Here is a 56,376-nt window from a genome sequence, read left to right as displayed (position 1 = left end):
AGCGGTTATCAATCCTGGTTTGGGATGCCGGTGAAAAGTTCTGCAGCCTATGATGATGCTGGCGCACCCTACGGATACATTACGGCCAGTTCTGCAGATATGGTTCAATTTGTAAAATTATTGAGCGGGAAAGGGCCGGATCATTTTATCAGTGATAAAACTTTGGATTTATTTATGACACCGCAGGTTCAAACAGGAGAAGACCGATATTATGGTTTAGGAATCCGCATATCCAACCCGGATACTCCCAAAGAAATGATCTGGCACTCTGGTTCTACCCCTGATTCGCATGCAGAAGTCTTTTATATTCCGGAAACCGGCTGGGGCGGCGTGATTCTGACAAATAAGAATCATATTTTAGAGGAAGAAGGGCTTTATTATTTGAAGGATCATATTATTAGTCTATTAAAAGGCGATGAGCCTGAAGGAGTTCCTAATCATAGTGTGACCATACAATACATTATGTTGGGATTTGTCCTGCTGCTGGTTATACTTTCAATTTTTCTCGGGAAAAGATTCAGAACCCGAAAATATTTAAAAAAGGGGACAGGACTTTTCTTAGGTTTTCTTTTTACTGGCCTGTCAGCAGCGTTAGTCCCTCTTTTCACATTTAGCACATCTTCGCCTTGGCATTCCATCTCTGTCTTTGCGCCTGACATTGCTCTTTTAACGATTTTGGCAATAATTATGCTGGCCATAAATGGGCTGCTGCTGATTAGAATAATTCTTAAAAAAACAAGGTAATGAAAATGCCTGTCTAAACCAGTTAGACAGGCATTTATTATACGTTCACTGCATTTTTCCCTGCTTTCCGGGCTGTCGTCACTTTCCATAAACCAAACCCTATTAACGCTCCGATAATATTTAGAATGAAGTCATCAATATCCAAACTGCCCCTTCTTGTGACCAGCTGAATAATTTCCACACTAAGAATCATGACAATCATGGTAACTGTAAATGACTTAAGTCTGTTTAGCTTTTTAATAAAATAGGGCAGAAAAATTCCCATTGGCAAAAATGCAGCCACATTGCCGGCAAGGTTTTTTATAGGAATGATTAAATTCATACTTTCATTGGTCATAGCCAATATATACCCATTAATGGTTTTAAAGGGCACCAGGTTTGAGGATTGCTTCATATAGTCGATTAACGGCATGTCTGACCAGAATCCTCTCGATATAAAGAACAGTAATACGGTTAAGGCACATAAGTAAGAAAGAAAGCTAATTCCCATGATCAACCTTATTATCTTTTTCATTATTATCCCCGCTAAAAAATTGTCTTTGATAATAATAACATAATTTTTCCATATTCCACTCAAAAAACTAACTGCCAGTAGGAGAAAATGATACTGTGGGTTATGACGCAAGATAAGAGAAGTTTAGTCAATGTGAAAGAGGTAACCGTTAAAGGAAAAACTGTGGAAGGTATAATCAGCAGGAATTTCTTTGTATATTGGAGCAGGGTCCTGGGTGAATATGACTCTCATGAATGAGTGTTGGAAGTGGTTAAACAGATTCATAGAAAATCAGAGGATGAAGAAAATGGATCAACGGCCTTTTCTATGCCTGATAAGTAGAATTCAATAATATTTTGCCGTGTCTATTAGAAGCTGGGAGCGGCATTTTTTTTGATGAAAGTGGATGGTTAATTTTATATCAAATTGGATGGTTATCTATTGGCTGGTTTACGGTATTATTTAGTTATAGAAGTTTATTAAAATGTAAAAGAAGAGGTGCGCAGCATGGGAATAATGCTTGGGCTGGTTCTAATTATCTTAATTTTTGCTGTGGTTTCGACTTTGCTGCTGACAGGCAAGGCTGATGAGAACTATGGAAGTTCAACAAAACGGAACACAACCAATTTAACCTTAATATATGTGGTTATTATTTTTATCGGATTAGCTTCTCTCGGAGTTTATATTTGGCGGATTTAAATACAGATGGAGATGAAGAAAGATGACATGGCCAGTATTGGTACCTATTATTCTCGTTAGTCTGCTGAAAATCGTGCTGACCTGTATGCCGACCGGCACGGTTAATTGGCTGATCCGGAAATTTGAAACTCATTCCAGGCTTGATGAGAAAGAGGTTACAGTCACAATTGGTGATCATAGGCTGGAAGATAAGGAGAAACTTCGGTTTATCAATCAGTTCAATGAAGGAATATTTATTAAGAAACATTATATCCACCCTGGGAACGAACAGCTTTTTTTACAGCCGGAGAAGTGTGGAACCCCGATAGTTATCGAGTTTCTGGACAGAGATGACAAGCTGTTCATATTTAGTTATAAGGACCGTATTGATGTGGTCAAACAGCGCAGGAAAAAGGTCATCGCATATAGCCTGATTTCTGATAGCCTTCAAAACAGTTCGCTGGCAATCAATGCCAGTTAGACTAAGAATATTTAATGTTAGCCTAGATCCTTGGATCTAGGTTTTTCTTGTCTGCAGGAGGGGGGTAATTAACTGCAGCTCACCATGCTGATCATGCGTGTTGCTTGAATTCTGGTGACAATTGGAAATTAGCCATCTATACTAAATTTATAAAGTGATGGAAAGGAGGAGCGCCCTTCATGAAAATCGTGCTTGACATCGACCCGCTCAACGAAGAAACCTCGGTGACAATCCATTGCAAAGAAATCACCCCGGCTATCCAGGAGATCCTCGAGTACCTCAAAAGGAATGAAACCGGACTGATTGTCGGAAAGGATGGAGAGAATCAGCACTTAATAAAGCCTGATGAAGTTCAATATTTCCGTTCAGAAGGTGACTCAGTGACAGCTGCTACTTCAGAAGGGATTTTTAAAGTGAAAGAAAAACTATATGAACTTGAACAATCCCTCCCTTCCCACCGTTTTATCAGGATATCCAAGTCAGTCATAGCAAACCTTTACGCCATGAGCCATTTTGAGCCATCCTTTAACGGGACACTCTGTGTTCACTTTAAATCGGGGGAGAAGGAGTATGCTTCACGCCATTATGTCGGACGGATAAAGGAAATTTTAAGAATGAACAGGAGGGAGACGAAGTGAGGGCATTTTTGTACAGAAGCATGATCGGCATATTCTTTGGGGGATTCATTTCTACAGCTGCAGCTATAGCCTTAATTTATTTCGGCGGTCAACCCACGTTAGATGGGCAAAAGTTTATCATAAATGCATTGGGCTTTATTATCAGCGGCTGGCTGTTCACGGTTACTCCGCTTTATTTTGAAATCCGCTCACTTCGCCTGCCCATGCAGACAGCCCTGCATTATCTTACAGTCACGATTGTTTATTTCACATTAGGGCTTTGGATTGGCTGGATTCCGATCGGAGTAAAGAACTTTTTCATCTATCTTGCCATCTCACTATTGGTTTACGCGATTGGCTGGATCGGATTTTATCTATACTTTAAAAATGAATCGAAGAAGCTGAATAAGGATCTGGAGTGCCTCGAATGAGGGGTGTGCAATTACGAATTGTAAGTGCAAAAACGGTCATACAGCGGCTCTGCCATACGAGGAGAATATCATGGGCGTTTCGCAAATAGACATAAGGGAAAACAGTTTTTGAGGTGAGGATTCATGAAGATTAAGGCAATTAGTATTGCCGCTTTCCTGATTATTCTTTCAGCCTGCACCAGTGATCCTGCAATGACGGAAGAAACAGACGAGGGAAAAGTCCAGAGCAGCAATCAGGAAACTGGAAAACACGGAGACTGAAAATCACGAAGCAGCTCACGCCTAAGCTGGAATGAGGGAAGATGGGCATTTACATCACGGGCACAAACAGAAGATCCTGATAATCTCCTGACTGACTCCAAAAAAGTAGTTGAATTCTTAGAAAGCAGTAAGCTGCCGTCTCCTAAGATGTATGGAACCGGCAGATTTGACACAATCAGTGAGCATTCCCGGAATCAAATTCTTGTCTGGCAGGAGGAACGAACCGTCTATAAGATTGAGAAAGCCGAGGGAGCACTAAGGACATTGGAAATTGCAGCTTCTATCAAATAGAAAAACTGCCTGTTCACTTTAACATAAGTGTGCAGGCCTTATTTTTAAAACAGCCTTCACTGACTGATAATGAAATTTGCAAGTCGGAAGCTAATATGTGCATCTTATCATACTCTTCCTGCGTGTCGCCTTGCAATTGGTGTCATTTGGAAATGGCACCCTTATACTGATTATATAAAGATTAAAGGAGGATTCGGATGGAAAGTGTCATTTCTGTAAAAAATTTATCTAAAAATTTTGGTGCCACCCGGGCGATAAAGAATCTTTCTTTTACCGTTTATAAAGGGGAAATCTTCGGAATTATAGGACCGAATGGAGCAGGAAAAACGACAACACTTGAAATACTTGAGGGGATTTCCGTTCCGAGCGGGGGGGAGGTCGAAGTGCTTGGTCTTGTGCCCAGCAAGAAGCTGCGTGAATTAAACAAAAAAACCGGCGTGCAGTTTCAAGCCACTTCCATTCAGAAGAAAATGAAAGTAAAAGAAGCGCTGGATCTCTTTTCTTCCTTTTATGAAGGCCCAACGCAAAAAGATTATTTAATAGACTTGCTTGGTTTGAGAGAAAAAATGAACGTAAAGTTTGATGACCTGTCCGGCGGCTGGAAACAGCGGGTAACGCTCGCCTTAGCCACCCTGCATGAACCAGAGATTCTTTTTCTTGATGAACCGAGCATGGGGCTGGATCCTTCAGCTAGGAGGGAAATGTGGTCATTAATTCGGCTGTTAAGAGAACGGGGCAGCACCATTGTCGTGACCACACACTATATGGAAGAAGCTGAGCAGCTTTGTGATCGGGTGGCAATGATCTACAGCGGCCAATTGAAAGCACTGGATGCACCACGTGAGTTGCTAAATGAAGGGGCTGCTGACTGCCTGGCTTTTACGAGTTCCGGCCTTAGCCGGGAATATTTAAATTCCCTTCCTGGTGTTGAACGAGTGGAGAATAATCTGGACGATTTCAAAGTGTACTGCGATGATCAGCAGACAACAGCTTATCACATTTTCACTCATTGCCAGGAAAAGGGGATACGTCTGACGGGCTTTAAATTTGAGAAGGGCTCACTAGATGATTTATTTGTCCAGTACTTAGAAAAGGAGAAAATCGGATGAATGCCATTGTAAAACTCGCCAGCCTTGAAACGAAAATGTTCTTTAGGGACCGGCTAAGTATGTTCTGGACGTTCCTGTTTCCAGTAGTCATGATTTGGCTGTTCGGTTCCATGTTTGTGGGAGACAACATGAGCCAAAAGGCTTTTGCGGAATACTTTGTTCCTTCATGGATTGGCGTCAATATTGTGACCACTTCCTTTTTTACACTGGGAACTGTCTTAACCAATTACCGGGAAACAGGCGTATTGAGAAGATATCAGTCGACTCCGCTTCAGCCTTGGAAAATCCTCGCCGCCCATACCTTTCAAGGGACTGTCATCTTTGCCATATCCGCACTGCTGCTAATGGTCTTTGGCATGCTTCTCTATGATTTGGCCCTGCCGGCTTTTATCGGAAGTACGCTGCTCTCACTGCTGATCAGCATCCTGGCTTTTTTTCCGTTTGCTTTATTCCTTACATCCTTAGCTAAAAATGCACAGTCTGCAGCAGCCATCAGCTCCTTATTCCTGAATCTGATGCTGTTCCTCTCAGGAGCGACCTTTCCTCTTGAGATGATGCCAACGGTCCTGCAATATGCAGCTAAAATCCTTCCGCTTTATTATGTGATTCAATTGCTGAGGGGAACCTGGACGGAAGCGCCTATTACAGAATATGGGTTTGAAGCTGCTGTTTTAATAGGGATTGGGATTGTGTCTGTTGTACTTGCTGTGCGGTTCTTTCGGTGGAGCGGGAAGTAAGCCCTAAGAGATTGGGGCTTTTTTCATTTTATGATCATATTGAGTTTACAAATATTTGTTAATATTTATATAATTACTTAATTAAAGCTTTAAAGGTGGTTATGAAAATGGAAATCTATCAAGCTTCAATGAAGGATCTAGAAGGAGTTTCCGCTTTATTTAATGTTTATATCGTGTATTTTACAAACAAGCACCCGGTTTGGAAGCAGCAGCCGTTTACAAAAAAGAACGTTTAGAGAAGAAGGATTCTGTCATATATGTGGTGAAGAAGGAAGAAAAGTACCTTGGATTTACTCAGCTTTACCCAACTTTTTCATCTATATCTATGAAAAGAGCCTGGATCTTAAATGACTTGTATGTGGATGCAGAGGCAAGGAAACAGGGAATAGGGGAAAAGCTCATAGACAAAGCGAAAGAGCTCGCTGCTGAAACAGGGGCGGTAAGTATCAGCCTTAGTACGGCTCCTGATAATTTCTCTGCACAAAGAATCTATGAAAAAATCGGGTTTAAGCGGGATGAGCAATTTTATCATTATGAATTAAGCATCTAATGAAAATGAAAAAACGCCTGAAAAAACCAGGCGTTTTTTCATTATTTGAGATTTTTCAGAGCCTCAGCAAACCGCTTAATCCCTTCACGGATATTTTCTTCATTTTCCCTGGCAAACGTAAAACGCACGAATCCTTTCTCAGATCCCATGGTGGTTCCGGGAACATAGATGACACCCCGTTTAATTGATTCCTCAAGCAGCTGATTTTCATTGTGCTCTTTTTTGATCCGGCACCAAAGATGGATTCCGCCTTTCGGAATGCTGAATTCCACTTGGTCTTTCAGGAAATGATCCAGGCTTGAAATAATTGAGTTTCTCCGCTGTTCCAATTGCCTGGCCAGAAATTTTAAATGTGACTCAAAGCCTGCGGACTCAATAAAATCATTCGCAATCCATTGCGAATAGCTCCCATGGCCGAAATCCACCTGCTGCTTGGCATCTGATAATCGCTCAATTACCGATCTGGGGCCAATGATCCAGCCGATTCTAAGCCCGGAAGCGACAATTTTGGTCAAAGAACTAATATATAAAACAATGCCGTGGCGGTCCAGGGATTTGAGTGTATTCATTTTTTCACCGGTAAAGGGTGTTAGGCTGTAAGGATCATCTTCCACCACCGGAATCCCGTATTCAGAGGACAATTCAAGTATTTTTCTGCGCCTGTCTTCAGGAAGCAATGTGCCCGTTGGGTTTTGAAAAATAGGATTTAAAAAGATCATCTTTATTCGATGCTTTTTATATAAGGCTATAATATCATCAGGATTTACTCCATGCTTCCCTGTTTTTAAATAATAGGTTTTGACTCCGGCTGATTTATAGATTGGCAGGCTGTAGTGATAAGATGGATCCTCGATGGCAACAGAGTCCCCGGGTTTTAAAAGGCATTGGACGACAAGGTGCAGGGCCTGCTGGGCACCGGATGTAATAAGTATGGAAGAAGGGCTGGTGTCGATGCCCCGGAACTCTTTTACATGATCAGCCAGTGTACTTCTCAGAATTTCATTTCCCTGCGGGTGATCATACCCCAGTGTCCCGATAAAAGAGCGATTGGAAGTAATCTCTCTTAGCGAAGCCAAAGGAAAGAGGTCTTGAGAGAGTTCCCCGCTGGCCAGGTTGATCAGTTTTGTCTCTGCCAGTTCTTTATGGATCCTTTGTGTGACTGGCAAGTTGGGCAAAAAGGAGCCTGCTTCAATATACCGGTTCCAGCTTGGAATACGTCTTTTTGCCATTCCCCAAATATCCTTGCTTACCATCGTACCGCTTCCCCGATTACGTTCAACAATCCCGTTTGACTCCAATTCATCATATGCAGCAACAACCGTGCTTCTATTGATATCAAACTGTTTTGCTAATCCTCTTTCTGAGGGCAGCGGTTTGTCTGGCGGGAAGGTGCCATCTGCTATTCCGTTTTCTATATAAATCGCCAGCTGTTTATAAATAGGTGTTTTTGATTTTCTGTCAGGTTTCCAATTCAATTGAAACATCCTTTTCGTCAAATTGAACTTTATATTTATTATATCAGCCTTTCTTTAAAATATAGGGTTAAGGGATTTAATAAGAGTATGGGCTGTTCGATAAATAAAGCGCCCGGCTTAAATGCCGGACGCTTTATTCTTACTATTCAAGATTGGCATGCTTGCCATACATCTTTGTTGTATCCAACCTTTAGGTTAGGGAAAGCATCTTTCACTGCTTTTACCGCATGAAGACCTTCATTGGAGTACCTATTTCCACGATATCGATATGACCTCTACTTCCTTTACAAGCTCAATGGCTTCCGGAATGTTGACTAAATCTAAAGCTAATTGTAATTCCATCTATGCTCACTCCTGAATTTTTTTATTTGTTCTGCCGGTTTATACTCGTCCGGATCATTTTTTGAAGTCGCAATTGGGTATTACTATTACTAGCCTGGATCCTAAAGTCAAACTGAACAATTGCTAGTATATTATGTATGTCTAAATTATTAAAGTACGCACTTTTATTTTATATAGTGACTAAAAGTATACTATTGGTTATAATAGGCTTGGAGGTGAATTTGTATGTCACGAATGCAGGATAAAGTGTTTAACTGTGAAAAAGAACTAACGCTCTCCGTTATCGGCGGTAAATGGAAAATGCTGATATTGTGGCATCTGGGCAAAGAAGGAACCAAGAGATTTGGTGAATTAAAGGCTCTAATGCCGGGGATTACTCAGAGAATGCTTGTTAACCAATTAAGAGAATTAGAAGAAGATCTGATTGTAAAGCGCGAAGTCTATCCAGTCGTTCCTCCGAAAGTAGAATATTCTCTAACTGAACAGGGAAGAACGCTGATGCCTATTCTGGATGCCATGTATAAATGGGGGAAGAATTATATGGAAACGGTTGTCGAGGATTCTTCGGCAAGTAAAGAATCAATTAAATAATCTATACGTAACAGTATGCCAGGGAGAGTCTTCTCCCTGGTTTTTTGCATTCAGCAGGAGGTGGATATAATTAGTATACTTTTTTACACTATATTCTTTATATAACATTAATTAAATAAAAAGTGCGTACTTTTATTTATTGTTTGTAGGTTTTATACTAACTTCTGCTGCAGCAAAATAATGTACGTCATTTTGGGCCGATTAACCGGCAGCCCATATAACTTAACTTAACAAAATGGAAAGGGTGAGGAACATGTCAGGTTTACATGCCAGGCATCATAAAGTCTGCACAAAATGCATGTCATTTTCAGCCAATCATGAGGTTTGCCAAAAATGCGGCAATACAAATTTGATGAATCTTAAAATCACTGTACAATCCGGGAAGAACCAGAAAACGGTTAAGACAGGCACTGGCTAGCCGGCCTTGAAAGGAAAAGTTAAAAGGAAGGAAGAGAAACATGGATGCAATGACATTTGTACTGTTTGGGGCAACAGGGGACTTGGCGAAACGAAAAATATTCCCTGCTTTATTTAATTTATTTTTGGATCAAAAATTGCCGGATCCTATTTCGATCATAGGCGCCGGGAGAGGAGATCTTTCAGATGGCGCTTTTCAGGATCATGTTGAAGAAGCCATTAAGACATTTTCAAGAAACTCTATTAAAGATGCAACCAGCCTAAAAAAATTTATTGGATCCTTCCGCTATTGCCGTTTAGATGCAGGAAATGCCGATGAATATAAAGCACTTCTTGCCGTAGTAAAGCAGCGTGAAGGCGAATTGAAAATTCCTGAAAATCGCATGTTTTATCTATCTGTAGCTCCGGGATTATTTGATGTAATTGCTTTAAACATCAAAAACAGCGGTTTAGGCTCAACAAAAGGCTGGAAACGTCTGATTATCGAAAAGCCGTTTGGGCATGACTTAAAATCTGCTCAAAAGTTAAATGAAAATCTAAGCATGTCTTTTGAAGAAGAGGAGATCTTCCGTATAGACCATTACCTGGGGAAGCCGATGGTTCAAAATCTTGAAGCGCTGGGATTCGCAAATCCAGTCCTGCAGGCATTATGGAATAATCAGCATATTGCGAATGTCCAAATAACTGCCAGTGAAACGGTAGGGGTGGAAGATAGAGCTGGATATTATGATCAGGCTGGGGCCCTCCGTGACATGTTTCAGAATCATATGCTGCAATTGTTCATGATGACCGCTATGCAGCTTCCGAAGAAATTTAGTGCAGAAGACATCCGCTATGAAAAAAGAAAGGTTATGGAGTCACTTCGGCCGTTAATGAAGGAAGATGTTAAAAACCATGTGATTCGCGGTCAATATGGTCCAGGGGAAATCCACGGTGAAGCAACTGCCGGATATACAGAGGAACCCGGAGTAGACAAATCATCATCAACAGATACCTTTGCAGCAGCACGGATATGGATAGATGATGACAATTGGGGCGGCGTGCCCTTCTATATCCGTACAGGTAAAAGAATGAGAGAGAAATCTACCCGCATTGTGATTGAATTCAAAAATCCATTAAAGGATAGGTATAGTACGCAAAATTCTAAAACGGCACCCAACCTATTAGTGATCGAAATCAATCCGAATGAAAGTGTTACCTTTCAATTTAATAGTAAAAACCCTTTAAACAATGGAAGGATCGAGCCTGTTCATGCCGATTTTTCAGCTAAACAGGAAAACGTTCCGGAAGCTTATGAGCTTCTGATTTTTGATGCCATTCGCGGGGACTCCACCTTTTTTGCGCATTGGAATGAAGTAGAACTGGCATGGAAATGGGTAGAGCCTATTTTAGAGGCTTTTAAAGACAACTCGGTTCCGCTGCATTATTATCCATCGGGCTCAATGGGCCCTGACACTTCTTGTCAGTTATTAGCGGAAGATGGGTTTAAATGGTGGTAAAAGATTTAGGGGGAGGATATTTAAAATGAAAGTTGGATTAATTGGTTTAGGAAAAATGGGATTAAACCTGGGAAAAAATTTAATGGATCAAAAGTATGAAATTGCAGCCTTTGATGTAAATAAAGAAGCTGTAGAAGAAATGACGAACTACGGAGCCCAAGGGACTGCCAGCTTGAAAGAACTGGCAGAATCTCTTGAGAAACCAAGAGTTCTTTGGATTATGGTTCCTCATGATGTGGTGGATTCAGTCATTGAAGAGATTACACCGTTTTTGGACAGGGGTGATATCTTGATTGAAGCGGGCAATTCTCATTACAAAGAATCGATCCGCAGATACAGCCAGTTGAAGGAGTATGGCATAAGCTTTATGGATGCGGGAACATCCGGCGGCATGGAAGGCGCACGAAATGGGGCGTGCTACATGGTTGGCGGGGATCTTGAAGCCTGGAAGATTGTTGAGCCTTTATTCAAGGATACTGCAGTAGAAAACGGATATCTCTATGCTGGAAAAGCAGGGAGCGGCCATTTCTTGAAAATGGTCCACAATGGAATTGAATATGGAATGATGGCAGCCATCGGAGAAGGCTTTGAAGTGCTGGAGAAAAGTGAGTTCGATTTTGACTATGAAAAAGTAGCGAAAGTATGGAACAACGGATCTGTTATTCGCTCATGGCTCATGGAATTAACAGAACGCGCTTTTTCAAAAGATGCAAATCTGGATGAAATCAAGGGAGTTATGTATTCTTCAGGCGAAGGCAAATGGACCGTTGAAACAGCTTTGGATCTGCAGGCCGCAACACCGGTTATTGCCATGTCCCTGTTGATGCGCTATCGCTCACTAGACAATGATAGTTTTACGGGTAAAGTGGTAGCGGCCCTTCGCAATGAATTTGGCGGGCATGCAGTCGAGAAAAAATAACAATATAAATAAATTTTAATATGAAGGGGTGGAAATCATGAAAGTATTAGATGCAAAGATCATTCATACAAAATATGGCATTGAAACCTATATGGATCTTGTGAAAAATGTGGAGGCAAGAGACATTCATTTTCCATCAGAGCCGGCTCTTTATTACGAAATCACGGTAGGTGTAGAGTACCTTAGATTAAGAAAAGAAAAATATTATGACAGTGAAAAAAATTACTTTAAGATTCGCATGAATCTTAACATGGACTCAATCACTCTTAGCGAAACAAAGACAGAAAGCTTATTTGCCGTTAAGGATAAATGTGAGAGAGAAGCAACAAAAGAACTGGTGGGGGAGTGGCTGATCCAAACAAATGCTTTTAGACAAGCGATTCAGAAATTAATTGATGAAAAGAAAGTGGAAAATGTTCAAACAGAGGAAGACATAAAAAAAGTCTTAGGCACGATTAGGTTTTTGGAGAGAATACTTGAGATAAAACCTGAAGATGTTTTAAGCGCTAAATTTGATAGGAAGCTTGAGGTTTGCTGTTAAATAAAGAGTCCTTGGATTAGAACTTTTAAAAGCAAGACTGACTTCTGTGGCAGTCTTGCTTTAAAATGAACAATAAAAAAATCAAAAGTTAATTGTTGACTTATTCAACTGTAATGGATATCATTACAGTATATCCAGTATTACTTTTTATCCATGTCGATTTGGACTTGTAAATGATAACTTATACTTGAACAGTAACTGTAATGTTTATTATTACATTTTAAACATAAGGAGTGTTTTTAATTGGTGAATTTATTCTTATCATCAAGCTGCGGTTCCTGCCGGAAAGCCCGGGCATGGCTTGAGGAGCATCAAATAGAGTATGTTGAACGGAATATTGTAACAGATCCGCTTACAGTGGATGAAATTAAATCAATTCTTCGTCTTACAGAAAATGGGACAGAGGAGATTATTTCAACTAAATCAAAAACTTACCAGGATCTGAACGTGAATATTGATTCCATGCCGCTGAAAGAGTTATATCAATTAATTATTGATAACCCGCAAATGCTCCGCGGACCGATTATTCTGGATGAAAAAAGACTCCAGGTCGGCTTTAACGAGGATGAAATCCGCAGCTTCCTTCCACGGAAGTTTCGTACGTTTTCATACAATGAACTGCAAAGATTGGCTAACTAGACAGCGCAGTCTGTAAATTCTTGACAAGTCATTCTGTAACACTTAGTCTTACAGTACAGTATCAGAAGTATAGGAGGCCGGCCATGAATAGCGATTTTACTCTTGCCATTCACAGTCTAACTTATCTCGCTCTGCAGCTGGATCGCATGTCAACGAGCGATGCGATTTCTGAAAGTGCAGGTGTCCATCCGGTCCGCATCCGAAAAGTCCTGAGTTTATTAAAAAAACATGGATTTATTAAATCGAAAGAGGGATCGGGCGGCGGATTTATTTTTGCCCGGGATTTAAGTGAAGTGAATCTTTGGGATATTTATAAGATTACATCTGAAGGTGCACTGCAGCCGAAGTGTCCGGATTCAAATGAAGCGTGTGTAGTGGGTGCGAATATGCAAAGAGTTCTGGTCAGCATCTTTTTAGGTGCAGAGGAACATTTGGGTGAATATTTGAAGCACTATACCTTAAAAGATATTGTTGATCTCATCCATAAAGAAAAATAATTGGGAGCTTCCAGGCTTTCCAGCAGCTAAAATGTAATAAAAAATGTTACAGTTTTAAAAAACTCTTCTAAGAAGGTGAATGAAATGATGTCCAACCATAATGCCATTTTAAAAACGGGAGATTGGGTTAAGGGGAAATCCCGTGACGGGGAACTGATCATTGGCTATATCGAGAACCTCGAAGAAGGAATGATTAAGACAAAGGTGATTTCGAGTGATAATAAAACCATTGAAGGCAAAATCATTCCGCTGCAGAGCAAACAGGTTAAGAAAATGCCGGCGGCGAAAGTGGCTAACAAGGAACAGATTCATTTCCTAATTGATCTTGCTCTTTCCACTGGAGATGAAGAATGGTTCTTTGAATTGTCCACAAAGCTGAACTCAATGAGAGAGCTTGTGAAGGATGTTAAATAAATCCGGTGCCTGTGTCAGTCTGCTTATCAGCAGGTGGATGCAGGCACTTTGTTTTATTGTGCAGATTATCCCATAATAATACCATTTTAAGAGGTATTAGGGCTTGGATTTCGAATATATTATTTCAGGGGATATACCACTATTTTTGTAAGATTTAATATCGCGTAATGGCGGATTGGGAGGATAGCCTTTAATAAAAATAGTACGAATAGTTTTGTCCGTCATTATTATTCCTTTAGCACTTTATATGTTAATTACTAATAACTTTGAGTGGATGCCCTTTAATTTGTATTTGTTAAGCTTGTTTATGATGGTGATGGGGACGGATGAGTTTATAAAAGGCAGAAAAAAGTATGGGTATTTAATTGTAGCTGTTTCATTTTTTATGGTTTTTATAGCTTTTTACATTTGGTAAAAAGGTAGCATGTGAGTGATCATGCAATATTCTTTTTAAAGGGATGATTTTATATCAAATACAATATCAGTCAAATGCTGGCAAGAAAAATAATAACTGCATCTATAGCAGGGTCGCTGTTCGCCGTTTTGTTAGGTCTGATTGCAGCGGATCCGTTTGCCGGAGAATTAAATTCAGCTGGCGAGTATTTTCAGGGAGTTATGTTGTCCATTCCCTTCTATCTTCTGTACAGCTTCCCGGTCATTTTGGTTTATGGCACAGTAACTTCTGTCATTAGTGACTGCATAGCCTTATTCATATCGAATCATACAAACAGGAAACTGGAATTTTATATTTCATTACTCCTTCACTTGCTTTTTGGATTAATTCTGCTTGGATTAAGTTTAGCTGCAGCTGTATTATATTTCGTTACGGATATTGTTTTACGCCGTAAACAAATCGGCGGCTGGAGCAATGCTTTGAAATCATTATGTTTGCCGGTTTTCATCTGGATTGTGTTTATGGGCGGCGTGTATCTTATGGATGTTGGTGGAATTTGATGTGTATTGTCCAAGTCAGCCTATGTTTGTCCGAACACAATGGAATTCGATGAAAATTATTACAATACACCATTCCCTCCATTGCCCATAAACTGAAATCGGGGTGATGAATATGTTTAGACTAAACCAAAAAGACATAGAAGCCTATCATCAGAAATATTTCCGCCCTTCCTGCTTGCGAGCGTTAAATCTAAGGTTTAGCACCTGGGATTTCTTTGCTGCCTTCTATGACAAAACTCACGATCAAATCAAGATTCCTCCTCAATTGACCATAACCCCCGAAGACACGGTTCTCAATTACTTCAGTATCTTGCGCGAAGCTGAAAATATGGGCGGCAGAAGCTGCGGCACCATAGGCCAGGCAAAAATTCCATTCCCTATTGCTTATAATTTTTTGTCTCGCGAATATCAGAATAAATTAAGCTATGAAGGGTATGTCCAATCATTTTCTGGGATAGGGCACACAAGCTTAATCAAGCTATGCCGAGTTCCAGATGGAAAGCGTGGAATACGATTTTTTTATGAAATTGAAACGATTGTAGGAGCTAAAGGCAAGAATGCTGAGTACTTTGGATATTCTTACGGATTCATCAGTCTTGTACATGGAGAAGAAGGTTTTCGAATTTCTGAAATAGGTAAGATAGATGAAGATTTCCTGTGCGCACCATACCATGGGTGGGATCAGGATGGGGAAGCTGTTGTAGAGGTGAAATATGGACATTGGTGCAATTTGATACAGCATATTTATCCAACGGTTAGAAATGAATACATTAAAAATATTTATTTTCATGGTAAGGATGGAGCAGATTATTGCTTCATATTTGCTGTTTTAACCAATGGTACCGATATAGAAATTGCCCAATTCCGTAAAAGTGGAAATGACGAGTGGAAGCAGGTTGACAGGAAGCCTGAAGAAGAGTGTGTACGGAATAATGAAACTCACTAAATGCAGGCTGTTAGAAAGTGATAGATGATTTATGCGAATAACTTTTGAAAAAATAAAGTGCAATTAAGAGTTTTATTTATAAAATCTAAATACCCCCACAAAGTGTGGGGGGCAGCGGTCACCAAATATAAGCACCTTCACATGTATTAGCCTTAGGCTCATAATAGCAATGCTGTTTGAATTGTCCTGAGAACGGCTGATCGTACCATGTTGGAGGACAAGCAGCGTACGGATTGAAATACCAGAGAGCAAACTTGGAAGGATGCTGTCTCCAATAATCTAAGGTTTGTTTGGCCAACCTCTTTTCCACACCTCGTGCCCTGTTGTAAAAGACATTTCCTTTTTGTACGGCTTCAAAAGAATAATTCCCTCCCTGCACCTGGAAAATGACTTGCGGGATGGTCCTTAAGCCTTCAAAATCGAGGCAATTAGCTTTTCGGCGGTTGACGATTACATTTCCAACCATCAGCATCCCCAGTTTTCCTTCACCTTCGGCCTCTGCTCTCATCATCCTGGCCATTAAAGCCACATCGCTGTCGGTATATTGTACCCTTGGCACTTTTTATCACCTCTAAAGGAATTGTATTAAGAAATTCTGCAAACATGTTAACTCGAGAAAATATTAATTGGGGGTGCAAACTGCATCGCGTTCAGCACCCCCTTATTAGATATATAAATATTAGAGTTAATGAGCTTGCTAATTTATATGCTATGTCTGTTAGAGAAATGCAGAAAAGTAAACATTGGGTGAAACTTTCACTTTGGGAATTCGTACCACTATTTAAGGGGGAAGGTATCTTGAAAACTAAAGATGATAAAAGAGAAGTAAGCCTGAAAAATTTATTATATGGTATAGGCCTATTTATTTTCGGTGGTATGGCTTTAACAAATGTGACGACACCACTGCCATCAAAGGAAGAAACGAAAGAATTTCTTCTGTTTACTTTTGGAAGTGCATTAATCTATTACTTTTTAGTAAGTATCTACTACATAGGCGGATTTTGGAGAAAGGTTTTTTATACGGTGTTAATTCTGCTATTCTTGTTTAGTATATTTATGGTATTTTATTTGATTACACATTCAATACCGCACTAATAATTAGAAAGGGACAAGGAGACAGGTTCTGTTCCCGAATTTTTAACTGGGACGAGGAACCTGTCCCTCTGTCCCTCCCTCTGTCCCTCTCTTAAACACTGGTGCAGGAATCCCCATTGTTGTTTTTCCAGGCCTGGTTTTAAGTGCCGAAAATAAGAAACAACCCGCAATGACAATGATGCTTCCAATGGCTTGTATCCAGTTCATAACTTCTCCTAAGAAGATAAAAGCCAAGAGGGCTGTGAAAATCGGATTAAAGTTCAGGAACAGCCCGGAAGCGCTTGGTCCCAGCTGGCTGATCCCGATGTTCCAGAGCACCATGCATAGGACTGTTGAAATCAGACCCGTATACAGAATGGATAAAAGAAAGGAAGCACTGACATCTGTAACGGTGAAATCAGCAGTGCCGAATGGCAGTAGAGCAAGAAGGCCAAATATGCCTGAGTACAAGATGGACATCATTGGTGAAACAAAAGACATGGCCCATTTGCTGCAGACCGAATAGATTCCCCACATACCTACAGCTGCCATCATATAGAGATCTCCCACATTAAATTCCATTGAAAATAATAATTCCAAGTTCCCTTTTGAGAGGACAAGCAAAACGCCGAATAATGAAACATACATGGAAAGGAATTGAAGTGAATTCATTTTTTCTTTAAGAAAAAAGAAAGAGAATGCAGCAATCGAAAACATGTTCAATGTTGAAATTAACCCAACATTCGTAGCCGATGTTTTTTCAAGTGCCATGAATTGCAGAGCCTGAAACAAAGCTACGCCTGTGATGCCCATCAGAAATAATGGCAGTAAGGCATTTTTCGGCGGAATTAGCCGTTTCTCTTTATGCCAGACAAGAGGAACGAGGCAGATAATGGCGATGGTCCATCTTAAAATGGTTAAGGTAATAGGAGTTGCGTGGTCCACAAGCGTTTTTCCAACAATAAAATTTCCGCCCCAAAGTAAGCTTGTTAATAAAAGGAGAAGATAATATTTCACGTCATTTAGCCCCTTTTCAGAGCCATTGTGCACAATGACATTGTTTATATGAATAATTTTAACATTTTTTACATTAAACAAAAGATAATTTTGTATAATGATATTAATTCGAAATAATTAAAAGTATATTGGATTATTAGTATAAAAAATTCAGTTTGGGTATGTGAATTGAACAGGATTTTGAATAATTGAAAAGGGTGGATGGACAGTGGAATCGATTGTAAGTAAGGTACTGGATCACCTGGATATAAAAATTTTGGATTTGCTTCAAAAGGATGCGCGGATCAGCAATCTGGAACTGTCGAAAAGAGTGAATCTGTCAGCTCCGGCTGTGCATGCGAGAATTAAGAGGCTAGAAGCGGAAGGGTATATCCAGGAGCATGTCGCTATTCTAAGCCATGAGAAGCTGGGCTTTGATTTATTATGCTTCGTGTTTATGAGCACCAATATGCATCAGGCGGAAAAGCTGGAATCTCTTGAAAAGACGCTGGAATCCATGAAGGAAGTTTTAGAATGTCATTGTTTAACAGGAGAGTATGATTATCTTTTGAAAGTGGCGTGCAAGGATCGCAAGGGGCTGGAGATGTTCATCAGGAAGCTGAATGAAATGGGAATCACGAAAATACAGACCAGCCTGGCGCTGAGGGAGATTAAGGATTCGACGGTGCTGCCGATTCAGGAATAGCATTTTTATGGGGAAATTGATACCTTTTCCAGAAAAAATCGTAGAATCTAGAAACAAAGTTCAGGAGGGATTAGGTTGACGAAAAAGCTCGCGCAGCTCCAAACCCGTCATTATGTGCTTTTTGGCGCAGTAATTGGTTCTATGATCGGATTAGTGGCTTATGTGAAAGATTGGATTTAAACGATGGATGACCAGCCGATTAGCTTTTCTGTATGAGGGTATTCTTGTCTGTGTTTAAAACAAACATAATCAGGAAAAATACCTATAAGTACTTGTGCAGGGGAGGAGACAAAAATGCCATACGATAAACTAAGCGATCTGCCAGACTCTGTTAAAGACAATCTTCCGCATCACGCCCAGGAAATCTTTAAGGAAGCGTTTAATTCTGCAAGTGAAGAGTATGACGAAGAAGAAACGGCCTTTAAGGTGGCCTGGAGTGCAGTGAAGAAGAAATATGAGAAGAATGATGATGATAAATGGGTTGAAAAGGAAGAGTAACTAGTTAAAAGGTGTCCGGTTTGAGGACACCTTTTTTCAATCTTCTTCCGCCTCATTCTCAACATATTTCTTCAAGTTCTGGTATTGATCTTCAAACACAAATTTAACCGTCCAGCCTAAAAGTTTGGTTGTCAGCTTATAAAAGAGGCTGCTCGGAATCAGGCTTGCTTCTACAATCAGACGCGTCCCGTCATGTTCCCTTGATAAGAGATACCTTGAAATGCTTAATCCCTCTTTGGAATGGGAGTGCATAACCACTTTATAGGGAGCCTCATATTCGATCAGCTCGGATTCGATTTTGAGGATTTTTTTATCCAATTTCTGAACGGTAACAAACTTGGTCCCAGGCTGCGGGACTGCTTTGTTTTCCTCATTGTCATAAATGTTTTCGATCAGCATGGTATTCCAGAGCTTTATTTTTTCATCGTCATCCACGTATTTAAAAACCAAATCAATCGGGGCGTGAATGACATCTTCATACCTGTAAACTAGAATTTCTTCCATTTTAAAATCCTCATTTTCTATTTAATCAAAAGCATCTTACTAGTTTTTTCGGCAAAGCTTGCTGGAATTTAATAAAGGTTATTATTTTGTAAATTTTCTGAAACTAAATAAGCCATCATCCGTATAGAGAAATAAGGGGTGATGGACATGTCAGGAATAATTATTATGGGTTTGCTTCTTATTATTGTGATTGGTATTAGCGGATCCAAACCATCAAAACGTACTTATGATAGAGGGAATTCCTCCTCCCATCATTATATAGGAGATTATAGCAGCAGCTCGGATAGCTGTGATAGTTTTAGCGCTGATGGCGGCGGCTGCGGAGGAGGCGGTGACTGAATCCAGGCAATATTATAAAAAATAGAGGTGCTAAATGAAATATTTTTGGAAACTGGCTGCCGGGTTATGGCTGGTTATGGCTTTGGCAGGCTGCATAGCGGAAGAATATGATTTCACTCCGCCAGCTGTAACTCTCTCAAACACCGATAGTGTACAGTCAGCAGAATTAAAGGAAGCAAATGTTGATTGGAGAGGAGAAAATAACAAGCAGATCAAGAAAGAAACAAATGATTGGATATCATTTGCGAAGAAACAGAAAGCACTGACCTATGATGCCGGGAAAAAAATAGATCTGCTGTTTGACAGTGAAGATTTTATGGTGGAAGAATTATCAGTTTCCCTATGGAAAAATGATAAGGAGATTCAATTAGCCCTAAATGACCATCGTTCTTTTTCTCTTCCTGAAGAAAAAGGTGAATATGTAATAGAAGTGAATCTTCGTTCTGATAGAGGAAGTGCACAATATGCAGGGAATGTGGTTATTCAGTAATCAGAGGATCTTCCAAATTTGGATTTAGATTCGCTAATTTTATTTCTGATGGTTCATTTCAAATGGATAAAGGGGTGGAAGAGTTCTGTCTGGATTCGGGCTATAGACAATCACAAAAGATTTGGAAAAAGAAGTTTGGTGAACCGGAATATCTGTTAAAGGATTATTGGGGTAAAGGGCTCATAGCCCATTCATTATGGGATGCATGGCATTAGCTGCAAAGGAGGGAGGGGCAGTTGGCATCCGGGCTAACTCCGTCTCTGATATTCGGGAAATAAAAAAACAAGTCGATCTTCCGGTGATCGGCATCATCAAACAGGTATATAACGGCCATCCAGTCTTTATTACACCAACCTTGAAAGAGATAGATGCTATAGCTGATACGGGTGCTGAAATCATTGCTACAGATGCAACGAACCGGATCCGTCCGGATGGAAAGAGTCTGGAAGTGTTTTATCAGGAAGTAAGATCAAAGTACCCTCATATTCTGCTGATGGCAGATGTCTCTTCAGTGGAAGAAGCCATTTTTGCTGATAAGCTGGGGTTTGATATTGTCGCACCCACAGTATAGGCATTCATATAGTCTCCCCGTTTCTTCTGCGAATGGATTCAAGTTATTTTACCTTTTTGAAGGCTCCTTTTGCCAAATATATGAATAGGTGAAACCAATTTATTTCCAAATCGTACTAATAAATATAGTCATTTTGGGACCCGCGAGGTAAGTTGGAGGCTTGTTAATGAATTTCATTACACGAAAAACAAAATCACTTTGGAAAGATCAAATAGCCGGTCAGAGCTGTGAAATAAAGGATCCTGCAGATTTCTCCTGCATTGATCCATATGTTTCAGGGAAAAAGATTGTTCTGCTGGGAGAGAGCAGCCATGGGATCGGAGATTTTTATAGAACAAAAGTGAATATGATTAAGTATTTACATAAGGTCCATGGATTTAATGCTGTTGTATTGGAGAGCGGCTTGCTTGAAGCGATATTAAGCAGAAGACTTCTGAAAAACCTGCCTGCTAAAGAACAAATTCAGCACAGTCTTCTTGATATTTTTCATAATGAAGAGATGATTCCTTTATTTCAGGAGTCCTGGGCAGATGGCCTTCATATTTCAGGAATGGATATTCAGCCCGCATACCAGGAGGTCTCTCAGCGGATGCTGGAATGGCTTGGACTCCATTCAGATGAAGAACTATATGATTCCATCCATCAGGCAGAAACAGTATTTTTCACCATTGATGAGGAGCTAAGGGGACAAACGAAAATACGTAAGCAGCTCAGAGAACAAATACATATGTGTATGGAACTATATCATACAAGTCTGGAACTTTTTCAGACCAGATTGAAGGAAGCTGATTTGGAAAAAGAAAAGATCTTTTTAATTATTAGGAAAGGACTTGAAAATCGGCTAAAGTGGCTGGAAATCAATACAAAAAGCTGGATTGCATCTGGCATCATGCGGGGAACGAATATGTTCAAGAACCTGCAGTGGTTATTAGAAGAGTATTACAAGGGTGAAAAAGTCATAGTTTGGGCTCATAATTTTCACATCAGGAAAAGCAAAACAGTAACTTCTAAGCTGTTTGGAATTACGAATGTAGGACAGCTGCTATCAAAATGTTATGGCGATCAGGTTTATTCGATAGGTTTTTATGCAGGAGCAGGTGAGTTTGCTTCCCTGCTAAGAGTTCGCTTTTCCATTGATGCCTCCAAAAATAAGCACCTGGAAAGTTTGTTCATGGAGGCTTGCCGGCATGACAGCTTTGTGCCTTTATGTGACAAGGGGCTTCCGGAACGAAACTGGATGAAGCGGAGATGGCAGCTCCTTGAAGCAGGGATGATGGGGCAGCTGCCGATTTCCATTTATCCTCAAAAGCATTATGACGGTATCTTTTTTTGCAGAAAGGTGCAGCCGCCCGTTTATTTAGAATGATGAATGAATGAGAGCAGGCAAGAATATGTGGTCATAGCGACTATAAATCCGACTACTCGGCGATTCTTCCTCGGGACTTTATTTTTATTAATGCAAGGTCCTGCTTCTCCAAAAAATGAGTGCTGGGACATCAATCCGGGATGAATAATGGGCCGCCGGTCAGGCATTCTAATTAAGAATGCTTAGTAAAAGGAGATTGATGATCTATGTACTTTTATAAAGAAGATTTAATCAATATGATTGTACCTGATAAGCCGGATCCGCATGCGGCGAGAGTGCTGCAGGAGGCGTTGGGCGGACAGTTTGGCGAAATGCGGACAATGATGCAGTTCTCATTCCAGAGTGCGAATTTCAGAGGCAAGGCGAAGCAATACCGCGATCTGATAAGAGGCGTATTTTTGGAAGAGCTGAGCCATGTGGAGCTTGTCCAATCCACGATTAATCAGCTTCTGAATGAAGCGGGAGGGGATATGCCCGGCAACCAGGCAGCAGATGGGGCCCCTTTGGATGATGTCATCCAGGGTGGAGCGAATCCGCATCATTTTATTATTGGGGCAAAGGCATCTCTTCCAGTCGATGCTGGCGGAAACCCGTGGAATGGCTCCTGGGTATATGACCATGGCAACCTGGTGGCGAACCTTCTGAATAATGTGGTTCTTGAATCCACTGGAGTTCTTCAAAAATCAAGGATTTACAAAATGAGCAGCAATAAGACGCTGAGGGAAACGATTGCCTTCCTAATAGTGCGGGATAATGCCCATCAAAATGCCTTCGCCAAAGCACTGGAAACGCTGGGTGTTGATTGGGGCAAACTATTCCCGATTCCTAATTATGATTTAAATAAATACCCTGAATGCCGTAAGTACGTTGAAATGGGCTTCCATAAAGCCCAGTTTAATTTCAGGCTTGATGAGACCCGGATTGGTGAGATTTTTCAAGGAACCACTCCTAGCAGAAATGGCGGAGACCTTGCCGTTGTAGAACCGCCAAAAGGCTATCCTGTCCCAGAAATGCCTGACATGCCGAATGAACATGCACCTGGGCTTTTTGATTTGAATAATTAGTTTTTTCGAATGGCGTCCTGAATATAGGAGCCATTTTATTTTATACATTTTTAAGGTTTCCTTTAGCATTTTTGGGGAATCTATACTTATCTAATCAATGAAGAACTTGTTTGTTCCTGAAAGGAGTGTCGTGGATGGAGTCTATTTGGCTCGAGTATGCCTGGGCATTATTGATATTAATTGGACTGGAAGGATTGCTGTCGGCTGACAATGCTCTTGTCTTAGCTGTCATAGCGAAGCATTTACCAGAAGATCAGAAGAAAAGAGCGATAAATTACGGAATCATTATGGCTTTTGTTTTCCGGTTTGGTGCGCTATTTGCCATATCATTTATTGCAAACGTCTGGCAGATCCAGGCGATCGGAGCTGCCTACTTATTGTACCTTGGCTTAAAACATGTGATTAAGGCCAAGTTCGGGAAAGAAAACGAAAATATTCGTGAAGATGTGAAGGAAGAAGCGGCCGGGAAAGGATTTTGGCCTACAGTAGGAAAGATTGCATTAGCTGATCTTGCCTTCGCCATCGATTCGATTCTTGCTGCAGTTGCACTGGCACTTGGTTTGCCGGATTCACCGCTTGACGATTTCGGCGGCATGGATGGCGGCCAGTTTATTGTAGTGGTGCTTGGCGGGATTGCCGGACTGATCCTGATTAAGTTCGCGGCAACCTGGTTTGTAAAGCTGCTTGGCAAAAGGCCCGCATTGGAAACAACGGCTTATGCGATTGTCGCCTGGGTTGGTGTCAAGCTTGCTGTTATCACACTGGCCCATGAGGATATCGGTGTCCTTGATCATCATTTTCCTCATAGTACAGGCTGGACTATCGTCTTCTATGGCGTATTGGTGGCCATTGCACTGCTAGGGTGGTTTGCTCCGGGTAAAAAGCAAACTGAGGGTGAAGCTTTATAAAGAGAAATGCGTTGATCTTAGGATTAACGCATTTTCTTATGGACAGCTTTTGCGGGCTGTCTATTTTTAATTGGGAAAATAAAACTGCTGCAACATTCGATTAAAGTATAAAAAATTACAGGTGATATTAAAAGAGTGCTAGTGATAACGCTTTCATGAACTGGGAATAAAGTTATAATTTTTCCTGTAGACAGGTAATTCTTATCCATTATAAAGGGGGAAAAGAAAGTGGAAAGTCGTTTCTCTTATGCTGTTGATATTTGCATTTATTGCAGCAGGGTGCAGCCAGGGAACCGGCGGCGGAAGCAGTGAAGTAAGTGTCGGGATTGTTTTGCCAACGAAAGATGAGCCTAGGTGGGTTCAGGATGAGCAAAGATTTAAAGATGCGTTAAAAGGAACGGAATACACAACTGAAATTTTATTTAGCCAGGGATCTTCGGCTAAGGAAAAAGAAAATGTAGAGACTTTGCTGAACAAAGGGATCGATGTACTGATCATCTGTCCTCAAGATGGTGATGCAGCTGCAGCGGCGGTTGAAGCCGCAAAGAAGGATGGCGTAAAAGTCATTTCCTATGATCGTTTAATTACAAACACAGATGCAATTGATTATTATGTAACATTTGACAGCCTTGCAGTAGGAGCTGCACAGGCACAATATTTAGTTGACAACGCAAAGGGCAAGGACGTGCCTCTGTACCTGTATGCCGGCGCTGCTTCTGATAATAATGCCTTCTTATTCTTCCAGGGAGCATGGAGCGTGCTTCAGCCTAAAATTTCAGATGGCACATTCAAGATTGCTAACTCAAGCGAAGCCGAAGCTTTGAAAGATACAGCTGATCTGTCCCGTGACCAGCTAAGCAAAATTATTGGTCAGGTAACAACGAACTGGGATCCTAACGAAGCAAAGAACAAAGCGCAAACGCATTTGACAGCAGCCTCTGACGATTTGAAGGGCAATGTGGCTATTCTTGCTCCGAATGACGGAACTGCCCGTTCCATTGCAGATGTATTTGGAACAGACAGCGCAATATCCAGCTATCTTGTGACAGGTCAGGATGCAGAGAAAGCTTCCATTCAATATGTTATTGATGAAAAGCAATCCATGACAGTATTCAAGGATGTTCGTACTCTCGTAAAAGATGCAATGGGCATGGCGATTGATATCCTTGAAGACAAAGACCCTGAGACAACTGGATCATACGATAACGGCAAGATTGAAGTTAAAGCAAAGCAAACAGATGTAATCGTTGTCGACAAAGATAACGTAAAAAATGAACTGATCGATTCTGAATACTATAAAGCAGATGAATTTACAGGGCTTTAATCAATAAAGGACGAGAAGTAGTGATAGATGCGTCTATCACTATTTCTCCTTCTGAATAGCTGTTTGGCTAAGGGGGAGTCATAATGAGCGGAAATATTTTGGAAATGCACGGAATCTCCAAAGAGTTTACAGGTGTTAAAGCGCTCAGCAATGTCAATTTCAAGGTGGAGAAAGGTGAGATACACTGCTTAATCGGTGAAAATGGAGCGGGCAAATCCACTCTGATGAAGGTGCTCAGCGGCGTATATCCTTATGGCACATATGAGGGTGATATTGTATTTGAGGGCAGTGTGCAGCAATTCAACAAAATTAGTGACAGTGTAAAGGCAGGAATCGTCATTATCTACCAGGAGCTTGCCTTGTTTCCTGATCTCACAGTCTATGAAAATATTTTTGCGGGCAATGAAATCAAGCAAGGGGGAATCGTCGATTGGAACCGGACCATTGCTGAAGCTAAAAAAATGCTGGATAAGGTTAAGCTCGATGTGAACCCTGAGATACTCGTTAAAGACCTGAGCGTTGGAAAACAGCAGTTGGTCGAAATAGCCAAAGCTTTAAGCAAGGATGTGAAACTGCTTATCCTGGATGAACCGACTGCAGCATTGAATGAAGATGACAGCGAAAATCTGCTGGATTTGTTAGGTGAGCTGAAAAAGCAGGGAATTACCTGCATTATGATCTCCCATAAGCTGAAGGAAGTCATTTCCATTGCAGATAAGGCTACGGTGCTACGTGATGGCCAAACAATTTGTACCCTGGACGCAGCAAAAGGTGAAATCTCTGAAAATGTCATTATCAAAAACATGGTTGGCAGGGAGATTGAAGATATTTATCCGAAGAGGCCGAACAAGACGTTTGGCGATCCTGTTCTTGAGCTTCGCAGCTGGTCTGCGTATGCTGTGCATTTGGGCAGGCAGGTTGTAAAAGATGTTAATTTTCATGTTAAAAAAGGAGAAATTGTCGGGATTGCTGGCTTGATGGGGTCAGGCAGGACAGAACTTGCCCTGAGTATTTTCGGAAATCCAAAATCTTATAAATTGCAAGGCGAGCTCCTGGTGGATGGCGTTCCAAAGACGCTGAAGCATCCGAGTGACGCCATCAGGTCAGGGATTGCGTATGTGACGGAAGACAGAAAAGGGGACGGCCTGTTTTTAATACAGGACATTAAAAACAACATTTCTGCAGCAAATCTCAAACGGGTTGCAGTAAATGGAGTGATTAACGATAACGAAGAAGTGAAGGAAACAGCGGAATATAAAAAGTCCATGTATATCAAAGCTTCATCACTTGAACAGGTTGTCGGCAACTTAAGCGGAGGAAACCAGCAGAAAGTATCCCTGGGCAAATGGCTATTTGTCGGGCCGAAATTGCTGATTCTGGACGAGCCGACGCGTGGCATTGATGTGGGAGCTAAGTTCGAGATTTATACGATTATGAACCAATTGATTGAGGAAGGCATGAGCATCATTATGATTTCTTCGGAACTGGGTGAAGTTCTTGGGATGAGCGATCGTGTCTATGTCATGGCGGAAGGCCAAATGAAAGGTGAGCTGTCGATTGAAGAAGCCAATCAGGAAAGTATTATGCAGCTTGCTACGCAATAGGAGGTTAATCTAATGGAATTTATTAACGAAGCGAAGACGCTATTTAAAGATAATATCCGTGACTACGGCATGTACATTGCCTTATTCGTTATTATGCTCACTTTCACCATTATGACTGACGGGCTGTTTATGTCTTCACGAAATATAAGCAACATGCTTGATTCAACGGGGTACATTGCTGTCCTGGCAGTGGGGATGACGCTGGTTATCGTGATTCGCCATATTGACCTCTCAGTCGGATTTGTTGCCGGCTTTTTGGGGGCCATTGCTGCAATTCTCCTGACGGGAATGGGAGTGCCTTTTTATATCACTATTCCGGTTATTCTGGCGCTGGGTATTTTTGTCGGACTGTTCAACGGTCTTCTAGTTGCAAAATTTGGTATCCCATCCTTTGTTGCTACACTTGCAGGAATGCTGATCTTCAGAGGAGCCCTTCTTCAGGTAACAGAGAAAACAGGGACCATTATCATCAAGGATGACGGATTTAACGCAATCGGGAACGGATTTATTCCTTCCGTTATGCAAGTGAATGGACTGCACCTGCTTACACTGATTCTGGGATTACTGGCGATATTGCTGTATATATACAGTGAAATTTCCACCCGGACAAAAAAGATCAACTATCAATTCGAGGTAGTGTCTAAAGGGATTTTTATTGTCAAATTAGTTTTCGTTTCAGCTATCATTTCCTATATTACATGGATCCTCGCAGGCTACAACGGATTTTCCTGGACAGTTGTCATCATGCTTTTAGTGGTTGTCGTCTATCATTTCCTGACAACGAAAACCGTGCTCGGAAGACATATATATGCAGTAGGAAGCAATCCGGAAGCGGCACATCTGAGCGGAATCAATGTAAATAAAATTACGTATATAGTCTTCGGTTCAATGGGGATGCTGGCAGCCCTTTCTGGTATATTATTTACCTCCCGGCTTCAGTCAGCGACTACTACTGCCGGGACATTATTTGAACTTGATGCCATTGCAGCTGCTTATGTTGGCGGGGTTTCATCAGCAGGGGGCGTGGGCAAAATCACCGGTGCTATTATTGGTGCTGTGGTCATGGCCTCTTTATCCAGCGGTATGAATCTGCTCGGAGTAGGGGTTTCCCTCCAGTATATGATCCGTGGAGGCGTATTGGCGGGTGCTGTGATCTTTGATGTCATGACTCGGAAGAAGAGAGGCTAGATTACCAGTTTCCTGCATTCATAGTTTTGAAAATGGGGCATCCGGCAAGGGTGCCCTTATGATGCAGATGGGCAGCATTCCATAAAGCGCTGATTATCCTCTTGTTAACAACAAACAATCCTCTCACTTTCTAACTCTTCTATCAGCCTTAAAAAGGTGATAGAATTAAAATTATTTAACTATTCATACTTAGAAACGGAGATACAGCCTTGCGTAAAACGGGTATTTTAATATTTTGTCTAACATGTATCGTCCTTGGTTATTTCACATTCACGCTTTATAAGAAAGCGTTTACATCCGAACGGGATCTTCCGGCAGCATCAGATGGACAGGAAGTGAAATACCGGCTGGTTCTGATAACACAGGAATTAGAGACCCCTTTTTGGGATAAGGCAGGTATTGCTGCACGGGAACAAGCACGGAAGAATGGGGCAAGTCTGGAAGTCTGGGGAAGCTATGGAAAGAATCAAGAGGAATTTTTAAAAAAGCTGGAGATAGCCATTCAATCAAAAGTGGACGGCATCATTGTTCAGGGTCTGGACACTAAGGAATTCAAAGATTTAGCAAAGATAAAAGCAGCTTTTTATGGAATTCCGATTATTACAGTGGCCAATGACGTGCCCAAATCTGAAAGTTTGAGAAAAACGTACGTCGGCTCTGATCAATATCTGGCCGGGCAGTTAATTGCAGAACAGCTTCTTGACGATATGGGTCATGAGGGAAAAGTCATCCTTATGGGCGACAAGCATAAAGAGTATTATCAGCAGCAGCGCCTCGATGGGATCCATGAGGTACTGAAGGATTATCCAAATATCCAGACAGTCTATGCGGAAACGACTGATGTTAGGGAGGAAATTATTGCTGCCACTCAGAACATGCTGAATCAAAACCCGGATACTGATAGTTTTGTAGCTATTAAGGCCAATATAGCCGGAGCGATGATTCATGAAATTGGCAGGCGATCACTGGTTGAACCTTATTATATCTATTCTTTTGACGATGGTCCGGATTCAATTTCTTTGCTTACTCAGGGAAAACTTGATGGAATCATTGAACAATCCCCTGAGAAAATGGGAAGCCTCAGTGCAGAGCTGATTTTAAAATGGCTCAAGGATGAAGAAGTGCCGCTGAAATCTGATGGCTACCTGACCGATATCAGGATATTAAAGGCGCTGGAAAAGAAATGAACAAAATACATAAGAAAATCTGGACACTTACGACTGTAATTCTTTTGATCATGGCAGCCATTTGGATCACACTTACTTATTATAATCAGAAAACTCAGAATCAATATAACGATATTCTTCAGCGGTACCTTCGGATGAATGAGGTTACAAGGACAAGCCAGCAGATGATTGCAGACTTGAATAACTATTTTATCACCCCCATTCCGGAGAATTTGGACAAATTGAACACTAGCAAGGAAAAAATGATAAAGGTGAGAAGTGAAGTTTCATATCTGCGAAATTCAGAAAATGATTTTGCACTGACAAATTATATGAATCTAATTGATAGCCTGGTTGAGACGACGGACCGCTCCCTTCTTTTCTTTAAAGAAAAGGAGACAGAGGACTCGGCCAAGGAATTTTCGGAAGCAACGCGCATCTCCATGTATATATCTGAGATGACGCTGACACTGGTCGATAGTGAACTGAATACATATGAACGGTTTTACCGGGGGATCATTGAACAATCCGAAGAAATTAAAAAACTGGGGATTTGGCTCATGCTGATGATCACATGCCTTTTAATGTTCTTGACCTATGGCTTTTCCTTGAGCATCACGAAGCCTGTACAGAAGCTGACCAAGGCAGCCAATGATTTATCAAGGGGAAGATTTCATTTGCCGATAAAGGTTGATTCGAATGATGAAATTGCTTTCCTTGCGCAGACTTTTGACCGGATGCGGGTTAATATCAATAATCTGATTTCAGAAATCCAGCATAAGGCACAGCTGGAGCATGAGCTGCAGGAAAGCAAGTTGCTGCTGAAGGAAAGTCAGCTCTTGAACCTGCAAAGCCAAATTAACCCTCATTTTTTATTTAACACATTAAATACCCTTTCCAAGAAAGCCTATCTGGAAGGTTCTCTTGAAACAAGTGACTTGCTTGTAAGTGTTGCCGGCCTGCTGCGCTATAACTTAAAAAGGCTTGATAGGCCCGTGACACTTGGTGAAGAAGTGATGGTCCTGCAGCAGTACATGGATATTCAAAAAGCCAGATTTACAGATCGTCTGCATTTGAAAATGTCTATAGATGAAACGTGTCTGAATGTGGACATTCCGGGTCTCACGCTGCAGCCAATCATCGAGAATGCCGTTAATTATGCAGTCGAGCCCAGGGAAGATGGCGGGAAAATCTGGTTTCGCATTCAGGACGGAAATGACTGTGTAATTATAGAAGTGGAAGACGATGGTCCAGGAATTGAGGAATTAAAAATTAAACAGATTCTTCAAGGGCAGTTCATTCAGAAAGATGGAAATTCAACAGGCATCGGGTTTACCAATGTAGTCAGGCGTTTGCGCCTTTTTTACGGCAGTGACGATGTGATGAGCATTGAGAGCAGTGCTGCAGGTACAAAAGTAGTGATGAAAATACCGAAAGATAGGAGGGGGGCTGCATGACAAAACTTCTGATCGCGGATGATGAACAAATTGAGCGGGAAGGACTGGAAATGATTCTGCAGAAAGCCTTTCCTGGTGTTGAAATCATCCAGGCGAAAAATGGAAAGATGGCCGTTCAGCTGGCTAAAGAGTTTATGCCTGAATTAATCCTGATGGACATCCAAATGCCAGGGATGAATGGCCTGGAAGCTATAAAGCAAATCAGTGAAGAGATTCCGCATATTAAATTTATCATGATTACAGCTTTCGATACATTCGATTATGCACGCCAGGCGATAAAGCTTGGGGTAAAGGATTATTTACTGAAGCCAAGCAAGATCACGGAAATTGAAGCAACAATTGGGAGGGTGCTTGAACATATTGAGGAAGAGCGGAGGTTCCGTGAAATGACAAAGCTCCAGCAGGATGCGCTGCAAAGGGCTCTTCCGGTCATTGAGACAGATGTCGTGACACAGCTGCTGTTCGATCATGTCCATGAAGTTCATCTGGATATGCTGGTTGAAATGCTCGATATTCGCTCAACAGATGAACAGTTTGTCATGAGCATCCTGCTTCCCGATGGACAGGGACACCTCTATACCGCAGTCAAAGAGAAGGTCAGACAAGCAGGCAGTGCATGGGTAGGTGCACTATATGGCCGTCAGCTTCCCATCATTGTTTTTCGGGAAAAGCAGCATTCATTCCGTTCGCAGGCTATATCCATGGCCGGCGAAATTCTTTCTCTTGCAAAAAAAGGGTCATCAGAAGGCTGGTTCGTCGGGATCGGGAATGATTGCGGTTCCCTGCAATCCATCCGTCAATCCTATCAGGAATCTCTTATTGCCACTTTGGATTCAACTCTTCCTGTTAAATACCGTTTTTATTCCGACGTGCCAGTACTTAGTGCAGGGGAGGATCTGCAGCTGACCAAAGAACGGGAAAAACAGTTTTTCGATCAAGTCAGGCTTGGAAAATGGCAGCAAATCAGCTTGCGTGTAATGGAGATGATTCAGCGTTGTGAAACGGAAAGAGCAGGGGTGATTCAAGCGCAGCAGCGGGTGCTGCAAATGCTTTGGATTGCTTCACGCGTAATGAGTGAGATTGGGGTTGAAGCTCCCGCACCATTTTTTGCCTATCAAACGCAGGATTTCCGGCAGCTTCGCTCTGAAACGGATGAATTGTTAGGACAGATGAGGAAATCGTATATGGAGCATTACGACAGGCTGGAAGCGGATACTGTCCATCAGCTGAAACAATATATAACCGAACATTCCCATGAAGATATTTCTCTTGAAGCATTGGGAAGGAAAGTGGGGTTAAGCCCGATTTATATCAGTAAGATGTTCAAGGAGAAGCTAGGGGTTAACTATATTGACTTCCTGACTGAATGCCGTATTGAAAGAGCAAAGAAGCTGATGGCAGATCACGGGAAAAGTCTGAAGGAAATTACCTTTGAGGTGGGCTATCATGAACCGAACTATTTCAGCAAGGTTTTCAAAAAGATGTGCGGCCGCTCACCGACGGAATTCCGCAAAACCCTTCTGGGCAAAAAAGACTGATGGAAGGAAAAGGGGCAAGACAGATGGATAGGATTCAAAGGAAGCTGACTCTGGCTGCACTGTTTCTGGTTTGCCTCCTGTCAGCCTGCCAAATGGATACAGCAATCGAAAAAAATCCCGGGAAAGCAATACCTGCGGCAGGCAAAGTGCAAGGAGGAGAGGATGGGAAGAAACCCATTAAAATCGGCTTTTCAATGGATACTTTATTGGAAGAACGCTGGCTGAAGGATCGAGATCTGTTCAAAGAGGCTATAGAAGAGCTTGGAGCGGAAGTGGAGATCATGGCTGCGAATGGGAATGATGCGGTTCAAATATCACAGGCAGAAACATTAATAAAACAAAGGGTGGACCTGCTGGTTGTCGTTCCCCATAATGCTGAAGCCACCGCTTCGATCGTCAAAAAAGCACATGAGGCAGGCATTAAGGTCATCTCATATGACCGGCTTGTGAAAAATGCTGATATCGACTTATACATATCCTTTGATAATGAAAAGGTTGGTGAGCTGCAGGCAAAGTCCATCACCAAACTGGTACCTAAAGGGAAGTTTGTGTATATTGGCGGAGCAATCACTGACCATAACGCACATTTATTCAAACGAGGAGTCTTTAACGTGCTTCAGCCTTTAATTGATAAAGGAGATATTCAGATTGTTTATGATCAGTGGTCCAGAGATTGGACACCGGCGAATGCATTTGTGAATATGGAAGAGGCTCTTAAAGCCAATCAAAATCAAATTGATGCAGTGATCGCGGCAAACGATGCAACTGCAGGCGGTGCCATCCAGGCATTGGCGGTGCAAGGGATGGCAGGAAAAATCCCTGTAGCCGGGCAGGATGCCGAGCTTGCCGGTGCCCAGCGGATCATCAGAGGCACGCAGACGATGACAGTATACAAACCTATCGGAACACTGACCAAAGAAGCTGCTGAACTTGCGGTCAGAATAGCAAAGGGTGAACAGGTAGAAACAACCCGAAAAATTAATAATGGCAAAATTGAAGTGCCTTCAGTCCTTCTTTCGCCTATTGCTGTTGATAAACACAACATGGATAGCACCATTATTGCAGATGGGTTTCATTCCAGAGATGAAGTTTATAAGTAGGGGCGCGGGGACAGACACCCACGCCCCCGACTGGGACTTGGAACCTGTCCCTGAGTCCCTATTGCGTGAACGGTTCTCTGCTGGTATGATAAATGTAATTATAATGAAATGGAGGTTTTCCTGTTGACAGCATCAATGAGATTAAGAAACCCGCTTTTCAATCGTTAATTGAATACGTTTGAAGGCTCTGCCTATGTTCAGAGCGACGGGATTGGTCTGTCTATTTAAGGAAACCTAAATTTAACGGTATTTTTTAAAGAGGAGATGAATTTCTCCTCTTTTTTGCTGTCTTCAGAAATAGAATATAGAGTTCGGATGGATTCAGCTGAATATAGGCAAAGCATGTTTTTATAAAATATAGAAATGAGTGATTAATATATGAGTACCTTAAATCCTAATCTGCAGGAAAATTGGCTGAAGAATATTATTCTCTTTTTAAGCAGCCAGACGATCTCCCTTTTTGGATCGTCCCTCGTTCAATACGCCATTATGTGGCATATTACCTTAACGACAGAATCCGGTTTGATGATGACTCTCTACATCATTTGCGGGTTCATCCCGACCTTCTTTTTATCACCGGTTGCTGGTGTTTGGGCAGACCGGTACAACCGGAAAATGCTGATTATTTTAGCAGATGGCCTCATTGCCTTTTCAACACTGATACTCGCTATCCTTTTTTTAATGGGATATGAATCGATCTGGCTGCTGTTTGTCATGGCAGGGATTCGTGCCCTTGGAACAGGGATTCAGACTCCTGCAGTCGGGGCGATTCTGCCTCAGATTGTTCCGAAGGAGAAGCTGACAAAAGTGAATGGAGTAAATGGGAGCATACAGGCTGTCATTATGTTTGTTTCACCGATGGTCAGTGCCGCTTTAATCGCTATGGCATCGCTTGAGGCCATCTTCTTCATCGATGTCATCACAGCAGCGGTTGCCATTGTTACACTGATGACGTTTGTCAAAATTGCTGTGCACAAAAAAGCAGCAGCGGAACAGACAGCAAGTTACTTCAGCGACTTTAAACAAGGGCTTCAATATGTGAACAGTAATCCTTTCCTGAAGAAGTTTTTCTTATTCTTTGCCGTATTCATCGTGCTAATGGCGCCTGCGGCCTTTCTGACGCCGCTGCAGGTTACCCGCACCTTTGGAGGAGACGTGTGGGAACTGACTGCCATTGAGATTGCCTTTTCAGTCGGCATGATGGCAGGAGGCGGAATTATTGCTTCCTGGGGTGGATATCCAAATAAAATTACAACCATGACCCTTGCCAGTCTCATCATGGGGATCTGCACCCTGGCACTCGGCATCGTGCCGGTTTTCTGGATTTATTTATTGTTCATGGCGTTTTTCGGGATTGCCATGCCAATTTTCAATACACCGGTAACTGTATTGCTTCAGGAAAAAATTGAAGAGGATTATTTAGGCAGAGTGTTTGGTGTCATGGGGATGATCTCCACCTCCATGATGCCGATTGGCATGCTGATATTTGGCCCGGTTGCAGATGTCATTGCCATCGAATGGCTTCTTGTGGGAACAGGGGCATTCATTATCCTGTTAGCTGTCATTTTAGGCCGGGATCAGGTGCTTCTGGAAGCAGGGAAGCCTGAGCTGAGTGAATCGTAAAATTCTCATGAAATGGAGCTGTCATATTGGCAGCTCTATTTTCATGTGAAAACAGGGAACAAAAGTGCAGAAGGAGAATAGTTATACGTAACATCACTTGAGGGGAAGTAGAAAGATGAGGCAAATTATCGCACTCGGAGGAGGAGGGTTCTCCATGGAACCGGAGAATCCATTATTGGATGAATACATTTTACGTCAGTCAGGTAAAGAAAATCCAAAAGTCTGCTATGTGCCTACTGCAACAGGAGATTCCGATATTTGTATTAAATGGTTTTATGACTTTTTTGAAAAGCAGAAGTGCCAGCCTTCCCATTTATCTTTATTTAAACCGCCAACAAGAGATATAGAGGGGTTTATACTGGATAAAGATATCATTTATGTTGGAGGCGGGAATACGAAGAATTTATTGGCTTTATGGAAAGAATGGGGATTAGATAAGATTTTACGAAAGGCATGGGACCAAGGAATCGTATTAGCCGGCATCAGTGCAGGCTCCATTTGCTGGTTTGAAGAAGGGATTACGGATTCTTATGGCGATAAACTGGAGCCCTTAACATGCCTCGGCTTTCTAAAAGGAAGTAATTGTCCTCATTATGACGGGGAAGCAGATAGAAGGCCTGCCTATCATGAGCTTTTGGCTTCTGATAAAATAAAGCCTGGAATTGCAGCGGATGATGGAGTGGCTATCCACTTCATTGAGGAGGAGGTCAGCAGAATTGTAAGCTCTAGACCGGATGCCAAGGCCTATAAGGTCTATTTCGATAAAGAAGTTAAAGAGATTGAATTGAAAACCGAATATTTGGGTTCTTGATGCGAATCAGTCTTTTGCTGTTAACTTTATTTAAATAGAAGGAAGTGCTTAAAGATGGATTTTGAGACGGTTATGCAGGAGCTTGAGGCTCTCGGCAAAGAACGGACCAAGAAAATGTACATATCTAACGGAGCACATGAGCCGCTTTTTGGTGTTGCAACAGGTGCAATGAAGCCAATCGCTAAAAAAATTAAAAGAAATCAGCCCTTGGCGGAGGAGTTATACGCCACAGGGAACTACGATGCCATGTACTTTGCAGGCGTCATTGCAGATCCTGAGGCCATGACCGAAGCGGATTTTGACCGCTGGATGGATGATGCATATTTTTATATGCTGTCCGATTATGTAGTGGCTGTCACATTAGCTGAAGCAGATATTGCACAGGAAGTTGCTGATAAATGGATAGAAAGCGGGGAAGAACTGCGGATGTCAGGCGGCTGGAGCTGCTATTGCTGGCTTTTGGGAAATCGTCCGGACACTGAATTTTCAGAGGCTAAGCTGGCCAAAATGCTTGATAAAGTGAAAGACACTATTCACAATTCTCCGGAGCGTACGAAATCCGCCATGAATAATTTTGTCTATACAGTGGGTGTTTCTTATTTGCCGCTCCATGAAAAGGCGCTTGAGATTGCAAAAGCCATTGGGCCGGTCGAAATGAAACGGGATAAGAAGAAAAGCACCATCCTGCAGGCTTCAGAAAATATCCAAAAGGAAGCAGATAGAGGAAGGATTGGCTTTAAACGGAAATATGTTAGATGCTAAACCTATTGGGGCCGGATGGGACAATGAACCTGTCCCTTTGTGTTATAATGAGGAACTTAGGAATGATGAGATGCGCTAATAGTGGAACGGATGTCCGCTCAGCGATTCAATATGGAGGGTAAGGTAATGAATAAACGATGGACCATCAGCAAGATTAACGATTTCGTTGAGAAAAACTCAGATAGTAAGCTCCTATCGACTGAATACCATGGTTTTTCTCAAAAGCTGCTTTTTCAATGTGCATGCGGCAGCCAGTTTGAAAAAACATTTACGAAATTCAAAAATAATCACCAGCGCAAATGTGAGGTTTGCCAGCCGCCTAAAGCCTCACGCTAAGGAGACACGGGGACAGGTACGCTGTCCTTTTTTCAATTCTGTATTTAATGAATTCATTTGAAAGCAGGTCATAAAATGAAAACAGAAAAAGAAAAAATGCTGGCCGGAGAAATGTATGATCCTGCCGATCCTGTATTATTAAAGGAACGCGAGGAAGCAAGACGAAAGGTCAGAATGTACAATCAGACTCTGGAGACTGAAGGGGAAAAGCGAATAAAGTTATTAAAGGAGCTACTTGGGTCTACCGGAAAAAACGTATATATGGAGCCCAATATCAGGTTTGATTACGGCTATAATACGCATGTAGGTGAAAACTTTTTTGCGAATTTTGACTGTACCATCCTGGATGTCTGTGAAGTGCGTTTTGGAGATAATTGCATGCTTGCGCCCGGCGTACATATCTATACGGCAACACATCCCCTTCATCCTGCAGAACGCAATTCAGGCAGGGAATATGCTAAGCCGATTACGATTGGAAACAGTGTGTGGATTGGCGGAAGTGCCGTAATTAACCCCGGTGTAACAGTTGGGGACAATGTTGTGATCGCTTCTGGCGCAGTTGTTACGAAAGATGTGCCTGATAATGTGGTAGTTGGCGGAAATCCAGCGAAAGTAATTAAACAAATTGAGCTTTAAATTCTCCTCAGCATCCATAAAAAAGCCATTCCCGGTGGGGAATTGGCTTTTCTTATGTACTAGTGTATTTTTCAAGCTTCCGATAATTCTTAATTACAGTGGCATTTTGCATGAATATGGCGTTATAGCTTTTTAGAAGGGGCTGCTTCAACCTCAACACGAATAATATTTCTCATCTGAGATAAAACTTTAAAATAAACAAATAGGAGGGAAGACATGAGAAAAAAGAAAGAAAAGCCGCTCGGGGATATCCAGAAAAATGCTCAGGGTTCATATGAGATAAGCCATACAGACTACGGACTTGAATCAGTTGCTGAAGGCTGTGATTTCGCTGAGGGGGAAAAGGACAAACCGCCCAATTGTGGAGGTTTATAGAGCCCTGGTTTAATTCTGGGCATTATTTTGAAAGAGGAATTCAAAAAGATGGCTGCGATTTAGCAATCAACATATAAAGTGAACAGTGAGAACGAGTGAAAAGTGTAAATACAGAGAATATAGAAGAAGAGCAATGGATTTGCACAATGCTCTTCTTCTTTTTAGTATTATGAAAGGGAATCCCAGTAACAGGTATTTAGGTTCCAGCAAGGATAGGAGATGATTTTGGTGATTGATCAATTAATGAAAATGCTGGAAGAACGAGAAGAAGAGATGATTAAGATACGCCGTTATTTACACCAGAATCCTGAGCTTTCATTTAAAGAGGAAAAAACGGCAGCCTATATCGCTGATTTTTACAGAGGGAAAGCTGTTGATCTTATAACGAATGCAGGGAATGGATATGGCATTATTGTCACTATTGAAGGTGGTAACCCGGGAAAAACCGTGGCACTTAGGGCTGATTTTGATGCGCTTCCTATTAAAGAAGAACTGAATGTTCCGTTTAAGTCAAAGAAGGAAGGTATCATGCATGCTTGCGGCCATGATGCACATACAGCATACCTTATGGTTTTGGCTGACTGTTTAATCCAATTAAAAGATAAGATCTATGGCACCGTGAAAATAATCCATCAGCATGCGGAAGAAGAACCTCCAGGCGGAGCAAAAAGCATCGTTGAGGAAGGATTTCTCGATGATGCCCATGCCATTTTTGGCATTCATGTTTTGCCGATCGCCCCTGCTGGAACTGTTGGCTATCACAGCGGATATTCCTTTAATGGCCGCGCTTATTTTAAACTTAGGGTGCAGGCAAGCGGAGGACACGGTTCTTCCCCGCATAAAGCAAACGATGCTATTGTTGCAGGCGCTTACTTTGTAACAGCTATCCAGACGGTTGTTAGCCGCAGAGTGGATCCGTTTAATGCCGGTGTAGTGACAATTGGTTCATTTGACGGTAAAGGGAGTTTTAACGTGATCAAGGATAGTATCGAAATTGAGGGGGATATACGCTATTCCAATGATGAAACAAAGGATGTGATGAATAGAGAAATTCACCGCATTGTAAATGGTCTTGAGGAGTTATTTGGTGTAAGCTGTGAGCTAACGTATGAACCTGATTATCCGCCGCTGTATAATGATCCTGAATTGACAAAATTTGTCGCAACTACGCTGACATCAGTTGTGGATAAAGACATTATCGAGGTAAAAGAATTTCCTAAAATGGCACCATCGGACGATTTTGCTTATTATTCGGAGAAGGTCCCTGGCTGTTATTTTTATATTGGATGCACGCCAAAGGGAACGGAAGAACCATACTTCAATCACCACCCTAAATTTGATATCGATGAAGGTTCGATGCTTGTTGCCGCAAAATCAGTGGGATATGTCGTTTGCCATTATTTTAATAAGGAAGAAAACAAAAGCTCACGCTGATGTGAGCTTTTATGTTTAAAGGAATCGTTTTTAGCTTCTTATTGTTTTTGAATAGATTTGATAGGTAATCTCCAGCTGTAATGATGCGAAATTCCTCGAAGCATTAAAGTAACAGCAAAAAGACTATAAAAATGATAAGACTTTGACAACCAATCAAGGCCTATGATAAACCCGGCAAAGATGGCCCATAAAAGATATACTTCATCACGTAAAACAATGGGCTTTCGCTGAGCCAGCACATCGCGGATCATGCCTCCGCCGGCACCGGTTATGGCAGCGGAGAACATAACAGCAAATAAGGGTAAATCAATTGATTGTGCATACATAGCTCCCTGGACAGCAAAGGCTGACAAGCCAATTGAGTCAAAGATGCTCCATTTCGTCAAAAGCTGAACTGCGCTGCTTGGCAATATAATGACAAAGCTGATGGTAATTAGGGCAACAATAAAAAGAGTCGTTTGCTGCCATAATTCTATAATCGGAATGCCGGTAAAAAGGTTTCTAATAGCACCGCCGCCAAATGCTGTAATTAATCCTAAAACATAGGCACCCATAATGTCGTATTTTACTTCCAGTGCAACGACTGCCCCACTCATTGCAAATGCAATTGTTCCAATCACGTTCAATACATCCCAAACCATACAATCCCCCTAATCAAGTATCTCTGTCCTTGTACCTGACAGATTCATCTTCCCTATAGATTTACCCCTTCGGTGACGTACGTTACGCTCTCTCCCGCAGCAGTCAATCGCAAGTATTTGTTTTTATTATTATAGAGTATGGATGGGAGGATTGGACAGTCAATAATAGAGTGGATTCAGAAAACGGCAATAGAGAACTGGGAAAAGGGGTTCATGTACAGTGAGAAGCGAAATAAAAGAGCATTTCTATTCAATCTCCACAAGCGGATTTGTAAAAAAACGTAAGGAAAAAGGCTGGTTTTTGTTAACATGGTCTTTATTTAGCCATAAAAATAATCACACACCCCTTCAACATTCCTTTTCTAGAATATGGTTGAATACATATTTTAGATAGGAGATGGAGAGCGTGAACAAAAAATTATTAATTGGTACAGGGGTGGCTTTTTCTCTGCTATTCAGCCCAATCAGCCAGGCGTTCGCAGCAGAACCGACAACAGGGGAAAGGAAACAAGTGGATAATATAGCGCACCGCGGTGCCACAGGGTATGCACCTGAGAATACGATAGCCGGCTTTGATCTGGCTGTAGATATGAAAGCTGATTATATTGAAATTGATGTTCAAAGAAGTAAAGATGGCGAATTAGTGGTAATCCACGATACAACTGTGGATCGTACAACAAATGGAACCGGAAAAGTAGGGGATTTAACGTTTGATTTTTTAAGAAGTCTCGATGCTGGCAGCTGGAAAGGGGAACAATTTGCCGGAGAACCAATCCCGACATTTGAAGAGATTCTGGATCGCTACCATGGCAAGGTTGGAATATTAATAGAATTAAAGGCTCCAGAGCTTTATCCCGGCATTGAAGAACAAGTGGCAGATGCATTAAAAGAAAGAAATCTTGATAAGCCGCAAAATGAAAAAATCATTATCCAGTCTTTTAACTTCGACTCTATGAAAACAATGGATCAGCTTCTTCCTAAAGTGCCCATTGGTGTACTGACATCTAACCGTGCCGATACAACGGCGGAAGCATTAAAGGAATTTTCAGCTTATGCTGATTGGTTTAATCCAAGCTATGGAATTGTCAGCGAAGAATTAGTGAATCAGGTTCACTCTCTTGGCATGCAAATTGGCTCATGGACAGTGCGCAGCCAGGAAGCTGCTGACTTCCTGTTCGAAATGGAAGTGGACGCCATCATCACCGATTATCCGGATTATGTTGATCCCAGAAACTAGTCTTCGGCTATTCAAAAATGGAGAAAACTCGTCATTTTGGCGGGTTTTTTTGGTTTCAATAGAATTTTAAAATAATATCATTATTTTGCTAAATTGATTTTTATGACTTTCTCATACAGAAGTCATGATGATAGCGGTTCCATAAAATTTTTAATAATTTAAATTGACTGAAAAGTATAATTGTATTATTATTCTAACAATATATATTTTTCGCAACACGAATGAATAGGTATTCAACTTAGAGGGGGAAGAGTCTATGTCACAGCTGTTAGCGTTAGTCATTCTTTTGCTTATTTTATTCATTGGAGATCTGGTTGCAGTACGGACCAAGGCATGGGTGCCGTCCATTTTTGTCTGTGCCGTTCTGTTCCTTGCAGGTTATTGGACATTCTTTCCGCAGGATATCGTAGCATTGGCAGGGGTCCCGCCGGTTGTGGCTACAATGCTGATGTACCTATTGATAACTAATATGGGAACGCTGCTATCCATTCAGGAATTGAAAAATCAGTGGAAGACGATTGTGATTGCTTTATCAGGGATTTTAGGGATTATTGCGATATTACTTGGAATCGGAACGTTTATCTTTGGATTTAAAACAGTGGTTGTCGCTATTCCGCCATTGGTTGGCGGTGTGGTATCTGCCCTGATCATGTCGGAGGGAGCGAAGGAAGCGGGAATGGCTTCTCTATCAGTCTTTGCAATCGTGATTTATGTGATGCAGGGATTTGCGGGATATCCGCTCACATCCATCGTTCTGAAAAAAGAGGGAAAGCGGCTTTTGAAGCAGTACCGCAGCGGACAGCTTATTTATAAGGAGCAGAGGCCTGCAGCTGAAGAGACGGCTGCAGCAGCAGAGGCAGCTCCAAAACCTGAGCTTAAGCTTTTTAAAAATATGCCGGAGAAATATAATACAGATTTCTTCAAGTTTTTAAGATTGGCAGTAGTATCCTACCTTGCCTATCTGACATCGACATTGCTGGCTCCGGTTGCCAGTGTCAGTCCATTCGTCCTTTGCCTGTTGTTCGGGGTGATTGCCACAAGCATTGGCTTTCTTGAAAAGCAGGTGCTGCAAAAAGCAAATGGCTTTGGTTTTGCGATCATGGCTCTAATGCTCTTTATTTTTGACGGTTTAAAGCAGGCTACACCAGGGATGATGCTTGAAATTATCTATCCGCTTGCCGGAACCATTATTTTGGGTGTAATCGGAATGTATGTCTTCTCATTCATCGCAGGGAAACTTTTAAAAGTGAGCAAGGAGATGGCTTTTGCTGTTTCACTGACGGCATTATATGGGTTTCCGGCTGACTACATTATTACAAATGAAGTCATTAAAGCATTAACCGAAGATGAAAAAGAAAGGGAAATGCTGACCAGCAATATGCTGCCGCCTATGCTTGTCGGCGGATTCATCACTGTGACCATTGTGTCGGTCGTGCTGGCAGGAATTTTTGTCGGACTTTTATAAGAAAGGGATGGATTTGAAATGAGTGAAGTTCAAACAGGAAATAATGTGAATCTCGAAAAAGTACAGGAGCGAATCGAAGGTCATATTGACACCTTAAGCAAATATACGGCAACTCCTGGCAGAGGGACAACCAGGCTGACATATAGTCAGGAGGATCTGCTTGCACGGAACTATATTAAGGAGAAAATGAAGGAAACGGGTTTGACTGTGCGTGAAGATGGATTGGGCAATATTTTTGGAAAACTTGAAGGATCCTTAAAAGATGCACCGAGTGTTCTGGTCGGCTCTCACTTTGATTCCGTGCCGAATGGGGGATCCTATGATGGGCCTGCCGGAGTTGCAGCAGGACTTGAAGTGGCCGCACTTTTTACTGAGAATGGATTAACGCCGAAATATCCGCTGGAGGTTATCGCCCTTATCGAAGAGGAAGGCTCCAGGTTTGGCGGCGGCTTAATGGGTTCGCGGGGGATGGCCGGTTTGCTGGATGAGGAAGACTTTAAGACTTTAAAAGATAAAGATGGCATTACGACAGTTGAAGCCATAGAGAAAATCGGACTGGATCCATCTCTCCCGAAAACAAGAGATCCGAAGACAGTAAAGGCTTACCTGGAATTGCATATCGAACAGGGTCCAATTTTAGAAGAAAAGAATATCCCAATCGGGGTAGTCGAAATGATTGTCGGTTTAACACAATTGGAAGTAACCGTAAAAGGTAAGGCAGGGCACGCAGGGACCACTCCGATGGACAAAAGGTCGGATGCGCTGGTTGCGGCAGCCAGGATGATCGCGCAATTTCCTGAGCTGGCAGCGGCTGAAGGAGAAGGGACGGTTGTGACAACGGGACGATTGCAGGTGTATCCAAATGGAGCCAATGTGATTCCCGACCAAACGGTATTTTCTGTAGATATACGCTCCGGCAGGGAGGAGCATGTCCAGAATGTCATTCAGAAAGTGAAGGAATTAGCAGTTTCCTATCTTGATAGCGGAGTAGAAATAACGGTTGAACAGCTGTTATATATTCAGCCAAAAGAGATGAATAAAGAGATTGTCAGTCTGCTAAAGGAGAAAAGCAATAAACTGGGTTTACCTTCATGCTCCATGAATAGCGGCGCCGGACACGATGCCATGGTTTTTGCTGATTACACAAGGACCGGAATGCTGTTCATTCCAAGCAAAAATGGACTGAGCCATTGTCCGGAAGAATGGTCTGATTCCCGGCATATTGCCGAAGCAGTTCAGATTTTGTTTGAGGCAGCAATAGAGCTTACGGAGGCGGAATAAGAGATGATTCATAACAGGCTAAAGGAATTGATTGGGGCATATAGTGATGAATTAACGGAACTGCGCAGAAAATTGCACCGTGAACCGGAATTATCATGGGAGGAATTTAAAACAACTCAATTTATCTGTGAGTATCTGGATGGCTTGGGCATCTCTTACAGAAGGACAGAACCAACGGGTGTCATTGCTGAAATTGCAGGCGGGAATCCTGGAAGGACGGTAGCTTTAAGGGGAGATATGGATGCGCTGCAGGTGGAGGAATTGAATAAGGATCTTCCTTATGCATCCCAGGAAGATGGCAAAATGCACGCATGCGGACATGATGCCCATACCGCGATGCTGCTGGTTGCTGCCAAGGCATTAAATGAGATAAAAGAAGAATTGCCGGGGACTGTCCGCCTGCTTTTTCAGCCAGCCGAAGAGGTAGCGGAAGGGGCAAAGATGATGGTGGAACAGGGAGCGATGGAAGGCGTGGACAATGTCTTTGGCATCCACATCTGGTCGCAAATGCCAACACACAAGGTATCCTGTACACCCGGACCGTCATTTGCATCAGCTGATATCTTCAAGGTGACATTCAAAGGGAAAGGCGGACATGGGGCCATGCCGCATGATTGCATTGATGCAGCTGTTGTCGCCTCTTCCTTTGTCATGAATGTGCAGAGTGTGGTCTCAAGAACCGTTGATGCCCAGCAGCCGGCCGTACTCACCATTGGGAAAATGAATGTGGGCACAAGATTCAACATCATTGCTGAAAATGCAGTCATCGAGGGAACAGTCCGCTGCTTCGATCCTGAAACAAGGGATCATATTGAAAAACAGCTGCAGCATTATGCTGAAAATACGGCAGCTATCTACGGTGCTAAAGCAGAGGTGGAATACACTCGGGGTTCACAGGCAGTAATTAATGATGAATACAGTGCGCAGCTCGTCCAAAGGGTTGCATCTGAAGCTTTCGGGGGAAGTGTTCTATTTAATGAAAAGCCCACAATGGGGGCTGAAGATTTCAGTTTCTTTCTGGAGAAAGCAGCTGGCAGCTTCGCCCTCGTTGGCAGCGGGAATCCAAAGAAAGACACAGAGTGGGCTCACCACCACGGCAAATTCAATATTGATGAAGACGCCTTATCAACTGGTGCAGAGCTTTATGCACAATATGCCTGGGCATACTTGAACGAAAAGCGATAACGCTGTTCAATCCGTTCCTCTTATGGGAGGAGCGGATTTTTTTAACTTTTAAAGAAATGAAAAAAGGAAGCAGTTGATTCACTCTGCTCCCTGCACACTATTGATTTATATAATTCCTGTGACTAAGGAGAAAAGGTGGTTGTCTTTGGATCTCTAGAAGCTGTGCAGATAGTTTGGCGGAATGTAGTTGAGGGGCAGTGGACGTAAAATTACTTTAATGTCAGTGGGCATTTCTAAATCCCGCTGTGCTTGTTTTAAATAATGATACATGGCTTTCCCGCCTGCTGAATTGGCAGAGTGGACAGTTATTCGATCCGCAAATAGCTGTTTTTGAACCATGATATGAACAAGCATAAGACCATTTCTCGATTTGCTTACTAAGTCATGATCTAAAGACAAGTGGTCAATTTCATAGGTCTGAAGCAAAAGGATACATTCATCAATGGTCTCAACTAATACATGACCATCCGGCGCTCTCCGATAATCATCCAGAAATACGCTTATTTTCTCCATTTTTAATCCCCTTTCAAAGGGGTGACTAAGAAAAGTCGAGTTGACCCTAAAGTTTTGATGCTTATTTCATTGTATCATACATATGTAAGCAAAGATACCGAAGAGGGATCCATTGGAAGACAATCAAACATTCCTGCATCATTAAAAAGATAGTGAAAGGAGGTTGGGGCCTTTCATGTGAACTCAAGCACATTTTCAGTTATAAGCTTATTGATCTTAGATCCTTTCGTGTTCATGTCTGTACTATTGCCGGGAATAAAAGAGATAGATTACTTGTAAATAAAGAGAAAAGCCCAAAAGGATTATATTCCTTCTGAGCTTGAAAACTTATCTGCCGCCGTTTAGTTCATTTACAAACCGTTCAATTACTTCCTCAATGCTCATCACACCGATATTTCCTTCTTTACGTTTTCTCAGTGCCAAAGATTGCTGCTCCATTTCTTTATCACCAATCACCAGCATGTAGGGAATTTTCTGTTTTTCGGCTTCCCTGATCTTGAGTCCCATTTTCTCTGTTCTGAAGTCGACTTCTGCACGGATACCTGCTGATTCCAATTGTGATTTTACAAAGTCTGCATATTCTGCATGGGCATCTGAGATGGGAATGATCTTTGCTTGTACGGGTGACAGCCACAGTGGGAAATCGCCAGCAAAATGTTCAATTAGAATGGCCATGAAACGTTCAACTGAACCAAAGATTGCCCTATGAATCATAATGGGAAGATGGAGTTTGTTATCTTCACCAACATAAGAACAATTAAACTTTTGCGGCATTTGAAAATCCAGCTGGACAGTACCGCATTGCCAGCTTCTGCCGAGTGAATCTAATATATGAAAGTCAATTTTCGGCCCGTAAAATGCACCATCACCAGGATTAATCTGATAGTTAACTTCTTTGTTTTTCAAAACAGATTCCAAAGCCCCTTCAGCACGTTCCCACATTTCCTGAGATCCCATGTATTCCTCTGGGCGTGTTGAGAGTTCAACTTTATAGTCAAAACCAAAATGGGAGTAGAATTCATCAATTAGGACAAGTATTTTATCAATCTCCGCTTCAATCTGATCAGCCCTCACAAATAAATGGGCGTCATCTTGAGTGAACGACCGAACTCTTAACAGTCCATTTAAAGAACCTGAGAGTTCGTGTCTGTGGACTAATCCCAGTTCCGCATAGCGGATAGGCAACTCCCGGTAGCTTCTCCGTTTGCTGTTGAAAATCAATATCGCACCCGGGCAGTTCATGGGCTTTATCGCATAATTTTGTTCATCCACATTTGAGAAATACATATTTTCATGATAATGATCCCAATGGCCGGATTGTTCCCAAAGTTCCTGTTTCATCATAATCGGTGTCTTAATTTCCTGATAGCCTGCCCGCTGGTGCTTTTTTCTCCAGTAACTTTCAAGTTCATTTCGCATCACCATTCCCTTTGGCAGGAAAAATGGCATTCCTGGGGCTTCCTCCATGGATGTGAAAAGCTCCAGCTCTTGACCTAACTTTCTATGATTTATTTTTTCTGCTTCCATTTTTAATTCCTCCTGATTTTTAGTTATAAAAAAAGACCACACTCATCCCAAATATAGGGACGAGTGTGGTCGTGGTGCCACCCTAATTCCATAAACCAATCGAAAGACTGTTTTATGCTCAAAAAGATAACGGATTCCCGATTATGGATACTCTGATATAGCTCATTTCCCCATAATAGCTCCAAGGCGGTAAATCATTCCCTTTTCTTCAGGGCTTGCAGCCTGTGACCCTGATCTCTGGAAAGAAAATAAAAAATGATTCATGTCCTTTTCAACGCTAACTATATAGTTTTAATTAAAATAAAAAGGCCGCACTCATCCCAGCAAAAGGGACGAGTGCGGCCGTGGTTCCACCCTAATTCCATAAAGCATATCGAAAGACTGCTTTATGCTTAAAAAGATAACGGATTCCCCGATTATGGATACTCTGAATAGCTCATTTCCCCATAATTGCTCCAAGGCGGTAAATCAATTCCGTTTCTTCAGGGCTTGCAGCCGATGGCCCTGATCTCTGAAAAGAAAACAAAGAAAGATTCGTGTCCTTATCAACGCTAACTATATAGTTTTAAATAAAATAAAAAACGCACCCATCCCAGTAAAAGGGACGAGTGCGGTCGTGGTGCCACCCTAATTCCATAAAGCATGCCGAAAGACTGCTTTATGCTCAAAAAGATAACGGATTCCCCGATTATAGATACTCTGATTACATCATTTCACCATAATAGCTCCAAGGCGGTAAATCAATCTCTTTTCTTCAGGGCTTGCAGCCAAATGGCCCTGATCTCTGGAAAGAAAATAAAGAAAGATTCGTATCCTTTTCATAGCTCATATTGGATATTTTTACTGATTTTAATACACTTTTTGGAAAAGGTCAAGAGGGTTAATAAAACTTTTAGATCCTAATGAAACAACCCGGATTCCTTCGATTTCTTCATCAGCACTTTCATTTTTCTGCTTAATGGCTCTTTCAGAAAGGTTCCAATTAATAGTGCAATAAAACCGAATAGCATGAGGATCAGGAGGTCTCTGTACACTCTCTCCCAAACAATGCCTCCAACAGCTTCTCTCATTAAATCAATGGCATAAGAGAAGGGAAGGAAAGGGTGGATGGTTTGGAAAAATTCCGGAAGCAAGGCGGTCGGGTAGGTTCCGCCAGCACCCGCAATCTGCAGCACCAGCAAGACAATCGCCATGGCTTTTCCTACATCGCCAAATACAGATACTAATGTATAAACAATTAATATAAACACTAAGCTGCTTACCAGTCCAAACAGGATAAACCATACCGGTGCTGCCACATCCACTCCGAGAATGAAGATATCCCCTATGGTTACGACCAGTGTCTGTGCAAATCCAATGCTTAGGAATGTGATCAGTTTGCCGAAATAGATTTGTTTTCCCGTTAAGACTTCAGGATGATGGACACCTGTAGCCAATAGAGAAATTAATAGAAGGGCACCTACCCATATCGCAAGTACGGTATAAAAGGGAGTCATGCCTGTTCCGTAATTTTGGATTGGGAATAGGCTGTTTTTATTGAGCTGAACAGGTTCCTCGAAGAAACCCTTCTCTGCTTCGGGATCATTTTGCAGCAGCTCTATGATCTCGTTGATGTCTGTCTCGCCCTGGATATCCCGAATCCGATCGGCTAATTGATTGATCTTTGAACTAACGTATGGATATTCTCCTAGTATATGTTTAAGAGTTTCTTTCCCTTTGCCCAAGTTCCCCTCTGTATTAGCAAGGATTTTTTCGATTTCAGGAATGGCAGATTGTATTTCAGTCAGGATATTCCGGGCGTTACTCAATGTTTCCTTGGCGCTGGCCACTTCCTGTTTGATGGCTGGACGGATGTTTTCATTATATTCTTTAACGAATGCGTCGATCCTGCCTGCAGTTGCAGCTGAATTTTCTTGAAGCCGGGTGATTAAATCATCCGCTTCCTGCTGCTTGTCTGAAAGAAAGGCATTGACCTTCTGCCCGTTTGCCTGGATCGTCTGCACTTCCTGCTTTAATGCAGCCAATTGTTCCAGAGCCTGATTGATTTGTTCCTGATTCTGGCTTGTGCCTTGTTCAATATTAGATTCCTGCAGCTGCTTTAGTGCTGTTTCGATAGTCTCGATATTCTGAAGCAAACCCGCAATCTGCTCATTGATTCTATTGCTAATTTCCTTTCCCTGGTCCAGGTTCAAATCAGAGGTTTGAACCGAAGAGATAAAATCGTTCACCTTTACCGCCATATTCTGCACATTCTCCAGATTCTCCTGAATTTGGGGCTCCATTGCATTCAGGCGATTCTCAGCCTCATTTATAAATTTCATCGTTTCATTAATTGTCTGCAGACCGTTGCCTGTTGCACGTTTGGCATCGGGAACGAGTGCTTGTGCCTTATCAATCATTTTTTGGGCATTTTCTGCATCTGACAGGGAGCTGCTTAATAAGGAATGGATTTCAGGAAGATTTTCCTCCATTTGAAAAACATACTCTTCGAACCGCTTTATATCCGGAAGGTCTTTTTCAATCTCCAGACCCAATTCATTAAACTTCTCAAAAATAGTTCCATTCACGGTCGAGATAAAATTGCTTGTAACCGTATCGACAATCCCGCCTGCACCTTTTTCTGTGATTTTAGGTGCAATGGCATTGATTTTTTCATTCACATAATACTCGATTTTCGCTTTTTCGGGCTGATCTTCAATGACACTTCCCAGCTTCTGAGAGAAATTTTCCGGAATCACAATGACGGCAAAATAGTCGCCGTATTCCAGCTTATCCATCGCGTCTTTCCGGTCACCAAAGTGCCAGTCCATATCATCGTTCTTCTTCAATTCCTTGACGATGTCATTTCCAATATGTATGTCTTTATCACGAACCACTGCTCCGGCATCTTCATTCACTATTCCTACTGGAAGCTGATTCGTTTGACTATAGGGATCCCAGGAAGCCTCGATGTTAAACCAGGCATATAAAGAAGGCAGCAACGTCAAACCTCCGATTAATACTGCCGCAACCCAGTTCGTAAAAATACTTCCAATATCCTTTTTATAAATTTTCCACATGCTGTTCAGTCCAATCTGCTCGTCTTCCTATAGATTTTGTGAATAATCCATTAAATATATTCAGGATCTCAGTGAACAGCAACTCTACCCCTAAAAAAAACGGTGTAAAACCAAAAGGGCATGGGCGATTATTTTTGGAGCTAAAGGAGCAGGCTCATTCGCATAAGGAGAAGAAATCCGAGCGAACGAGTCCGAACAGGGCGCTCTTTCAGACAGGGGAGGAAGAAATCCGAGTGAATAAGTCCGAATTTGGTGCTCCTTCAGACACTGAGGTAGAAACACGAGCGAAACAATAAATGACCTGCTTCTCTGTTTAAGAACTCATTACTTTTATAAAATCTTCAATAAATCCCTGATAATTAAAATCCAGAAAAATATTTATATTCTTTTCAGCAGGCTTGGAGCTGACTCTGAAATCAGCGATGGATGTCCCTCTTCCTTCATCCGCTGTTAATATTTTTACATCTCTTCTAATGGAGCTTCCCATTTCAGGATTGACCATGAGGAACAGTGTTAAAACATCATGTAATGGAGCACCGTTAATCCCGGGAATGAGTTTTTTATATGCTTCTATATAGTACTCCATTGCCTCATCCATAATCTGAATCAGCGGGTTGTCAGTCAGCTTCCGTATCATATTAATATGTTCCATTGTAACGATGGCCTTGTTCGTAACATTAAGCGGGACAATATAGATATTATCCATATTGGTTACTACTACCTGTGAGGCAACGGGATCACCATAAAAATTTGCCTCTGCTGAAGAAGTTACATTTCCAGGAACCAAAAAAGCACCGCCCATAATATAAAACTCCTTAATGACGTCGGATATATTTTCCCCTAATATAAAAAGTGCAGCTAATGAGGTATTTCTCCCCACGTCTACTACAGTAACGTCCGGGTTCATTCTTATAATGTTGTAGAGCTCCGAAAAATTCGTCAGCTCTCCCTGCACATCCACCGGAGGGCGTATAGGACCCAATCCCTCTTCACCATGAATTTCAGGATAGAACCTTGGGATCTCCCCTGATGAAGGACTATTAGCTCCGCCGATAATAGGGATATCTTTCCTGCCGGCTAGTCGGAGCAGATAAGCGATATTGTCTGTTGCTTGTTCTTTTGTGACATTCCCGTAACTCGATACGATAGCTAACACCTTGATGCCGGGATTAAGAAGGGCATACATGATGGCAACAGAATCATCAATGCCAGGGTCTGCAAACAAAATGATTTTTTTCATTTATCTTCCTCCCATACAAAATATTCATTTGTATAACATATCAAAGGAGGAAGGGGGTTATGCCATTAATGCGGAGAACCTTACCGCTGATATTGACAAACATTTCAAAAAATTATATGATAAAAATCCTGCCAATTTTACATTGGCCTAAGGGGACTGTGAAAAGTTCATTCTTCTTTGAAAAGGATGGGTATGATGAATAAAGAGCAATTGATGGAAAGTGCACGCAGTATGAAGGAACGAGCTTATGCACCCTATTCCAAATTCCCGGTTGGAGCTGCTTTATTGCTGAAGGACGGCACTGTCATTAATGGCGTGAACGTGGAAAATGTTTCGTTAGGTGCAACGAATTGTGCCGAAAGAACTGCTATTTTTACTGGAATTGCTAACGGTTACAAAAAAGGTGATTTTCAAGCTATAGCTGTAGCTGGTGATACAGCAGATTTTCTTCCGCCGTGCAGCATCTGCAGACAGGTGTTAGCCGAGTTCTGTTTGCCTGATATGCCAGTCTACTTAACAAATGAGAAGCAAGAGATATTGGAACTGACATTAAAAGATTTATTGCCGTACGCGTTTACGGATTTAGAGATGTAGCATAAAAGGAGGGAAAGCTTTGAGAGATATTCACTCAAAGCTTTCCCTCTTTCTTTTACACGGCGGTAACCACTCTATTTCTTCCCTCTTGTTTGGCCTTGTATAACGCCTGGTCCGTTTTGTTCATTAGCTCTGAAAAGCTGTCCGCTGCAGCGGGATAGCTGCTAATTCCCATGGAAACAGTGACTGGCTTTCCGGAGGGGCTTAATGTGTATTCAGTGATTTTCCTTATCCGTTCTGCAACAGATTCCGTGATGTGAATATCGGTTTCTGGAAGGATGATTAGAAATTCTTCACCGCCTATGCGGAAGCACAGATCACTTGCTCTCGTTTCCCCCTTAACTAATTCAGACAAAAATTTTAATACTTCATCTCCCGCTTGATGACCAAACTGGTCGTTCACTGCTTTAAAATGATCAATATCAAATAAAATGATGGAGTACCTATCAAGCTCACTTATCTTTTTTTCTAAAAAACGGCGGTTGTAGAAACCGGTAAGCGGATCCAGGTTCGACTCACTTTCCGCATTCGTCAGTTTGGTCTGATAAAAATCCACAGCTATTAAAATAGCTCGCTTTAATTCCTTTAACTCAAAATACCAGTTGGGAATTTGCGGCACAGGACGAGATGGTTCGGTCGTCATCTGCTTTGCGTATAGAGCTAAATTTCTGATCGGATTTACAATTTTTTTCAGCATGATCAGGGAGAGGGCGAATACAAACAGCATAAAGAGAATGGCAATCAGACTTACTTGCCTGGCCATTTCAAAGGTTGGCTCCATCACAGATTCTTTAGGTGTCTGGGATACAATGCCCCATTTGCTTGTTGAGGCAGCAGAGGCATACCCGGCAAGCATGGCTATGCCTTTCGTATTCGTGACTTCCAGATTTCCGTTTCTTCCTTCTAAAACGTACTGTACCACTTTGTTTTCTTTCACATTATCGTTTATTCTATTTTTATCCGGATGATAAATAATATTACCTTCAGAATCAACCACATATACATAAGAGTTATTTTCATGCTTTGGATGCTGCCCCAGAACCTGGATGAGGCTATTATCTTCATGCAAATAGATGGTTCCGGCAAGAAATCCCTCGTACGATCCGCTTTCATCAAAAACAGGGACGGAAATAAGCAAAATTAACTTTCCGGTCACACCTACATAAGGCTTTGAAATTATAGGAACTTTCTTTTCCAGAGATTTTTTTGCACCGACACTAGTTAACTTTGTTCCCTTTAAAGCCATATCAGGAGCAGATGCCACGATGCGGCCTGTTTTGTCCGCAAAAAATGTAGAATTGAAATAGGTAGTCGACTGCAGAATGAAATCTAACTCTTTGTGGATTTTTCGGGAATCGTTCGTCATAAGATCTTCATTTCGTGCTTCCATCGTCAGATTCTTAATCATATTGACAAAAAGAGAATCTGTAACAGCTGCGAGTTTTTGAGCATAATATTGGTTTTCTATTAAATAATTTATCTCCAGGTTGTTCCTGCTGACCACTACACTGGAAATGACACTACCTGCATAGGTGCCAAGCATAGCAAAAGCCAGTAAGCCTAAAATAAGCCACTGGATGCGTAATCTTATAGGTTTTTTCATTTCTCTTCACCGATAATAAAGTGCTATTTATAGTTCAAATAACCTACTAAAATATACCATGAGGTTTGTATGACTCACAACAAGAAATAAAAAATTTACGAGTGCTAGAAGGGAATTCCAATCGTGAAAAGAAATGAAAGTAAATGTATGGAAGTTTAAAAGTAATATAAAATGAAAAATTAGTGTAAAAGGATTCTATCTGATTCTTAATCTACTGTGAGGAGGTGCAGTTCATGTTCAAAAAGGATAACAAAGTGAATAAAAAAGGGATTTGGGCGATCGGGGGTTTACTATTTGGCGCAGGTGCAGGTGCTATATTGGGGATTATAGCATACAATCAGCAATGGCTGGGGTGACTAGGGAGTAAAGTGGTTCCTGCTTCTGGATAGTGCGGGAACCACTCTTATTGATTTCTCATAATATTATATGTGAGAAATGGGGGGTTCCATGTCAAAGTATATTAGTATTTTCTTCTTATTCGTGATGGTAAGTGTCTTACTCTTTTTTATCTTTGGTTCAGTATTTATGGGAGGAGGGGATCCGGCGGAAGAAGCGGTATACACATTCGGCATAATCATTGTCCTGCTTCTGTCCTTTGTTATTTCACAGATCTGTTATTTAATTGATTTAATTAATAAGAAACGGTAACTCATTGATTGTCCGCTATTTAAGCGCGGCCGGCTCCCCAAATTCATCAAAAGGATGCTTAAAGTCAAATGCAAAAGAGTCAGGTCCATGCTGGATATAAGAATCATATCTTTTGAAAGCTTCCTTCCAGGAAACATTTGATAGCATATCCGACCACCATATAACATAATTAGGCTGTCTCTCCTGAAGAGGATCAAACCACTTATTCCTCTCCTGCAATGCTTGCCTATGAAGACCTGAATAGGTAAACCGATATAAAGATTGCAGGTCTTTCCATAATGTTAAGGTAAGAACAGGAGTACCATTCCCTTTGATCATTTCTTCAGGGAGCTTTACTCTATTTGGGTTGAATTCTTTGATGAGCTGTCCAGTTTTAGCAGCCTCTCTCATTATATGATTTCCTGCTATAAAGAACTCCCTGGAGGCAGGGTGCTCTTCTGTATGCTTTAGCTGTCCAACTGTCAAAATTGCCGCAAATGCCAAGTTAATTCCCCCATCATTCCTTTTTATCTACCTATATTCTGAAAAAAATGGACTAATACCTGGATGGAGAAGTTAATTTAATGGATATTGCCATTTTAGATTCTAATAGGGGTGCTTATTTAACTTCCCTTAAGCCCTGCCCTTCAAGAATATCCCGGATACCTTCTTCACAAACGCCATATGAGCGCCACGAACAAGTTTCACAAACAGTCTGTATGTCTGAGGGAAGAGCATACTTCTGGATGTTTGACTCTATGTCCTGCCAGTAAAGAATTTGTCCGATATTCAGCCCTAATTTCTCTAAAATAACAGCATCCCTTTCATAAATATCATCGTGTTCACAATGGTATTCACCCGAGTTGGGATACTTTTCACACAGGTGATCCGGCCCTTTAACAAGCTGTATCCGTGTTCTGGGGTTGTCTCTCAAGGTTTGATGCATACGGGTCATATTTTCCACATATTCCTGAGAGTAGCCCATTCCCCGATAGCCCAGAAGGCAAAAGAGATGATGGCCACGCAGCTTATACATAAAATCCCCCCATTGTTCGATTAGATATATTGGTTAACCAAAATGACAAATAGGTTAACATAATTATTTATATTATCATATATTTTTGCCTTATGAACAATGATTGAAAAGTGGAGAAATGGGAATATGTAATAGGATCTAATGTTAACTTTATAAATGAGCACATTGATTGTTGACGCAATTCACTTTGGTTTTTATAATTTTATCAAGTGATAGGGTTCGCTTACTTGAAAGGGATTTTGTTTATGTTACTAAATGCAAACGATACACATAAAAAAATTGTGAAAGCAGCACATAAGCTTTTTATGGATTTAGGGTATCGGGCGGTTTCCACGAGAAGAATTGCTGAAGCCTGCGGCATTACGCAGCCTACCCTTTATCATCACTTTTCCAATAAAAAGGCCATCTATATGGAAGTGCTGAGGACTGAACTGGTTGATATGAAGAATGCTTTAAGCAGAATTATTAAGCGATTTGATGGAGATATTGAAGAATGCTTATTTCAGGTCACTTATTATATTTTAATCAATAAGCCTCCTTCGATGGGCCAGATGTTTCATGATATTCAAAAAGAATTGGATCAGGAGCATCAGGGAACCGTCCGGAAATGGTGGATGGAGTCTTATCAGGAACCGCTTGCCTCGATCTTTGAAAAAGGGATTAAAGACCATAAACTGCGGGATCCAGCGGAAATAGGGTCTGACCCGGTTTCATCCGCGTACCTTCTGTTAAGTCTGATTTCATCAAGAAATACCGATTACAAATTGAAAGAAAGCCTGGCAAAAGAACAAGCCAGATTATATGTCAAAGTGATTCTTTATGGTTTATCGCAGTCTAACGGGCAGTAAGACCCCCACTTCAAGACTCAGATG

The 56,376-nt window shown here is 41.7% G+C and carries 61 protein-coding genes, 4 pseudogenes, 1 riboswitch and 3 other annotated features (1 of these 69 only partly in view); of the genes and pseudogenes, 51 read left to right on the top strand and 14 right to left on the bottom strand.

The window, feature by feature from the left end:
- A protein-coding gene (locus BFI01S_RS06550) for a serine hydrolase domain-containing protein (RefSeq protein WP_061791888.1) crosses the window boundary here: on the top strand, positions 1-744 show its 3' portion. It extends 708 nt beyond the left edge of the window; 744 of the gene's 1,452 nt are visible here — the last part of the coding sequence; its start codon lies off the left edge, out of view; its stop codon occupies positions 742-744.
- Between the two features lie 37 nt (positions 745-781).
- On the opposite strand, the gene BFI01S_RS06545 is transcribed toward BFI01S_RS06550, so the two are convergent.
- Positions 782-1,258: a VanZ family protein gene (locus tag BFI01S_RS06545; RefSeq protein ID WP_061791887.1), complete on the bottom strand. Its 477-nt coding sequence runs from the start codon at positions 1,256-1,258 to the stop codon at positions 782-784.
- Positions 1,259-1,744: 486 nt separating this feature from the next.
- On the opposite strand from BFI01S_RS06545, the gene BFI01S_RS06535 reads away from it, so the two are divergent.
- The 8 genes and pseudogenes from BFI01S_RS06535 (at position 1,745) to BFI01S_RS06505 (ending at position 6,392) form a co-directional block, all read left to right on the top strand.
- Positions 1,745-1,936: a hypothetical protein gene (locus tag BFI01S_RS06535; protein ID WP_035325451.1), complete on the top strand. Its 192-nt coding sequence runs from the start codon at positions 1,745-1,747 to the stop codon at positions 1,934-1,936.
- A gap of 22 nt (positions 1,937-1,958) precedes the next feature.
- Positions 1,959-2,396, top strand: a complete 438-nt coding sequence (locus BFI01S_RS06530; RefSeq protein ID WP_061791886.1) for a YfmQ family protein — start codon at positions 1,959-1,961, stop codon at positions 2,394-2,396.
- Positions 2,397-2,575: 179 nt separating this feature from the next.
- Entirely contained in the window at positions 2,576-3,034 is a 459-nt protein-coding gene (locus tag BFI01S_RS06525; protein WP_061791885.1) for a LytTR family DNA-binding domain-containing protein, read from the top strand.
- Complete coding sequence (locus BFI01S_RS06520; RefSeq protein ID WP_061791884.1) at positions 3,031-3,444, top strand: DUF3021 domain-containing protein; 414 nt, start codon at positions 3,031-3,033, stop codon at positions 3,442-3,444. Before BFI01S_RS06525 ends, BFI01S_RS06520 begins: the two co-directional genes overlap by 4 nt.
- 123 nt (positions 3,445-3,567) lie before the next feature.
- A complete protein-coding gene (locus BFI01S_RS22935; protein WP_156478335.1) occupies positions 3,568-3,705 on the top strand; it encodes a hypothetical protein in 138 nt (45 codons plus the stop codon).
- 488 nt (positions 3,706-4,193) lie between these two features.
- Positions 4,194-5,105, top strand: a complete 912-nt coding sequence (locus BFI01S_RS06515) for an ABC transporter ATP-binding protein (RefSeq protein WP_061791883.1) — start codon at positions 4,194-4,196, stop codon at positions 5,103-5,105.
- On the top strand, positions 5,102-5,842 hold the full coding sequence (locus BFI01S_RS06510; RefSeq protein WP_061791882.1) for an ABC transporter permease: 741 nt from the start codon (positions 5,102-5,104) through the stop codon (positions 5,840-5,842). Before BFI01S_RS06515 ends, BFI01S_RS06510 begins: the two co-directional genes overlap by 4 nt.
- Positions 5,843-5,949: 107 nt before the next feature.
- A pseudogene (locus BFI01S_RS06505) lies at positions 5,950-6,392 on the top strand (GNAT family N-acetyltransferase).
- Between the two features lie 41 nt (positions 6,393-6,433).
- Here BFI01S_RS06505 and pdxR read toward each other — a convergent pair.
- A complete protein-coding gene (pdxR, locus tag BFI01S_RS06500; RefSeq protein WP_061791881.1) occupies positions 6,434-7,867 on the bottom strand; it encodes a MocR-like pyridoxine biosynthesis transcription factor PdxR in 1,434 nt (477 codons plus the stop codon).
- Between the two features lie 185 nt (positions 7,868-8,052).
- Positions 8,053-8,209: pseudogene (locus BFI01S_RS22330) on the bottom strand (orotidine 5'-phosphate decarboxylase / HUMPS family protein); the annotation flags it as partial.
- Positions 8,210-8,434: 225 nt separating this feature from the next.
- Between BFI01S_RS22330 and hxlR the strand changes: the two are divergent.
- The 10 genes from hxlR to BFI01S_RS06450 all read left to right on the top strand — a co-directional run bounded on the left by hxlR (position 8,435) and on the right by BFI01S_RS06450 (position 15,626).
- Positions 8,435-8,800, top strand: coding sequence for a transcriptional activator HxlR (hxlR, locus tag BFI01S_RS06495; protein WP_061791880.1), 366 nt, complete (start codon positions 8,435-8,437; stop codon positions 8,798-8,800).
- 253 nt (positions 8,801-9,053) lie between these two features.
- The gene (locus BFI01S_RS22930; protein ID WP_156478334.1) at positions 9,054-9,218 is read left to right on the top strand and encodes a hypothetical protein; all 165 of its coding nucleotides are present in this window, start codon (positions 9,054-9,056) and stop codon (positions 9,216-9,218) included.
- Between the two features lie 40 nt (positions 9,219-9,258).
- A complete protein-coding gene (zwf, locus tag BFI01S_RS06490; RefSeq protein WP_061791879.1) occupies positions 9,259-10,716 on the top strand; it encodes a glucose-6-phosphate dehydrogenase in 1,458 nt (485 codons plus the stop codon).
- A gap of 25 nt (positions 10,717-10,741) precedes the next feature.
- A complete protein-coding gene (gene gnd, locus BFI01S_RS06485; protein WP_061791878.1) occupies positions 10,742-11,635 on the top strand; it encodes a phosphogluconate dehydrogenase (NAD(+)-dependent, decarboxylating) in 894 nt (297 codons plus the stop codon).
- A gap of 37 nt (positions 11,636-11,672) precedes the next feature.
- Positions 11,673-12,176, top strand: a complete 504-nt coding sequence (locus BFI01S_RS06480; RefSeq protein ID WP_061791877.1) for a hypothetical protein — start codon at positions 11,673-11,675, stop codon at positions 12,174-12,176.
- Positions 12,177-12,419: 243 nt separating this feature from the next.
- On the top strand, positions 12,420-12,815 hold the full coding sequence (gene spxA, locus BFI01S_RS06475) for a transcriptional regulator SpxA (RefSeq protein WP_061791876.1): 396 nt from the start codon (positions 12,420-12,422) through the stop codon (positions 12,813-12,815).
- An 83-nt stretch (positions 12,816-12,898) separates the two neighbouring features.
- Positions 12,899-13,312, top strand: coding sequence for an RrF2 family transcriptional regulator (locus tag BFI01S_RS06470; RefSeq protein WP_061791875.1), 414 nt, complete (start codon positions 12,899-12,901; stop codon positions 13,310-13,312).
- An 84-nt stretch (positions 13,313-13,396) separates the two neighbouring features.
- Positions 13,397-13,726, top strand: a complete 330-nt coding sequence (locus tag BFI01S_RS06465; RefSeq protein ID WP_061791874.1) for an IDEAL domain-containing protein — start codon at positions 13,397-13,399, stop codon at positions 13,724-13,726.
- 489 nt (positions 13,727-14,215) lie between these two features.
- Positions 14,216-14,680, top strand: a complete 465-nt coding sequence (locus BFI01S_RS06455; RefSeq protein ID WP_061791872.1) for a hypothetical protein — start codon at positions 14,216-14,218, stop codon at positions 14,678-14,680.
- Between the two features lie 112 nt (positions 14,681-14,792).
- Positions 14,793-15,626, top strand: a complete 834-nt coding sequence (locus BFI01S_RS06450; protein ID WP_061791871.1) for a hypothetical protein — start codon at positions 14,793-14,795, stop codon at positions 15,624-15,626.
- A gap of 118 nt (positions 15,627-15,744) precedes the next feature.
- Here BFI01S_RS06450 and BFI01S_RS06445 read toward each other — a convergent pair whose 3' ends face one another.
- Positions 15,745-16,185 (bottom strand): cell wall hydrolase, encoded by a 441-nt coding sequence (locus BFI01S_RS06445; RefSeq protein ID WP_061791870.1) that lies wholly within the window; start codon positions 16,183-16,185, stop codon positions 15,745-15,747.
- Between the two features lie 239 nt (positions 16,186-16,424).
- Between BFI01S_RS06445 and BFI01S_RS06440 the strand changes: the two genes are divergently transcribed.
- The gene (locus BFI01S_RS06440; RefSeq protein WP_061791895.1) at positions 16,425-16,721 is read left to right on the top strand and encodes a hypothetical protein; all 297 of its coding nucleotides are present in this window, start codon (positions 16,425-16,427) and stop codon (positions 16,719-16,721) included.
- A 42-nt stretch (positions 16,722-16,763) separates the two neighbouring features.
- Here the strand turns inward: BFI01S_RS06440 and BFI01S_RS06435 are convergent, their stop codons facing one another.
- The gene (locus tag BFI01S_RS06435; protein ID WP_061791869.1) at positions 16,764-17,717 is read right to left on the bottom strand and encodes a DMT family transporter; all 954 of its coding nucleotides are present in this window, start codon (positions 17,715-17,717) and stop codon (positions 16,764-16,766) included.
- A gap of 208 nt (positions 17,718-17,925) precedes the next feature.
- Here BFI01S_RS06435 and BFI01S_RS06430 point away from each other — a divergent pair, with 208 nt between their 5' ends.
- Positions 17,926-18,402, top strand: coding sequence for an Lrp/AsnC family transcriptional regulator (locus BFI01S_RS06430; protein WP_048009697.1), 477 nt, complete (start codon positions 17,926-17,928; stop codon positions 18,400-18,402).
- A 294-nt stretch (positions 18,403-18,696) separates the two neighbouring features.
- Positions 18,697-18,900, top strand: coding sequence for a ChaB family protein (locus tag BFI01S_RS06425; protein ID WP_035325486.1), 204 nt, complete (start codon positions 18,697-18,699; stop codon positions 18,898-18,900).
- Between the two features lie 36 nt (positions 18,901-18,936).
- Here BFI01S_RS06425 and BFI01S_RS06420 read toward each other — a convergent pair whose 3' ends face one another.
- Entirely contained in the window at positions 18,937-19,404 is a 468-nt protein-coding gene (locus tag BFI01S_RS06420; RefSeq protein ID WP_061791868.1) for an SRPBCC domain-containing protein, read from the bottom strand.
- A gap of 147 nt (positions 19,405-19,551) precedes the next feature.
- Here BFI01S_RS06420 and BFI01S_RS06415 point away from each other — a divergent pair, with 147 nt between their 5' ends.
- The 21 genes and pseudogenes from BFI01S_RS06415 to BFI01S_RS06325 all read left to right on the top strand — a co-directional run bounded on the left by BFI01S_RS06415 (position 19,552) and on the right by BFI01S_RS06325 (position 39,496).
- A complete protein-coding gene (locus tag BFI01S_RS06415; RefSeq protein WP_061791867.1) occupies positions 19,552-19,743 on the top strand; it encodes a hypothetical protein in 192 nt (63 codons plus the stop codon).
- A gap of 34 nt (positions 19,744-19,777) precedes the next feature.
- Positions 19,778-20,233: a hypothetical protein gene (locus BFI01S_RS06410; RefSeq protein WP_061791866.1), complete on the top strand. Its 456-nt coding sequence runs from the start codon at positions 19,778-19,780 to the stop codon at positions 20,231-20,233.
- A gap of 62 nt (positions 20,234-20,295) precedes the next feature.
- Positions 20,296-20,448: pseudogene (locus BFI01S_RS23905) on the top strand (GNAT family N-acetyltransferase); the annotation flags it as partial.
- Positions 20,415-20,801: pseudogene (locus BFI01S_RS06405) on the top strand (N-acetylmannosamine-6-phosphate 2-epimerase); the annotation flags it as partial. The pseudogenes BFI01S_RS23905 and BFI01S_RS06405, both read left to right, overlap by 34 nt.
- A gap of 169 nt (positions 20,802-20,970) precedes the next feature.
- Positions 20,971-22,170 (top strand): erythromycin esterase family protein, encoded by a 1,200-nt coding sequence (locus BFI01S_RS06400; protein WP_061791865.1) that lies wholly within the window; start codon positions 20,971-20,973, stop codon positions 22,168-22,170.
- A gap of 206 nt (positions 22,171-22,376) precedes the next feature.
- Positions 22,377-23,234 (top strand): manganese catalase family protein, encoded by an 858-nt coding sequence (locus tag BFI01S_RS06395; RefSeq protein ID WP_061791864.1) that lies wholly within the window; start codon positions 22,377-22,379, stop codon positions 23,232-23,234.
- A 134-nt stretch (positions 23,235-23,368) separates the two neighbouring features.
- Positions 23,369-24,142: a TerC family protein gene (locus BFI01S_RS06390; RefSeq protein ID WP_061791863.1), complete on the top strand. Its 774-nt coding sequence runs from the start codon at positions 23,369-23,371 to the stop codon at positions 24,140-24,142.
- 247 nt (positions 24,143-24,389) lie between these two features.
- Positions 24,390-25,466 carry a sugar ABC transporter substrate-binding protein gene (locus BFI01S_RS06385; RefSeq protein ID WP_061791862.1) on the top strand — a complete coding sequence of 359 codons (1,077 nt, stop codon included), beginning with the start codon at positions 24,390-24,392 and terminating at the stop codon, positions 25,464-25,466.
- An 83-nt stretch (positions 25,467-25,549) separates the two neighbouring features.
- Positions 25,550-27,070: an ATP-binding cassette domain-containing protein gene (locus tag BFI01S_RS06380; protein ID WP_061791861.1), complete on the top strand. Its 1,521-nt coding sequence runs from the start codon at positions 25,550-25,552 to the stop codon at positions 27,068-27,070.
- Between the two features lie 12 nt (positions 27,071-27,082).
- Positions 27,083-28,258: a sugar ABC transporter permease gene (locus BFI01S_RS06375; protein ID WP_061791860.1), complete on the top strand. Its 1,176-nt coding sequence runs from the start codon at positions 27,083-27,085 to the stop codon at positions 28,256-28,258.
- Positions 28,259-28,467: 209 nt separating this feature from the next.
- The gene (locus BFI01S_RS06370; protein ID WP_061791859.1) at positions 28,468-29,445 is read left to right on the top strand and encodes a sugar ABC transporter substrate-binding protein; all 978 of its coding nucleotides are present in this window, start codon (positions 28,468-28,470) and stop codon (positions 29,443-29,445) included.
- Entirely contained in the window at positions 29,442-30,881 is a 1,440-nt protein-coding gene (locus tag BFI01S_RS06365) for a sensor histidine kinase (protein ID WP_061791858.1), read from the top strand. The genes BFI01S_RS06370 and BFI01S_RS06365 overlap by 4 nt, the downstream gene beginning before the upstream one ends.
- Positions 30,878-32,419, top strand: a complete 1,542-nt coding sequence (locus BFI01S_RS06360) for a response regulator (protein WP_061791857.1) — start codon at positions 30,878-30,880, stop codon at positions 32,417-32,419. Before BFI01S_RS06365 ends, BFI01S_RS06360 begins: the two co-directional genes overlap by 4 nt.
- Complete coding sequence (gene xylF, locus BFI01S_RS06355) at positions 32,416-33,519, top strand: D-xylose ABC transporter substrate-binding protein (protein WP_061791894.1); 1,104 nt, start codon at positions 32,416-32,418, stop codon at positions 33,517-33,519. Before BFI01S_RS06360 ends, xylF begins: the two co-directional genes overlap by 4 nt.
- Before the next feature lie 378 nt (positions 33,520-33,897).
- Positions 33,898-35,142, top strand: coding sequence for an MFS transporter (locus BFI01S_RS06350; RefSeq protein WP_061791856.1), 1,245 nt, complete (start codon positions 33,898-33,900; stop codon positions 35,140-35,142).
- A gap of 115 nt (positions 35,143-35,257) precedes the next feature.
- Entirely contained in the window at positions 35,258-35,953 is a 696-nt protein-coding gene (locus BFI01S_RS06345) for a Type 1 glutamine amidotransferase-like domain-containing protein (RefSeq protein ID WP_061791855.1), read from the top strand.
- 54 nt (positions 35,954-36,007) lie between these two features.
- Positions 36,008-36,715, top strand: coding sequence for a DNA alkylation repair protein (locus BFI01S_RS06340; RefSeq protein ID WP_061791854.1), 708 nt, complete (start codon positions 36,008-36,010; stop codon positions 36,713-36,715).
- Positions 36,716-36,841: 126 nt separating this feature from the next.
- The gene (locus BFI01S_RS06335; RefSeq protein WP_061791853.1) at positions 36,842-37,051 is read left to right on the top strand and encodes a hypothetical protein; all 210 of its coding nucleotides are present in this window, start codon (positions 36,842-36,844) and stop codon (positions 37,049-37,051) included.
- Positions 37,052-37,126: 75 nt separating this feature from the next.
- Positions 37,127-37,687 carry a sugar O-acetyltransferase gene (locus BFI01S_RS06330; protein WP_061791852.1) on the top strand — a complete coding sequence of 187 codons (561 nt, stop codon included), beginning with the start codon at positions 37,127-37,129 and terminating at the stop codon, positions 37,685-37,687.
- Between the two features lie 216 nt (positions 37,688-37,903).
- Complete coding sequence (locus tag BFI01S_RS23300; RefSeq protein ID WP_169799731.1) at positions 37,904-38,062, top strand: hypothetical protein; 159 nt, start codon at positions 37,904-37,906, stop codon at positions 38,060-38,062.
- Positions 38,063-38,281: 219 nt separating this feature from the next.
- Positions 38,282-39,496 carry an amidohydrolase gene (locus BFI01S_RS06325; RefSeq protein WP_061791851.1) on the top strand — a complete coding sequence of 405 codons (1,215 nt, stop codon included), beginning with the start codon at positions 38,282-38,284 and terminating at the stop codon, positions 39,494-39,496.
- Between the two features lie 38 nt (positions 39,497-39,534).
- Here the strand turns inward: BFI01S_RS06325 and BFI01S_RS06320 are convergent, their stop codons facing one another.
- Positions 39,535-40,137 carry a trimeric intracellular cation channel family protein gene (locus BFI01S_RS06320; RefSeq protein WP_061791850.1) on the bottom strand — a complete coding sequence of 201 codons (603 nt, stop codon included), beginning with the start codon at positions 40,135-40,137 and terminating at the stop codon, positions 39,535-39,537.
- 13 nt (positions 40,138-40,150) lie between these two features.
- A riboswitch (glycine riboswitch) is annotated at positions 40,151-40,244 on the bottom strand.
- 299 nt (positions 40,245-40,543) lie between these two features.
- Between BFI01S_RS06320 and BFI01S_RS06315 the strand changes: the two genes are divergently transcribed.
- From BFI01S_RS06315 to BFI01S_RS06300, 4 genes are all read left to right on the top strand, one after another.
- The gene (locus BFI01S_RS06315) at positions 40,544-41,374 is read left to right on the top strand and encodes a glycerophosphodiester phosphodiesterase (RefSeq protein ID WP_061791849.1); all 831 of its coding nucleotides are present in this window, start codon (positions 40,544-40,546) and stop codon (positions 41,372-41,374) included.
- A 256-nt stretch (positions 41,375-41,630) separates the two neighbouring features.
- Positions 41,631-42,839 (top strand): hypothetical protein, encoded by a 1,209-nt coding sequence (locus BFI01S_RS06310; protein ID WP_061791848.1) that lies wholly within the window; start codon positions 41,631-41,633, stop codon positions 42,837-42,839.
- A gap of 18 nt (positions 42,840-42,857) precedes the next feature.
- Complete coding sequence (locus BFI01S_RS06305; protein ID WP_061791847.1) at positions 42,858-44,120, top strand: Zn-dependent hydrolase; 1,263 nt, start codon at positions 42,858-42,860, stop codon at positions 44,118-44,120.
- Positions 44,121-44,123: 3 nt separating this feature from the next.
- Complete coding sequence (locus tag BFI01S_RS06300; protein ID WP_061791846.1) at positions 44,124-45,305, top strand: M20 family metallopeptidase; 1,182 nt, start codon at positions 44,124-44,126, stop codon at positions 45,303-45,305.
- Positions 45,306-45,458: 153 nt separating this feature from the next.
- On the opposite strand, the gene BFI01S_RS06295 is transcribed toward BFI01S_RS06300, so the two are convergent.
- From BFI01S_RS06295 to BFI01S_RS06280, 4 genes are all read right to left on the bottom strand, one after another.
- Entirely contained in the window at positions 45,459-45,818 is a 360-nt protein-coding gene (locus BFI01S_RS06295) for a cyclic-phosphate processing receiver domain-containing protein (RefSeq protein ID WP_061791845.1), read from the bottom strand.
- 327 nt (positions 45,819-46,145) lie between these two features.
- Positions 46,146-47,345: a threonine--tRNA ligase gene (gene thrS, locus BFI01S_RS06290; protein ID WP_061791844.1), complete on the bottom strand. Its 1,200-nt coding sequence runs from the start codon at positions 47,343-47,345 to the stop codon at positions 46,146-46,148.
- A 52-nt stretch (positions 47,346-47,397) separates the two neighbouring features.
- Positions 47,398-47,629, bottom strand: a binding site (T-box leader).
- 41 nt (positions 47,630-47,670) lie between these two features.
- Positions 47,671-47,903: a binding site (T-box leader), on the bottom strand.
- A gap of 39 nt (positions 47,904-47,942) precedes the next feature.
- Positions 47,943-48,176: a binding site (T-box leader), on the bottom strand.
- A 68-nt stretch (positions 48,177-48,244) separates the two neighbouring features.
- Positions 48,245-50,404 carry a YhgE/Pip domain-containing protein gene (locus tag BFI01S_RS06285; protein WP_061791843.1) on the bottom strand — a complete coding sequence of 720 codons (2,160 nt, stop codon included), beginning with the start codon at positions 50,402-50,404 and terminating at the stop codon, positions 48,245-48,247.
- A 313-nt stretch (positions 50,405-50,717) separates the two neighbouring features.
- Positions 50,718-51,644, bottom strand: a complete 927-nt coding sequence (locus BFI01S_RS06280; RefSeq protein ID WP_061791842.1) for a nucleoside hydrolase — start codon at positions 51,642-51,644, stop codon at positions 50,718-50,720.
- A 195-nt stretch (positions 51,645-51,839) separates the two neighbouring features.
- On the opposite strand from BFI01S_RS06280, the gene BFI01S_RS06275 reads away from it, so the two are divergent.
- A complete protein-coding gene (locus BFI01S_RS06275) occupies positions 51,840-52,238 on the top strand; it encodes a cytidine deaminase (protein WP_048009659.1) in 399 nt (132 codons plus the stop codon).
- A gap of 55 nt (positions 52,239-52,293) precedes the next feature.
- Here the strand turns inward: BFI01S_RS06275 and BFI01S_RS06270 are convergent, their stop codons facing one another.
- The gene (locus BFI01S_RS06270; protein WP_061791841.1) at positions 52,294-53,841 is read right to left on the bottom strand and encodes a sensor domain-containing diguanylate cyclase; all 1,548 of its coding nucleotides are present in this window, start codon (positions 53,839-53,841) and stop codon (positions 52,294-52,296) included.
- Between the two features lie 233 nt (positions 53,842-54,074).
- On the opposite strand from BFI01S_RS06270, the gene BFI01S_RS24310 reads away from it, so the two are divergent.
- Positions 54,075-54,197 (top strand): CrcB family protein, encoded by a 123-nt coding sequence (locus tag BFI01S_RS24310; protein ID WP_115596661.1) that lies wholly within the window; start codon positions 54,075-54,077, stop codon positions 54,195-54,197.
- 91 nt (positions 54,198-54,288) lie between these two features.
- The gene (locus BFI01S_RS06265) at positions 54,289-54,489 is read left to right on the top strand and encodes a hypothetical protein (protein ID WP_061791840.1); all 201 of its coding nucleotides are present in this window, start codon (positions 54,289-54,291) and stop codon (positions 54,487-54,489) included.
- Positions 54,490-54,504: 15 nt separating this feature from the next.
- Here the strand turns inward: BFI01S_RS06265 and BFI01S_RS06260 are convergent, their stop codons facing one another.
- Positions 54,505-54,972, bottom strand: coding sequence for a DUF3291 domain-containing protein (locus BFI01S_RS06260; protein ID WP_061791839.1), 468 nt, complete (start codon positions 54,970-54,972; stop codon positions 54,505-54,507).
- A 115-nt stretch (positions 54,973-55,087) separates the two neighbouring features.
- Positions 55,088-55,504 (bottom strand): DUF1284 domain-containing protein, encoded by a 417-nt coding sequence (locus tag BFI01S_RS06255; RefSeq protein ID WP_061791838.1) that lies wholly within the window; start codon positions 55,502-55,504, stop codon positions 55,088-55,090.
- Between the two features lie 245 nt (positions 55,505-55,749).
- On the opposite strand from BFI01S_RS06255, the gene BFI01S_RS06250 reads away from it, so the two are divergent.
- Complete coding sequence (locus BFI01S_RS06250) at positions 55,750-56,352, top strand: TetR/AcrR family transcriptional regulator (RefSeq protein ID WP_061791837.1); 603 nt, start codon at positions 55,750-55,752, stop codon at positions 56,350-56,352.
- Positions 56,353-56,376: the final 24 nt, after the last annotated feature.

Source organism: Cytobacillus firmus NBRC 15306, assembly GCF_001591465.1.
GTDB classification, from domain to species: Bacteria; Bacillota; Bacilli; order Bacillales; family Cytobacillaceae; genus Cytobacillus; species Cytobacillus firmus.
The sequence above is the reverse complement of the archived record's forward strand: the minus strand, read 5'-3'. Positions and strand labels throughout refer to the sequence as shown.

Bases quoted from the DNA above. Each gene is read 5' to 3' on its own strand.
- BFI01S_RS06545 (WP_061791887.1), bottom strand. From the start codon at position 1,258: ATGAAAAAGATAATAAGGTTGATCATGGGAATTAGCTTTCTTTCTTAC.
- BFI01S_RS06535 (WP_035325451.1), top strand. From the start codon at position 1,745: ATGGGAATAATGCTTGGGCTGGTTCTAATTATCTTAATTTTTGCTGTG.
- BFI01S_RS06530 (WP_061791886.1), top strand. From the start codon at position 1,959: ATGACATGGCCAGTATTGGTACCTATTATTCTCGTTAGTCTGCTGAAA.
- BFI01S_RS06525 (WP_061791885.1), top strand. From the start codon at position 2,576: ATGAAAATCGTGCTTGACATCGACCCGCTCAACGAAGAAACCTCGGTG.
- BFI01S_RS22935 (WP_156478335.1), top strand. From the start codon at position 3,568: ATGAAGATTAAGGCAATTAGTATTGCCGCTTTCCTGATTATTCTTTCA.
- BFI01S_RS06515 (WP_061791883.1), top strand. From the start codon at position 4,194: ATGGAAAGTGTCATTTCTGTAAAAAATTTATCTAAAAATTTTGGTGCC.
- BFI01S_RS06510 (WP_061791882.1), top strand. From the start codon at position 5,102: ATGAATGCCATTGTAAAACTCGCCAGCCTTGAAACGAAAATGTTCTTT.
- hxlR (WP_061791880.1), top strand. From the start codon at position 8,435: ATGTCACGAATGCAGGATAAAGTGTTTAACTGTGAAAAAGAACTAACG.
- BFI01S_RS22930 (WP_156478334.1), top strand. From the start codon at position 9,054: ATGTCAGGTTTACATGCCAGGCATCATAAAGTCTGCACAAAATGCATG.
- zwf (WP_061791879.1), top strand. From the start codon at position 9,259: ATGGATGCAATGACATTTGTACTGTTTGGGGCAACAGGGGACTTGGCG.
- gnd (WP_061791878.1), top strand. From the start codon at position 10,742: ATGAAAGTTGGATTAATTGGTTTAGGAAAAATGGGATTAAACCTGGGA.
- BFI01S_RS06480 (WP_061791877.1), top strand. From the start codon at position 11,673: ATGAAAGTATTAGATGCAAAGATCATTCATACAAAATATGGCATTGAA.
- BFI01S_RS06470 (WP_061791875.1), top strand. From the start codon at position 12,899: ATGAATAGCGATTTTACTCTTGCCATTCACAGTCTAACTTATCTCGCT.
- BFI01S_RS06465 (WP_061791874.1), top strand. From the start codon at position 13,397: ATGATGTCCAACCATAATGCCATTTTAAAAACGGGAGATTGGGTTAAG.
- BFI01S_RS06455 (WP_061791872.1), top strand. From the start codon at position 14,216: ATGCTGGCAAGAAAAATAATAACTGCATCTATAGCAGGGTCGCTGTTC.
- BFI01S_RS06450 (WP_061791871.1), top strand. From the start codon at position 14,793: ATGTTTAGACTAAACCAAAAAGACATAGAAGCCTATCATCAGAAATAT.
- BFI01S_RS06425 (WP_035325486.1), top strand. From the start codon at position 18,697: ATGCCATACGATAAACTAAGCGATCTGCCAGACTCTGTTAAAGACAAT.
- BFI01S_RS06420 (WP_061791868.1), bottom strand. From the start codon at position 19,404: ATGGAAGAAATTCTAGTTTACAGGTATGAAGATGTCATTCACGCCCCG.
- BFI01S_RS06415 (WP_061791867.1), top strand. From the start codon at position 19,552: ATGTCAGGAATAATTATTATGGGTTTGCTTCTTATTATTGTGATTGGT.
- BFI01S_RS06410 (WP_061791866.1), top strand. From the start codon at position 19,778: ATGAAATATTTTTGGAAACTGGCTGCCGGGTTATGGCTGGTTATGGCT.
- BFI01S_RS06400 (WP_061791865.1), top strand. From the start codon at position 20,971: ATGAATTTCATTACACGAAAAACAAAATCACTTTGGAAAGATCAAATA.
- BFI01S_RS06395 (WP_061791864.1), top strand. From the start codon at position 22,377: ATGTACTTTTATAAAGAAGATTTAATCAATATGATTGTACCTGATAAG.
- BFI01S_RS06390 (WP_061791863.1), top strand. From the start codon at position 23,369: ATGGAGTCTATTTGGCTCGAGTATGCCTGGGCATTATTGATATTAATT.
- BFI01S_RS06385 (WP_061791862.1), top strand. From the start codon at position 24,390: ATGCTGTTGATATTTGCATTTATTGCAGCAGGGTGCAGCCAGGGAACC.
- BFI01S_RS06380 (WP_061791861.1), top strand. From the start codon at position 25,550: ATGAGCGGAAATATTTTGGAAATGCACGGAATCTCCAAAGAGTTTACA.
- BFI01S_RS06375 (WP_061791860.1), top strand. From the start codon at position 27,083: ATGGAATTTATTAACGAAGCGAAGACGCTATTTAAAGATAATATCCGT.
- BFI01S_RS06365 (WP_061791858.1), top strand. From the start codon at position 29,442: ATGAACAAAATACATAAGAAAATCTGGACACTTACGACTGTAATTCTT.
- BFI01S_RS06360 (WP_061791857.1), top strand. From the start codon at position 30,878: ATGACAAAACTTCTGATCGCGGATGATGAACAAATTGAGCGGGAAGGA.
- BFI01S_RS06350 (WP_061791856.1), top strand. From the start codon at position 33,898: ATGAGTACCTTAAATCCTAATCTGCAGGAAAATTGGCTGAAGAATATT.
- BFI01S_RS06345 (WP_061791855.1), top strand. From the start codon at position 35,258: ATGAGGCAAATTATCGCACTCGGAGGAGGAGGGTTCTCCATGGAACCG.
- BFI01S_RS06340 (WP_061791854.1), top strand. From the start codon at position 36,008: ATGGATTTTGAGACGGTTATGCAGGAGCTTGAGGCTCTCGGCAAAGAA.
- BFI01S_RS06335 (WP_061791853.1), top strand. From the start codon at position 36,842: ATGAATAAACGATGGACCATCAGCAAGATTAACGATTTCGTTGAGAAA.
- BFI01S_RS06330 (WP_061791852.1), top strand. From the start codon at position 37,127: ATGAAAACAGAAAAAGAAAAAATGCTGGCCGGAGAAATGTATGATCCT.
- BFI01S_RS23300 (WP_169799731.1), top strand. From the start codon at position 37,904: ATGAGAAAAAAGAAAGAAAAGCCGCTCGGGGATATCCAGAAAAATGCT.
- BFI01S_RS06325 (WP_061791851.1), top strand. From the start codon at position 38,282: ATGATTTTGGTGATTGATCAATTAATGAAAATGCTGGAAGAACGAGAA.
- BFI01S_RS06320 (WP_061791850.1), bottom strand. From the start codon at position 40,137: ATGGTTTGGGATGTATTGAACGTGATTGGAACAATTGCATTTGCAATG.
- BFI01S_RS06310 (WP_061791848.1), top strand. From the start codon at position 41,631: ATGTCACAGCTGTTAGCGTTAGTCATTCTTTTGCTTATTTTATTCATT.
- BFI01S_RS06305 (WP_061791847.1), top strand. From the start codon at position 42,858: ATGAGTGAAGTTCAAACAGGAAATAATGTGAATCTCGAAAAAGTACAG.
- BFI01S_RS06300 (WP_061791846.1), top strand. From the start codon at position 44,124: ATGATTCATAACAGGCTAAAGGAATTGATTGGGGCATATAGTGATGAA.
- BFI01S_RS06295 (WP_061791845.1), bottom strand. From the start codon at position 45,818: ATGGAGAAAATAAGCGTATTTCTGGATGATTATCGGAGAGCGCCGGAT.
- thrS (WP_061791844.1), bottom strand. From the start codon at position 47,345: ATGGAAGCAGAAAAAATAAATCATAGAAAGTTAGGTCAAGAGCTGGAG.
- BFI01S_RS06285 (WP_061791843.1), bottom strand. From the start codon at position 50,404: ATGTGGAAAATTTATAAAAAGGATATTGGAAGTATTTTTACGAACTGG.
- BFI01S_RS06280 (WP_061791842.1), bottom strand. From the start codon at position 51,644: ATGAAAAAAATCATTTTGTTTGCAGACCCTGGCATTGATGATTCTGTT.
- BFI01S_RS06275 (WP_048009659.1), top strand. From the start codon at position 51,840: ATGAATAAAGAGCAATTGATGGAAAGTGCACGCAGTATGAAGGAACGA.
- BFI01S_RS06270 (WP_061791841.1), bottom strand. From the start codon at position 53,841: ATGAAAAAACCTATAAGATTACGCATCCAGTGGCTTATTTTAGGCTTA.
- BFI01S_RS24310 (WP_115596661.1), top strand. From the start codon at position 54,075: ATGTTCAAAAAGGATAACAAAGTGAATAAAAAAGGGATTTGGGCGATC.
- BFI01S_RS06265 (WP_061791840.1), top strand. From the start codon at position 54,289: ATGTCAAAGTATATTAGTATTTTCTTCTTATTCGTGATGGTAAGTGTC.
- BFI01S_RS06255 (WP_061791838.1), bottom strand. From the start codon at position 55,504: ATGTATAAGCTGCGTGGCCATCATCTCTTTTGCCTTCTGGGCTATCGG.
- BFI01S_RS06250 (WP_061791837.1), top strand. From the start codon at position 55,750: ATGTTACTAAATGCAAACGATACACATAAAAAAATTGTGAAAGCAGCA.